Source organism: Streptomyces apricus (genome assembly GCF_008369065.1).
GTDB classification, from domain to species: Bacteria; Actinomycetota; Actinomycetes; order Streptomycetales; family Streptomycetaceae; genus Streptomyces; species Streptomyces apricus.
This window is the reverse complement of the sequence record NZ_VDFC01000029.1, coordinates 13,635-59,786: the sequence shown is the minus strand read 5'-3', so window position 1 is coordinate 59,786 and position 46,152 is coordinate 13,635. Positions and strand designations below refer to the sequence as shown.

The 46,152-nt window shown below is 72.4% G+C and carries 40 protein-coding genes; 20 read left to right on the top strand and 20 right to left on the bottom strand.

From position 1 onward, the window contains the following. Nucleotides 1-4: 4 nt before the first annotated feature. From FGF04_RS10430 to FGF04_RS10420, 3 genes are read right to left on the bottom strand one after another with little or no spacing between them, the layout of a single operon-like run. The gene (locus tag FGF04_RS10430; protein WP_149511001.1) at nucleotides 5-502 is read right to left on the bottom strand and encodes a ribose-5-phosphate isomerase; all 498 of its coding nucleotides are present in this window, start codon (nucleotides 500-502) and stop codon (nucleotides 5-7) included. An 11-nt stretch (nucleotides 503-513) separates the two neighbouring features. Then, complete coding sequence (locus tag FGF04_RS10425) at nucleotides 514-2,271, bottom strand: dihydroxyacetone kinase family protein (RefSeq protein WP_149511000.1); 1,758 nt, start codon at nucleotides 2,269-2,271, stop codon at nucleotides 514-516. Further along, nucleotides 2,268-3,635: an MFS transporter gene (locus tag FGF04_RS10420; protein ID WP_149510999.1), complete on the bottom strand. Its 1,368-nt coding sequence runs from the start codon at nucleotides 3,633-3,635 to the stop codon at nucleotides 2,268-2,270. Before FGF04_RS10420 ends, FGF04_RS10425 begins: the two co-directional genes overlap by 4 nt. Nucleotides 3,636-3,884: 249 nt before the next feature. On the opposite strand from FGF04_RS10420, the gene FGF04_RS10415 reads away from it, so the two are divergent. After that, the gene (locus FGF04_RS10415) at nucleotides 3,885-4,649 is read left to right on the top strand and encodes a FadR/GntR family transcriptional regulator (RefSeq protein WP_149510998.1); all 765 of its coding nucleotides are present in this window, start codon (nucleotides 3,885-3,887) and stop codon (nucleotides 4,647-4,649) included. Nucleotides 4,650-4,665: 16 nt separating this feature from the next. On the opposite strand, the gene FGF04_RS10410 is transcribed toward FGF04_RS10415, so the two are convergent. Both FGF04_RS10410 and FGF04_RS10405 read right to left on the bottom strand, forming a co-directional pair. Then, nucleotides 4,666-5,313 (bottom strand): response regulator, encoded by a 648-nt coding sequence (locus FGF04_RS10410; protein WP_149510997.1) that lies wholly within the window; start codon nucleotides 5,311-5,313, stop codon nucleotides 4,666-4,668. Continuing rightward, on the bottom strand, nucleotides 5,310-6,503 hold the full coding sequence (locus tag FGF04_RS10405; RefSeq protein WP_149511003.1) for a sensor histidine kinase: 1,194 nt from the start codon (nucleotides 6,501-6,503) through the stop codon (nucleotides 5,310-5,312). Before FGF04_RS10405 ends, FGF04_RS10410 begins: the two co-directional genes overlap by 4 nt. Nucleotides 6,504-6,802: 299 nt before the next feature. Between FGF04_RS10405 and FGF04_RS10400 the strand changes: the two genes are divergently transcribed. Together FGF04_RS10400 and FGF04_RS10395 are read left to right on the top strand one after the other, a co-directional pair. Continuing rightward, nucleotides 6,803-7,387, top strand: a complete 585-nt coding sequence (locus FGF04_RS10400) for a GlcG/HbpS family heme-binding protein (RefSeq protein ID WP_149510996.1) — start codon at nucleotides 6,803-6,805, stop codon at nucleotides 7,385-7,387. Between the two features lie 76 nt (nucleotides 7,388-7,463). After that, entirely contained in the window at nucleotides 7,464-7,955 is a 492-nt protein-coding gene (locus tag FGF04_RS10395) for a nucleotidyltransferase domain-containing protein (protein WP_188114030.1), read from the top strand. A 22-nt stretch (nucleotides 7,956-7,977) separates the two neighbouring features. On the opposite strand, the gene FGF04_RS10390 is transcribed toward FGF04_RS10395, so the two are convergent. The 7 genes from FGF04_RS10390 to FGF04_RS10360 form a co-directional block, all read right to left on the bottom strand. Then, complete coding sequence (locus FGF04_RS10390; RefSeq protein ID WP_149510994.1) at nucleotides 7,978-9,597, bottom strand: glycoside hydrolase family 13 protein; 1,620 nt, start codon at nucleotides 9,595-9,597, stop codon at nucleotides 7,978-7,980. A gap of 176 nt (nucleotides 9,598-9,773) precedes the next feature. After that, nucleotides 9,774-10,649 (bottom strand): carbohydrate ABC transporter permease, encoded by an 876-nt coding sequence (locus FGF04_RS10385; RefSeq protein ID WP_149510993.1) that lies wholly within the window; start codon nucleotides 10,647-10,649, stop codon nucleotides 9,774-9,776. Nucleotides 10,650-10,669: 20 nt separating this feature from the next. Beyond that, entirely contained in the window at nucleotides 10,670-11,632 is a 963-nt protein-coding gene (locus tag FGF04_RS10380; RefSeq protein ID WP_149510992.1) for a carbohydrate ABC transporter permease, read from the bottom strand. Nucleotides 11,633-11,871: 239 nt separating this feature from the next. Beyond that, the gene (locus FGF04_RS10375) at nucleotides 11,872-13,284 is read right to left on the bottom strand and encodes an ABC transporter substrate-binding protein (RefSeq protein WP_149510991.1); all 1,413 of its coding nucleotides are present in this window, start codon (nucleotides 13,282-13,284) and stop codon (nucleotides 11,872-11,874) included. 257 nt (nucleotides 13,285-13,541) lie between these two features. Next, a complete protein-coding gene (locus FGF04_RS10370) occupies nucleotides 13,542-14,555 on the bottom strand; it encodes a LacI family DNA-binding transcriptional regulator (protein WP_149510990.1) in 1,014 nt (337 codons plus the stop codon). A gap of 81 nt (nucleotides 14,556-14,636) precedes the next feature. Beyond that, nucleotides 14,637-18,920 (bottom strand): discoidin domain-containing protein, encoded by a 4,284-nt coding sequence (locus FGF04_RS10365; RefSeq protein ID WP_149510989.1) that lies wholly within the window; start codon nucleotides 18,918-18,920, stop codon nucleotides 14,637-14,639. Between the two features lie 457 nt (nucleotides 18,921-19,377). Then, nucleotides 19,378-19,695, bottom strand: coding sequence for a putative quinol monooxygenase (locus FGF04_RS10360; RefSeq protein ID WP_149510988.1), 318 nt, complete (start codon nucleotides 19,693-19,695; stop codon nucleotides 19,378-19,380). A 142-nt stretch (nucleotides 19,696-19,837) separates the two neighbouring features. Between FGF04_RS10360 and FGF04_RS10355 the strand changes: the two genes are divergently transcribed. The 4 genes from FGF04_RS10355 to FGF04_RS10340 all read left to right on the top strand — a co-directional run bounded on the left by FGF04_RS10355 (nucleotide 19,838) and on the right by FGF04_RS10340 (nucleotide 23,853). Next, nucleotides 19,838-20,740 carry an AraC family transcriptional regulator gene (locus FGF04_RS10355; protein WP_149510987.1) on the top strand — a complete coding sequence of 301 codons (903 nt, stop codon included), beginning with the start codon at nucleotides 19,838-19,840 and terminating at the stop codon, nucleotides 20,738-20,740. 101 nt (nucleotides 20,741-20,841) lie between these two features. Continuing rightward, entirely contained in the window at nucleotides 20,842-21,510 is a 669-nt protein-coding gene (locus tag FGF04_RS10350) for a DUF4232 domain-containing protein (protein WP_149510986.1), read from the top strand. Between the two features lie 211 nt (nucleotides 21,511-21,721). Further along, the gene (locus FGF04_RS10345) at nucleotides 21,722-22,405 is read left to right on the top strand and encodes a response regulator transcription factor (protein ID WP_149510985.1); all 684 of its coding nucleotides are present in this window, start codon (nucleotides 21,722-21,724) and stop codon (nucleotides 22,403-22,405) included. Next, nucleotides 22,402-23,853 carry a HAMP domain-containing sensor histidine kinase gene (locus FGF04_RS10340; protein ID WP_149510984.1) on the top strand — a complete coding sequence of 484 codons (1,452 nt, stop codon included), beginning with the start codon at nucleotides 22,402-22,404 and terminating at the stop codon, nucleotides 23,851-23,853. Before FGF04_RS10345 ends, FGF04_RS10340 begins: the two co-directional genes overlap by 4 nt. Nucleotides 23,854-23,960: 107 nt before the next feature. Here FGF04_RS10340 and FGF04_RS10335 read toward each other — a convergent pair whose 3' ends face one another. After that, entirely contained in the window at nucleotides 23,961-26,111 is a 2,151-nt protein-coding gene (locus FGF04_RS10335) for an MMPL family transporter (protein WP_149510983.1), read from the bottom strand. A gap of 409 nt (nucleotides 26,112-26,520) precedes the next feature. Here FGF04_RS10335 and FGF04_RS10325 point away from each other — a divergent pair, with 409 nt between their 5' ends. The 3 genes from FGF04_RS10325 to FGF04_RS10315 are packed head-to-tail and all read left to right on the top strand — an operon-like array spanning nucleotide 26,521 to nucleotide 28,723. Further along, nucleotides 26,521-27,585, top strand: coding sequence for an aromatic ring-hydroxylating dioxygenase subunit alpha (locus tag FGF04_RS10325; protein ID WP_149510981.1), 1,065 nt, complete (start codon nucleotides 26,521-26,523; stop codon nucleotides 27,583-27,585). Then, a complete protein-coding gene (locus tag FGF04_RS10320; protein ID WP_149510980.1) occupies nucleotides 27,582-27,770 on the top strand; it encodes a hypothetical protein in 189 nt (62 codons plus the stop codon). Before FGF04_RS10325 ends, FGF04_RS10320 begins: the two co-directional genes overlap by 4 nt. Then, a complete protein-coding gene (locus FGF04_RS10315) occupies nucleotides 27,767-28,723 on the top strand; it encodes a PDR/VanB family oxidoreductase (RefSeq protein WP_149510979.1) in 957 nt (318 codons plus the stop codon). Before FGF04_RS10320 ends, FGF04_RS10315 begins: the two co-directional genes overlap by 4 nt. Here FGF04_RS10315 and FGF04_RS10310 read toward each other — a convergent pair. Then, complete coding sequence (locus FGF04_RS10310) at nucleotides 28,674-29,492, bottom strand: IclR family transcriptional regulator domain-containing protein (RefSeq protein WP_149510978.1); 819 nt, start codon at nucleotides 29,490-29,492, stop codon at nucleotides 28,674-28,676. The genes FGF04_RS10315 and FGF04_RS10310 overlap by 50 nt on opposite strands. 194 nt (nucleotides 29,493-29,686) lie before the next feature. On the opposite strand from FGF04_RS10310, the gene FGF04_RS10305 reads away from it, so the two are divergent. Genes FGF04_RS10305 through FGF04_RS10290 form a run of 4 tightly spaced genes read left to right on the top strand, consistent with a single transcriptional unit; the run spans nucleotide 29,687 to nucleotide 33,064 of the window. Further along, nucleotides 29,687-30,667 carry an ABC transporter substrate-binding protein gene (locus FGF04_RS10305; RefSeq protein WP_149510977.1) on the top strand — a complete coding sequence of 327 codons (981 nt, stop codon included), beginning with the start codon at nucleotides 29,687-29,689 and terminating at the stop codon, nucleotides 30,665-30,667. Continuing rightward, a complete protein-coding gene (locus FGF04_RS10300) occupies nucleotides 30,664-31,437 on the top strand; it encodes an ABC transporter permease (RefSeq protein ID WP_149510976.1) in 774 nt (257 codons plus the stop codon). Before FGF04_RS10305 ends, FGF04_RS10300 begins: the two co-directional genes overlap by 4 nt. Then, on the top strand, nucleotides 31,434-32,225 hold the full coding sequence (locus FGF04_RS10295; RefSeq protein ID WP_149510975.1) for an ABC transporter permease: 792 nt from the start codon (nucleotides 31,434-31,436) through the stop codon (nucleotides 32,223-32,225). The genes FGF04_RS10300 and FGF04_RS10295 overlap by 4 nt, the downstream gene beginning before the upstream one ends. A 20-nt stretch (nucleotides 32,226-32,245) precedes the next feature. Further along, nucleotides 32,246-33,064, top strand: a complete 819-nt coding sequence (locus FGF04_RS10290) for an ABC transporter ATP-binding protein (protein ID WP_149510974.1) — start codon at nucleotides 32,246-32,248, stop codon at nucleotides 33,062-33,064. Between the two features lie 80 nt (nucleotides 33,065-33,144). Here FGF04_RS10290 and FGF04_RS10285 read toward each other — a convergent pair whose 3' ends face one another. Next, nucleotides 33,145-33,822 (bottom strand): MmyB family transcriptional regulator, encoded by a 678-nt coding sequence (locus FGF04_RS10285; protein WP_149510973.1) that lies wholly within the window; start codon nucleotides 33,820-33,822, stop codon nucleotides 33,145-33,147. Between the two features lie 276 nt (nucleotides 33,823-34,098). Between FGF04_RS10285 and FGF04_RS10280 the strand changes: the two genes are divergently transcribed. The 4 genes from FGF04_RS10280 (at nucleotide 34,099) to FGF04_RS10265 (ending at nucleotide 36,988) form a co-directional block, all read left to right on the top strand. Continuing rightward, complete coding sequence (locus FGF04_RS10280) at nucleotides 34,099-34,758, top strand: helix-turn-helix domain-containing protein (protein WP_149510972.1); 660 nt, start codon at nucleotides 34,099-34,101, stop codon at nucleotides 34,756-34,758. A gap of 32 nt (nucleotides 34,759-34,790) precedes the next feature. Beyond that, the gene (locus tag FGF04_RS10275) at nucleotides 34,791-35,321 is read left to right on the top strand and encodes a toxin-antitoxin system, toxin component (protein WP_149510971.1); all 531 of its coding nucleotides are present in this window, start codon (nucleotides 34,791-34,793) and stop codon (nucleotides 35,319-35,321) included. A 15-nt stretch (nucleotides 35,322-35,336) separates the two neighbouring features. Then, on the top strand, nucleotides 35,337-36,527 hold the full coding sequence (locus FGF04_RS10270) for an MAB_1171c family putative transporter (protein WP_149510970.1): 1,191 nt from the start codon (nucleotides 35,337-35,339) through the stop codon (nucleotides 36,525-36,527). 233 nt (nucleotides 36,528-36,760) lie between these two features. After that, on the top strand, nucleotides 36,761-36,988 hold the full coding sequence (locus FGF04_RS10265; protein WP_149510969.1) for a hypothetical protein: 228 nt from the start codon (nucleotides 36,761-36,763) through the stop codon (nucleotides 36,986-36,988). 36 nt (nucleotides 36,989-37,024) lie between these two features. Here FGF04_RS10265 and FGF04_RS10260 read toward each other — a convergent pair whose 3' ends face one another. After that, nucleotides 37,025-37,723, bottom strand: coding sequence for a 4'-phosphopantetheinyl transferase family protein (locus FGF04_RS10260; protein ID WP_149510968.1), 699 nt, complete (start codon nucleotides 37,721-37,723; stop codon nucleotides 37,025-37,027). After that, complete coding sequence (locus FGF04_RS10255; RefSeq protein ID WP_149510967.1) at nucleotides 37,671-38,576, bottom strand: metallophosphoesterase family protein; 906 nt, start codon at nucleotides 38,574-38,576, stop codon at nucleotides 37,671-37,673. Before FGF04_RS10255 ends, FGF04_RS10260 begins: the two co-directional genes overlap by 53 nt. Nucleotides 38,577-38,914: 338 nt before the next feature. Here FGF04_RS10255 and FGF04_RS10250 point away from each other — a divergent pair, with 338 nt between their 5' ends. Continuing rightward, nucleotides 38,915-39,970: an ATP-grasp domain-containing protein gene (locus tag FGF04_RS10250; protein WP_149510966.1), complete on the top strand. Its 1,056-nt coding sequence runs from the start codon at nucleotides 38,915-38,917 to the stop codon at nucleotides 39,968-39,970. Nucleotides 39,971-39,980: 10 nt separating this feature from the next. On the opposite strand, the gene FGF04_RS10245 is transcribed toward FGF04_RS10250, so the two are convergent. The 3 genes from FGF04_RS10245 to FGF04_RS10235 all read right to left on the bottom strand — a co-directional run bounded on the left by FGF04_RS10245 (nucleotide 39,981) and on the right by FGF04_RS10235 (nucleotide 45,289). Then, a complete protein-coding gene (locus FGF04_RS10245; protein WP_149510965.1) occupies nucleotides 39,981-43,085 on the bottom strand; it encodes an alpha-mannosidase in 3,105 nt (1,034 codons plus the stop codon). Between the two features lie 43 nt (nucleotides 43,086-43,128). Beyond that, nucleotides 43,129-44,466, bottom strand: coding sequence for a 6-phospho-beta-glucosidase (locus FGF04_RS10240; RefSeq protein ID WP_149510964.1), 1,338 nt, complete (start codon nucleotides 44,464-44,466; stop codon nucleotides 43,129-43,131). Between the two features lie 73 nt (nucleotides 44,467-44,539). Beyond that, nucleotides 44,540-45,289: a DeoR/GlpR family DNA-binding transcription regulator gene (locus FGF04_RS10235; RefSeq protein ID WP_149510963.1), complete on the bottom strand. Its 750-nt coding sequence runs from the start codon at nucleotides 45,287-45,289 to the stop codon at nucleotides 44,540-44,542. 148 nt (nucleotides 45,290-45,437) lie between these two features. On the opposite strand from FGF04_RS10235, the gene FGF04_RS10230 reads away from it, so the two are divergent. Next, a partial coding sequence (locus tag FGF04_RS10230; protein WP_149511002.1) for a PfkB family carbohydrate kinase occupies nucleotides 45,438-46,152 on the top strand: 715 nt, incomplete at its 3' end.

Here is a 46,152-nt window from a genome sequence, read left to right as displayed (position 1 = left end):
GGCATCAGGCGGCCGCCCCGGACCCGGCGGCGTCGGCGTCCGCTGCATCCTCGTAGTCGCACATGAGCTGGACCTTCGCCGCGGAGGCGGACGTCTCGTCGAAGCGGTAGGTGAGCCACTCGGCGGCCAGGCGGCGGGCGAGTTCGAGGCCGACGACGCGCTGGCCGAAGGTCAGGATCTGCGCGTTGTTGGACAGCACCGCGCGCTCGACGGAGAACGAGTCGTGGGCGGTGACGGCGCGGATGCCCTTGACCTTGTTGGCCGCGATGGCGACGCCCAGGCCGGTGCCGCACACCAGGAGGGCGCGGTCGGCCTCGCCGCGGGCGACCATCTCGGCGGCGGCGATGGCGACCTTGGGGTAGGCGGTGTGTCCGTCGGCGTCGACGCCGACGTCGGTGACCTCGGCGACCAGCGCACTGCCCAGCAGGTCCTGCTTGAGGGCTTCCTTGTACTGGTGGCCGGCGTCGTCGGATCCGACGACGATGCGGAGCTTGTCGGTCATGGCGGCTTTCCTCAGTGCTGGTCGGACGGCTGGTCGTGCGGGGCGGCGGACAGCGCGCCGTGCACGGCGCGGGTGATGAGGGCGAGCGAGTGGGCGCCCGCGTCGGGGGTGCCGAGGGACTTCTCGGCGTGCGGCCGGGCGCGGCCCTTGCGGGGCAGCAGCTCCGCGGTGGCGACGGCGGCCTTCTCGGCGGCGAGCGCGGCGTGCTGCCAGGCCTCGGGGAGCGGGTCGCCGGCGTCCGCGGCCCCGGCCAGGGTGTCGGCGAAGGGCACGAGGACGTCGACCATCGTCTTGTCGCCGACCTCGGCCCCGCCCAGGCGGCGTACGGCGTCGGAGGCGTCCGAGACTCCCCGGGCGACCGCCCGGGCGTCGGGGGCGTCCTGGTCGCCGAGCCGCGTACCGAGGGAGCGGAGCATGGTGCCCCACAGGGCGCCGGAGGTGCCGCCGGCCCGGTCGGCCCAGGCGTCCCCGGCGTGGACGAGGACGGTTCCGGCGCCGGCGCCCAGGTCGTGGGCGCGGACGGCGGCCCGCAGGGCGGCGGTGGAGCCGCGCTGCATGCCGATACCGTGGTCGCCGTCGCCGGCCACCGCGTCGATGCGGCCGAGTTCGGCGGCGTGCGTGTCGACGGTGTCGGCCAGGGCGTCCAGGGCCGCGAGGACCCTGGTGGCGGCGGTGCGGGAGCGCTCGGTGGCGGCCGGTATGCGGGCGTCGTCGGTGTCCTCGGTGACGGGGGCCGCCTCGGCCGCCGGAGCCTGCGCCTGCGGGGCGCCCTTGCGGTAGGCGGGGGTGTCGGCCGGTGCCCGCCACAGCTGTTCGAGGCGGTCGTCGAGCCAGGTCAGGGMGAGGGAGACGCCTGCCATGTCGAAGCTGGTGACGAGTTCGCCGACCTCCGGGTCGACGATCTCCACGCCCGCCTCGCCGAGGAGGGCCGCGACCTTGCGGTAGACGACGAAGAGTTCCTCGTACTTGACCGAGCCCAGGCCGTTGAGGATCACGGCGGCGCGCTGTCCGGCGGGCGCCCCGACGTCCTCGGGGAGCTCCGCCAGCAGTGCGGTGACCATGAGCCGGGCCGCCTCGTCGGCGGTGGGCAGGGGCTCCTCGCCGATGCCGGGCTCGCCGTGGATGCCGAGCCCGACGGCCATCCGGGCCTCGGGGACGGTGAACAGGGGGTGGTCGGCGCCGGGCAGGGTGCAGCCGGAGAAGGCGATGCCGAAGGAGCGGGTGCGGGCGTTGGCGTGCTCGGCCGTGCGCAGGACCTCCTCCAGCGGCAGGCCCTCCTCGGCCGCCGCGGCGGCGGCCTTGAAGACGGGCAGGTCGCCCGCGATGCCGCGGCGCTTGGCCGACTCCTCGGGTCCGGCGGAGGAGATGTCGTCGGTGACGGCGAAGGTACGGGCCTCGATGCCGTCGCCGGCCAGGCGTTCGGCGGCCTGCCCGAAGTGCAGGACGTCGCCCGCGTAATTGCCGTACATCAGCAGGACGCCGGCGCCGCCGTGGGCGGACCGTGCCACGGAGCGGATCTGCTGGGCGGAGGGCGAGGCGAAGACGTTGCCGACGGCGGCGCCGTGTGCGAGGCCGCGGCCGACCAGTCCGGAGAAGGCCGGGTAGTGGCCCGATCCGCCGCCGACGACGACGGCGACCTGGCCCGCGGGGGTGCCGGCGGCGCGGACGACACCGCCGGTGACGGGGCGCACCCAGCCGCGGTGGGCGGCGGCGAAGCCTTCGAGGGCCTCGTCGGCGAAGGCGGCGGGGTCGTTGAAGAGCCGGGTCATCGGAGGGCCTCCACGGGCTGGTGCGCTGCTGCGGGGGCCGGCTCCGCGGTGCCGCCCCGCCGGGAGAGCAGGATCATCAGCACGGCGGACAGGAGCATGAAGAAGCCGACCAGGTAGAGCGGGACGTAGTAGGCGCCGGTCCAGTCCTTGAGCCAGCCGGTGATGTAGCTGGAGGCGAAGCCGGCGATGTTGCCCGCGGTGTTGATGAGGGCGATGCCCGCGGCGGCCGCGGCTCCGGTCAGGAAGCGCGAGGGCACGGACCAGAAGACGGGCAGGGCCGCGAAGATGGAGCACGCGGTCACGGTGATCACGGCGACCGTGGCCGTCGGGGAGCCCATGTAGAGGGCGAGCGGGATGGAGACACCGCCGACCACGGCGGGTCCGGCCACGTGCCAGACGCGGGTGCCGTGCTTGGTGGCGTGGCGGGTCCAGAAGAAGAGGACGATCGCGGCGGGCAGGTAGGGGATCGCGGTGATCCAGGCCTTGTCCATCACGCTGAAGGTGGTGCCGTACTGCTCCTGGAAGCCGTCGATGATGGTCGGCAGGAAGAAGGCGAGGGCGTACAGGCCGTAGACGAAGCCGAAGTAGACCAGGGCGAGCACCCAGACGCGGCCGCTGCTGAAGGCCTTCTTGAGGTCGCCCTTGGCGTGCTTGGTCTCGTGTCCGGTCTTCTGCGCGTTCTCCTCGGCGAGCGCGTCGGTCAGCCAGGTGCGCTCGGCGGGCGTGAGCCACTTGGCGTCGGCGGGCCGGTCGACGAGGTAGAACCAGGCGACGACGCCCAGGACGATGGCGGGCAGCGAGACGAACAGGAACATCACGCGCCAGCCCTCGAGCCCGAACAGGCCGTGCCGGCCGATGAGCCAGCCCGCCAGCGGGGCGCCGAGGACGGTGGTCAGCGGCTGCGCCAGGTAGAAGAGCCCGAGGATCTTGGTGCGGTGCCGGGAGGGCACCCACTGGCTGAGGAAGAGGATCGCGCCCGGGAAGAAGCCGGCTTCCGCCACGCCGAGGAGGAAGCGCAGGGTGTAGAGCTGACCGGTGCTGTCCACCCAGGTGAACAGGAGCGAGACGATGCCCCAGGTCACCATGATGCGGGCCAGCCAGCGGCGGGCGCCGAACCGGTGCAGGGCCATGTTGCTGGGGACTTCCAGCACGATGTAGCCGAGGAAGAAGATCCCGGAGGCGAAGCCGAACTGGGCCGCGGTCAGGGCGAGGTCCTCACCCATGCCGTTCGGCTCGGCGAAGGAGACCGCGGTGCGGTCCAGGTAGTTCACGAAGAACATCAGGGCCACGAACGGTACGAGGCGGACTGAGACCTTCTTGATGGCAGTTCTCTCGACTGCCGCGGATGGCGCGTCGGCGACCATGGCGACTCCTCGGCTCGCCCGGACAGCTCCGTCCGGGGTGGGTCGGGCCGGACGGCTCGTCGAACCCGCGACGGCCGACCGGAACGTTTTCACGCTATGCCGACGACTCAAATTGGTCACCAATTTACCAATGTGAGGACGGTCTCATCTTCGACCCTCTCGCAACCCTTGACAAAACCGGCAGACGGACCCGCCCCGGCGCGCAAGAACCGACTGGTCAGCCTCCTGGGAGCCCCATCTGGTTGACTGGTGACCGTGACCAGTCAGTCCGGCGAACAGACGTCCGCGGCCGCCCCCGACCTCGCGCAGCTCCTGCGTCCCGTGGTGCGGGAGTCCTCCGTCAGCGAGGTCGCCAAGCGGCTCCTCGACCACCTGTCGGCGGGCGACATCAAGCCCGGCACCCGGCTGCCCGCCGAGCGCCAGCTCGCCGAGGCGCTGGGCGTGGCCCGCTCCAGTGTCCGCGGGGCCCTGTCCGCCCTCGACGTGCTCGGCATCATCGAGATCCGGCCCGGCTCGGGCTCGTACGTGCGCGAGGGGACCTCGGAGTTCCTGCCCCGGGCGATCAACTGGGGTCTGATGCTCGGGCAGCGGCGCACCCAGGACCTGGTGGAGGTGCGCACCTACCTGGAGGCGGTGTCCGCGCGCCTGGCCGCGGAGCGGGCGACGGACGAGGACCTGGAGCTCCTGGAGGAGCACCTGCGGCGGATGCGGGCGGCCGGCGGGGACGCCAAGGCGTTCATCGACGCGGACATCGGCTTCCACCTGGAGATGGCCCGCATCGCGCGCAACAGCGTGCTGAGCGACATCCTGCACAGCATCCGGGCGCTGCTGCAGGTGTGGATGGAACGGGTCAGCGACATCGAGGGGACGGTGAGCGGCACGCTGTGCGAGCACGACGCGGTGCTGCGGGCCGTCCGGGCCCGCGACCCCGAGGCGGCGGACCGGGCGATGGCCGACCACATGGTGATGGCGAGCCGCCGGCTGCGGGAGTCCGTGGACAACGAGAGCCGGTAGCCGGCCGGGGCGGCGGTCACGGCAGCAGGCGGCGTTCCTTCGCGGCGGCCACCGCTCCCGCCCGGGTGTCCACGCCGAGCTTCGCGTAGATACGGCCCAGGTGCGTCTTCACCGTCGCCTCGCTGATGAACAGCGCGCGGGCGATGTCCCGGTTGCCGAGCCCCCGGGCGAGCTGCCCGAGGATGTCCCGCTCCCGGTCGGTGAGCGCGGGCGGCGGCGTGCGCAGGTTGGCCATGACCCGGCTGGCGACCGGCGGCGACAGCGTCGTACGCCCCCGCGCCGCGGCCTGGATCGCGGCGAACAGCTCCTCCGGCCGCTCGGCCTTCAGCAGGTAGCCGGTCGCGCCCGCCTCGATCGCCCGGGTGATGTCGGCGTCGGTGTCGTACGTGGTGAGGACCAGGACGTGCGGGGCGGCCGGGGCGGCCGTCAGGCGGCGGGTGGCCTGCACGCCGTCCATGCCCTCCCCCAGCTGCAGGTCCATCAGCACCACGTCGGGCGCCAGCCGCGCGGCCAGGGCGAGCGCCTCCTCGCCCGTCCCCGCCTGGCCCACCACCTCGATGTCCGGTTCGCTGTCGAGGAGGGCGAGCAGACCGGCCCGTACGACCACGTGGTCGTCGCAGACCAGGAGGCGTACGGGGCGCCGCTCGGCGGGCAGGTCGGTCATCGCGGCGTCTCCTCGGTGTGCGGGGCGAGGGGGACGGTCGCGGTCAGGACGGCGCCCTCCCCCGGTGCGGACTCGATGCTCAGCGTGCCGCCGAGCTGGCGCACCCGGGCCCGCATCGCCCGGATGCCGTGCCCGCGCCCGCCGGACGGGCCGGCGGTGGCGACGGTCGCCGGGTCGAAGCCGTGTCCGTTGTCGGCGACGTCGAGGACCACCTGGTCGTCGAGCCGGGTGAGCGTGAGTGCGGTGGCCGTGGCCCCCGAGTGCTCCCGCACGTTGGCCAGGGCGCCCTGGGCGATGCGCAGGAGCGCGGACCGGGCCCGGTCGGGCAGCGGCGCCGTACGCCCGCCGTCGTCGACGTGGACGCGGACGGTGAGCGCCGGGCCCGACTCGCGGGCCGCGAGGGTGCGCAGCGCCGTGTCGAGACCGCCGCCCCGGGCGAGGTCGGCGGGTGCCAGGTCGTGCACGAAGCGGCGGGCCTCGGCGAGGTTGTGCCCGGTGACGGAAACGGCCGTACCGACGTGGGCGCGGGCCTTGGCCGGGTCGGTGTCCCAGGTCCGCAGCGCCGCCTGCAGCAGCATCCGCTGGCTCGACAGCCCCTGGGCGAGCGTGTCGTGGATCTCCATGGACAGCCGCTGGCGCTCGGCGAGGACTCCTTCGCGGCGTTCGGTGGCGGCCAGCTCGCGGCGGGTGCCGAGCAGGTCGTCGATGAGGGCGCGCTGGCGGTCCGCCTGTTGCCGTGTGTGCGCGAAGACCGCGGTGGCGAGGGTGGCGACGGCCGCCGGGCCGACGACGAGGTCGAGGCTGAACCGCGGTGCCAGGGCGAGTTGGGCGAGGATCACGAGAACGGTGAGGAACGCCGCGAGGGCGTACGCGGCGGCGGGCGGCAGGGTGCGCAGGGCCGTGTAGAACAGCGGCACCGCCACCCAGGCGAAGCTCGGCGCGCACACCACGAGGACCGCCCACGTGGCGACCACCGCGCCCAGCCGGACCAGCCGGTGCGCCGGGGGCCATGTGTCCCTGCCGCGCGGCGTGGGGGACGTCCCGCCGGCCGCCGGGATCGCGCCGACCGCGTAGAGGACGGCCAGGAGCACGGCCAGCGCGACCACCCAGGGTGCGCGGGGCTCGGCGGCGTGCCGCTGGACGTAGCGCGCCAGGCAGGTGGCGAGCAGGACGTAGCAGACGACGTGCATGACCAGGGCCAGCCGGCGCTCGTCCCGCGACGGGCCGTCGTCCGCGGGTGCTCCTGTGTCGTCGGACCGCACGTGCACCTCCTGAACCGGCCGGACACCTCATTCTCGCCCAGGGGCGCGGCCCGCGGATCAACCGATCGGTCGATGCCCGTGTCGGCCGTCCGGCGCGCCGGGTGCAGCCGGACCGCCGACCGTCCGGTGCCCGGCGCGGACCCACGATGGATGACAGAGCGGCGGCCCGCACGGCCGGGGCCCGCCACCACCCGCACCATCCACGCAGACCTCCAGGAGCGGCAGCCATGCAGCACGTCAAGAAGACCTCCCGTCGTACCCGCGCCGTCACCGGCGGCGCCCTGGTCGCCGCCGTCACCCTCGGGGGCGTCGGCGCCTACTCGGCGAGCGCCTCCTCCGCGGCGCCCGCCGCACGGGCGGCCGCCGAGGCCGACACCGTGGTCAGGGCCGACGCCACGGACAAGAACCTGACGCGGACCACCCACCTGACGGTCGACGCCGCCGAGCGGGCCGCGCGGGCGGCGCTCGACGCGGCGCGCGAGGACGACCAGCGCGTCTCCGTCGCCGTCGTCGACCGCAACGGCAACACCGTGGTGACCCTGCGCGGCGACGGCGCCGGCCCGCAGTCCTACGCGTCGGCCGAGAAGAAGGCGTACACGGCGGTGTCGTGGAACGCGCCGACCTCCGAGCTGGCGAAGCGCCTGGAGCAGGCCCCGAACCTCAAGGACATCCCCGGCACCCTGTTCCTCGCGGGCGGGGCCCCGGTCACCGCGAAGAACGCGCCGATCGCGGGCATCGGGGTGGCGGGCGCGCCCTCCGGCGACCTGGACGAGAAGTACGCGCGGGCCGGCGTCGCGGCGCTCGGCAGGTGAGCCGCTCGGCAGGTGAGCCGCTCGGCAGGTAACTCGCTCGCCCGCGCGGCCGCCGCGTGGTTACCGTGCTCGCGTGATGACCGCCGACGACGTGCTGTCCGTCCTCTCCGTGCTGCGTGCTGCTGACACCGACGTCTGGGTGGGCGGTGGATGGGGCGTCGACGCCTTGGTCGGGGAGCAGACTCGCCGCCACCGCGACCTGGACCTGATGCACCGCGAGGACCAGGAGCACGCGGTCGTGGCGGCCCTCGCCGAGGCCGGGTTCGCCGAGACGCTCGACTGGCGCCCCGTGCGGTTCGTGGTGACGGACGCACGCGGGCGCGAGATCGACCTGCACCCGCTGGTCCTCGCGGCGGACGGGTCGGCGGTGCAGGCCTCGCTGGACCCGGACCGCCCGTTCCGCTACCCCGCCTCCTGTTTCGTCCGCGGCACGATCCAGGGGGCGGGTGTCCCCTGTCTGTCGGCGGAGCAGCAGGTGTACTTCCACCAGGGGTACGAACCGGCCGACCGCGACCTGCACGACATGGCGCAGTTGCGGCGGGTGTTCGGGATCGCCACCCACTTCTGACCGGCGGCCGACCGGTGGGCGCTCAGCTCCGCAGCCACACCGACGTGTCGGTGGGCAGCCTGCCGTCGGCGTCCAGCGGGCCGCTGGAGAGCAGGACCTCCGTGTGGTCCGGCAGGACGGCCGGGGTGCCGGCCAGGTTCGTCACGCAGACCAGGTCCGGGGCGCGGCGGAAGGCGAGGACCCCGTCGCCGGTGGGCAGCCACTCCAGCGGGCCGTCGCCCAGCGCCGGGTCGGCGCGGCGCAGGGCCAGCGCGGTGCGGTAGAGGGTCAGCATGGAGTGCGGGTCGCCGGCCTGGCGGTCGGCGGCGTAGGCGGACCAGCCGTCCGGCTGCGGCAGCCAGGGTTCGGTGCGCGAGCCGAAACCGGCGTACGGGGCGTCGGCCGTCCAGGGCAGCGGTACGCGGCAGCCGTCGCGGCCCGGGTCGGTGCCGCCGGAGCGGAAGTGCATCGGGTCCTGGATGCGGTCGCGGGGTATCTCCGCCTCGGGCAGGCCGAGTTCCTCGCCCTGGTAGAGGTAGACGGAGCCGGGCAGGGCGAGGGTGAGCAGGGCGGCGGCGCGGGCCCGGCGGGTGCCGAGTTCCAGGTCGGTCGGGGTGCCGAAGGCCTTGGTGGCGAAGTCGAAGCCGGTGTCGTGGCGCCCGTAGCGGGTGACCGTGCGGGTGACGTCGTGGTTGCACAGCACCCAGGTGGCCGGCGCCCCGACCGGGGCGTGTTCGGCGAGGGTGTCGTCGACGGCGGCGCGCAGCCGCTCCGCGTCCCAGGGGCAGGACAGGAAGCTGAAGTTGAAGGCGGTGTGCAGTTCGTCGGGGCGCAGGTAGCGGGCGAAGCGCTCGGAGTCCGGCAGCCACACCTCGCCGACGAAGACGGCGCCGTACTCGTCGGCGATCCGCCGCCAGGAGCGGTAGATCTCGTGCAGGTCGTCCCGGTCGATGTACGGATGGGGGTCGCGGCCCTCCACGAACTCGGGCAGGTCGGGGTCCTTGGCGGGCAGCGCGGCGGAATCGATGCGCACGCCCGCCACGCCCCGCTCGAACCAGAAGCGCAGCACCTCCTCGTGCTCCTCCCGCACGGCGGGGTGGGCCCAGTTGAGGTCCGGCTGCTGCGGGGTGAACAGGTGCAGGTACCACTCGCCGTCCTCGACCCGGGTCCAGGTCTCGCCGGAGAACTGCGACGGCCAGTCGTTGGGCGGCAGTTCGCCGTGTTCGCCGCGCCCGGGGCGGAAGTGGAAGAGCTTGCGCTCGGGACTGCCGGGACCGGCGGCGAGCGCGGCGCGGAACCAGGCGTGCTGGTCGGAGACGTGGTTGGGGACGATGTCGACGATGGTGCGGATGCCGAGCCCGCGGGCCTCGGCGATCAGCCGTTCGGCCTCGGCGAGGTCGCCGAAGGCGGGGTCGATGGTGCGGTAGTCGGCGACGTCGTAGCCGCCGTCGGCGAGCGGGGACAGGTACCAGGGGGTGAACCAGATCGCGTCGACGCCCAGTTCGGCGAGGTAGGGCAATCTCGACCGTACGCCCGCGAGGTCCCCGGTGCCGTCGCCGTCGCCGTCGGCGAAGCTGCGCGGGTACACCTGGTAGATGGCGGCGCCGCGCCACCAGTCGTCGGTGTGTCCGGGGGTCGTCGTACCGGGCTCAGGGACTGCCACGTGTCGGTCCTTTCGGGGCAGGGGTGGTTCTCCGCCGCCGCCCCGGACAGCGGGGCGTCGGGAACGGGGTGGCGGCGGAGGATCGGTGGGGGCACCTGCGGGGTGTCCGCCGCGGGAGGCACCCGGATCGTGCGGGGTGCCCGGGCCGCGTGCGGTGCCGGACTGCGGGTGTGCGGTCAGCCCTTGAGGCCGCCGGCCGTCAGTCCGCTCATGATGTTGCGCTGGAAGATCAGGAACAGCAGGAGCGTGGGCAGGGAGGCGATGGTCAGCGCGGCGATCAGCACGTTCTCGGGCACGCTGGTGGCGAGCGAGTAGATGCCGACGGCGAGGGTCTGCTGCGAGGGGTCGGGCAGGACCAGCATGGGCCAGAGGAAGTCCTTCCAGACGCCGACGACGGCGAAGATGGAGACCACGCCGAGGATGGGCCGGGAGACAGGCAGCACGACGGACCACAGGACGCGCAGGGAGCCCGCGCCGTCCATCGACGCCGCGTCGAGCAGTTCCCTGGGGATCGAGTCGAAGAACCGCTTGAGCAGGAAGATGTTGAAGGCGTTGGTGACCGACGGGAGCCAGATCGCCCAGGGCGAGTTGAGCAGGTTGCGTTCGACGATCGGCACGTCCAGCGCGGTGAGGTACTGCGGTACGACGAGGACGGTCGCCGGGATCATCAGGGTGGCGAGCATCAGGCCGAGGATCGCCTTGCCGAGGACGGGCCGCAGCTTGGAGAGCGAGTAGGCGGCGGCCACGTCCAGCACCAGCTGGAAGGCGAGCGCGCCGAACGCGTAGTAGAGGGTGTTGAACAGGAGCCTGGCGAGGTCCATCACCTCCCAGGCGCGCGTGTAGTTCTCCGTGTGGACGGAGCCCGGGACCCAGGTCGGCGGGGTCTGGACGGCTTCCTGGGTGGTCTTGAGGCCGCTGGACACCATCCAGTACAGCGGGCCGAGGAAGGCCAGCGTGAACAGGACGACGACGAGCGCGAAGCACACCCAGTAGAGGAGCTTGCCGCGGGGGCGCGCCAGTTGGGCGGGTGAGATGAGCGTACGAGTGGACATGTCCTTGTCTCCCCCGGGTCCTAGTCCTGGTCGGCGCGGTTGAGCTTGGTGTAGACGGCCGAGAAGCCGGCCAGCAGGACGAGCAGGAGCAGGCCGAGCGCCGCCGCGGCCCCGTAGTTGTTGAAGTTGAAGGCGTACTGGTAGATCAGGTAGACGACGGTGGTGGTGGAGCCCTCGGGGCCCGCGCCGCCGGTGAGCAGGAACGGCTCGATGAAGACCTGCATGGTGGCGATGATCTGCATGAGGAGCATCAGCAGCAGGATGAGCCGGGTCTGCGGGACGGTGACGTGCCACACCTTGCGCAGCAGGCCCGCGCCGTCGAGTTCGGCGGCCTCGTACAGCTCGCCCGGCACGCCCTGGAGCGCGGCGAGGTAGATGAGGGTGGCGCCGCCCATGTTCATCCAGGTCGAGGCGACGACCACGGAGAGCATCGCGGTGTCCGGGTCCTGGAGCCACTGCTGGGCGGGGACGCCGAAGACGCCGAGTATCTCGTTGAACATGCCGTACCCGGGGTCGTACAGGTACTTGAAGAGCAGGACGGACGCGGTCGGCGGGAGCATCACGGGCAGGTAGACCAGGAGCCGCAGATAGCCCTGGCCGTGCCGGAACTCGTTGATGACCAGGGCGGCGACGAACGGCACGACGAAGCCGAGGAGCAGGGCCAGCACGGTGAACCACAGGGTGTTGCGCCAGGCCTGGCCGAAGGCCGGGTCGTTCCAGACGGTGACGAAGTTGTCCCAGCCCACCCAGCTGACGCGGCCGTCCTCGGTCTTCTGGAAGGCGAGCAGGAATTCCCGGACGATCGGGTACCAGGAGAAGAAGGCGAAGCACAGGACCGCGCCGATGAGGAAGCCGTGGGCGGTGAGGTTGCGGCGCAGGGCCTGGCCGAACCCGCCGCCCGGGAGGCGCGGGGCACGGTCGCGGGTCCTGCGGGGGCGGCGGTCCCTGACCGCCGGGTCCTTGGTGAGGGTGGGGGCCGACATGGTCGCTCCTTGGCGTGCGGCGGCGGCGCGCGGGCGGCCGGGCGGTGGTGGCACCGCCCGGCCGTCTTATGGTCACTGGGTGGCTAGTGCCGTGGCAGGCAACGTTTGCCCGTCAAGGAGCGGCGTCCGGTGCGTGCTCTCGGTGTGCCGGCCGGAAGCCCTCGTACTGGACGTACTTGGGATTTCGGCCGGTGCAGCGAGAGTGCGTGCCGGGCGTCGCGACGGGCGAACGTTGCCTGTCACGGCGCTAGGACCTTGTTGACCTGGGACTCGGCTGTGGAGAGGAGCTTGTCGATGTCGGCGTCCTTGTTGGTGAGGATGCCGGACATGACGTTGTCGAGGACCTTGTAGATCTCCTGGGCCTTCGGCGGCTCGGCCTTGCCGGGGACCGGGTTGTCGGTGAAGGCCTTGAAGTTCTCCACCGGCATGGTGGCGAACTCCTTGCGGGCCGCGTCGTCCTTCGTCTTGGAGCCGTTCAGCCACAGGTTGGGCTGCGGGAGCCCCACCGGCAGGCCGTCCGCCTTGGAGCGCTTCCAGTCGTAGTGGCCCTTGCCGACCGTGGTGAACTTGAAGTTCAGCCAGGCGACGGCGGCCTTGACCTTGTCGGGCGAGATGCCCTGCTTGATCATGTAGTTGTTGCCGCCGGCGAGGGTGTTCTCACCGCCCGGGATCGGCCCCATGCCGAAGTTCTCGTACTCGGCGCCGAGTTGCTGGACCATGTACGTGACGTCGTCGGGCGCGGCGAGGAACATGCCGAGCTTGTCGGTGGCGATCTGCTTCTGGAGGTCGCCCCACTTCAGCAGCTGGGTCTTGCCCATGGAGTCGTCGTCCCAGCGCATGGCGTGCAGGTTCTCGGCGACCTGCTTGCCCGTCTCGTCGTTGAAGGCGGCCTTCTTGCCGCTCGCGTCGACGACGTCGCCGCCGAGGCTGTACATCTGCGCGGTGAAGTGCCAGCCGCCGGTGTTGGCCGCGCTGTACTCGCCGAAGCCGGCGACCCCGCCCCCGAGGCCCGCGATCTTCTTGGCGGCGCTGCGCACCTCGTCCCAGGTCTTCGGCGGGGCGTCCGGGTCGAGGCCGGCCTCCTTGAAGAGCTTGCGGTTGATGAGCAGGCCCATGCGGTAGTTGCTGGTGGGCAGGCCGTAGAGCTTGCCGTCCTGCTTCAGCGAGCCGAGGACGTCGGGGTCGATGTCCTTCAGCAGCGGCACGGTCCTGTCGTTGACGTACGCGGTGATGTCCTGGGCGCCGTCGTTGTCGAGGACCTGCGGCAGGTCGGTGAAGTAGGTGTAGAACACGTCGGGCTGGGACTTCGCCTTGAGCATGGCGGTGAAGCGGGGCGGTTCCAGGCACTGTCCCGGGGTGGAGCGGCCTTCGATGCGCACGTTCGGGTACTTCTCGTTGAACTCCTTGACGTCCTCGTTCCACTGCCTGAGCTCGGCCGCCTTCGCCGCGGGGGGCATGCAGTCGATGGTGATGGACACCTTGGTCTTCGGGTCCAGCGGTGCGGCGGGGTCGGCTTTCGCGTTGCCGGAGCCGTTGTCGCCGTCGTCGCCGCTGCTGCTCGTGCCGCAGGCGGCGAGCGCCGTCAGCGTGAGCGCGGAGGCGAGGGTGACCGCGCCGGCGCGGCGGGTGCGGCGGAACCGAGCTCTGATCATGGGTGGTCCCCTTCGGGCATGAACGTGGAAGGCGCCCGCACCGCCGGTGCGATGTGGGGCGCCGCACACTCAACCACCGCGAACAGATGACCGCAATATCTCGCGCAGCTTTCGTAATTGTTTGACAGTCAGCCGCATACGAGTGATCCCGGCGGGACGCCCGTACGCAAACGACAGCGCGGTGCGGCCGGGTCCGGCCGCACCGCGCTCGGGTCGTGCGCTCCCGGGTCCGTACGCTCCCGGACCGGTCGTACGCGCTATGCGCGGGGCGCCTGCGTCGTCGAGCCGCGGACCACCAGCTCCGGCTCGAACAGGAGCTCCCCCGGCTGGACCTCGGCGCCCTGGATCTGGGCGCACAGGAGGTCCACGGCGGCCCGCCCCATGGCCTCGACGGGCTGGCGCACGGTGGTCAGCGGGGGCTCGGTGCAGTTCATGAAGGCGGAGTCGTCGTAGCCGACGACCGAGACCTGCTCGGGCACCGCCAGGCCCCGCCTGCGGGCGGCCCGGATGGCGCCGAGCGCAAGCGGGTCGCTGGCGCAGACGACGCCGGTGACACCGCGGTCCAGCAGGCGGCTGGTGGCCGCCTGGCCGCCCTCCAGGGAGAACATCGACCGCTCCACGTACGCGTCGGGCAGCGTGCCGCCGGCCGCCTCCGCCGCGGCCCGGGCGGCGGCCAGCTTGCGCCGGGAGGGGATGTGGTCGCTCGGGCCGAGGACCACGCCGATGCGCTCGTGCCCCAGCAGGGTGAGGTGGCGCCAGGCCTGCTCCACCGCGACGGCGTCGTCGCAGGAGACGCAGGGGAAGTCGAGCCCCTCGATGGGGGCGTTGATCAGCACGACCGGGATGCGCCGTTCGGCGAGCTGCCGGTAGTGGTCGTGGGGGGCGTCGGCCTGGGCGAACAGGCCGCCGCCGGCGAACACCACGCCGGAGACGTGCTGCTGGAGCAGCAGCTCGACGTAGTCCGCCTCGGAGACGCCGCCCTTGGTCTGCGTGCACAGCACGGGGGTGAGCCCCTGCTGGGCCAGCGCGCCGCCGATGACCTCGGCGAACAGCGGGAAGATGGGGTTCTGCAGCTCGGGCAGGACCAGGCCGACCAGCCGCGCGCGCTCCCCGCGCAGCTGGGTGGGACGCTCGTAGCCGAGGACGTCCAGTGCGGTGAGCACGGACTGCCGGGTGGCGTCCGAGACCCCGGGCTTGCCGTTGAGCACCCGGCTGACCGTGGCTTCGCTGACCCCAACCTTCTTGGCTACCTGAGCAAGTCGTCGCGTCATGAGCGCAAGGCTAGCGCAAGCCACGCAAACGGCTTGCGCCAACCTTGGAGCCTCCTTCCGGCCCGTCTCAGGGGTGGATTCTCAGGGATTGATGTTGATCTTGAAGGTGGAGGTGGTGTTGCGGACGTCCACGGCGTTTCCGCTGAACCTCAGCCCGTTGAAGGTCACCTCACCGACCGCCGGGCCCTGGCCCTGTTCGGGCATCTCGTTGGCCCACACCCCGAAGCCGGACTTGGCGTCGTAGGCGTCCCCGCTCTTGCGCGCACCCGTGACGGAGATGTCCGTCAGGACCGTGTCCTTGATCGGGTTGATCGGCCGGCCGCCCGCGTCGTACTGGGTCTGGAACATGATGCCGCTGTAGGTCGGGTCCACGATGTCCACGTCGTTGACGCGGATGCCCTGGAAGACCTTCGAGGCGGAGAACAGCCAGATGCCGGGGAAGGTCTGGTTGCCCCAGAAGTGGCCGCCGGAACGGACCACCGAGACGTTCTCGACGGTCGTGGGAGAGGTGCCGAACCCGTTCATCGGGTAGCCGAAGTCCAGCGAGCTGATCGTGATGCCCGAGTAGACCAGGGTGTCGGCGATGTGGATGTTGCGGAAGGTGTTGTCGTAGCCGCCGTAGACGGCGACGCCCGCGGCGCGCCAGGTGAGGATCGAGGTCAGGTTCTCGTAGAGGTTGTCCTTCATGTCGGCGCCGCCCGCGTCGATCGCGGAGAACAGCGCGAAGCTGTCGTCGCCGGAGGCCCGGGACTCGTTGTTGACCACGTGGTTGTCCGTCGAGCCGTTGGTCATGTTGATCGCGTCGGCGAAGGTGTTGCGGATGCGCGAGTCACTGATCGTCACGCGGTCGGTGTTGGCGCCCCAGTAGAGGCAGACCATGTGCTCGGTCCAGGTGTTGTCGATGACGATGTCCGACACGTTGGCGAAGTCGAACACCTTGCCCGGGCCGTCGATGCGGGAGGTGTAGTTGCCGAAGTAGGCGAAGTTGCGGAACGAGGACCCCTTGGCGGAGTTCTCGGCGCGGAACCCGACGTCGGTGTTGTCCTGGCCCGAGGGGGCGTGGAACTGCGTGTACCAGGGACCGGCGCCGACGACCTGGACGGCCTTGCCGTACACCTGGAACTTGCTCGACGTCTGGTAGTCGCCGGGCGGCAGGTAGACACCGGTGAGCTTGCCGGTGGTGTCCATGCGGACCCGGTCCAGGGCGTTCTGCACGTCCTGCTGCCCGAATCCGGCCGGCACGGCGTACGCGGCCGGGTCCGGGTTGGCGACCGGCGCGACCTTCTCCAGGCTGACGAAGTCGATCGCGTACTTCGAGGTGTTGGCCGCGTCCTTCTGCAGCCGGATCTTCGCGCCCTCCGGGACGGTCTCGCCGAGCATCAGGTGCGCCTCGTCGTAGATGTGGCGCGGTGCGCCCGCGGACGGGGAGTTGCCCGGGCCCGACTCGGCCCCGTACAGCCAGGCGTACTTCGAGGTGAGGGGCAGCGCCTTGTGGAAGGTGCCGTTCACGTAGACGTTGAGGGTGGCGTCGGTGCCGCCGCCGCCCGCGGAGTCCGGGATGGAGAAGCGGGTGACCAGGGTGTTGGTGGCCGCCTTGGTGGTGAACTCCACGTACTCGCCGGTGCTGTTCAGCGTGACCGCCTTGCGGCCGGACGCCTCGCCCGCCAGGTCGCCGACGGTCCGGTTGGGTCCGACGGTCGCCGCGCCGCCGCCGGTCGCGGCGTCCTCGGCCTCGTACAGGTCGTAGGGCATGTCGGCCCCGCGCCCGACGAACAGGGACTGGGTGGCACTGTTGTTCTCCCGCTTGACCGGCAACTCGTTGGCGTCGGCGGCGACGGTGGTGCGGACCGTGTACGAGCCGTTGGCGGCGGTCCAGGTGCCCAGCGTGACGGTCCCGCTCGTGGCCCCGGCGGCGATCGTGCCGTCGTACGAGCCGGTCAGGGTCCGTACGGTGGCGCCCTTGGAGTCGACGAGCGCAACGGTGAGGCCGTGCGCGCCGCCCGCCGAGGCGGTGGTGCCCTGGTTGCGGACGGCGGCCTTGAAGGTGACCGTGTCGCCGTCCGCCGGGCCGGACGGGGTGGTGGTCAGCACCGGCACGAGGTCGGAGCTGTTCACCGGCCGTACGACGAGCGACGTGGGGCTGGTGTAGGTGTTGTTGGTCTCGTTCTGCTCGATGACCGCACCGGCCTCGTCGGCGACGGCGCCGATCTGGTACGTCCCGGCGTCGCGCGCCCCGATGGAGGCGCTGACGGTGCGGGTCGCCCCGGCGGCGAGGGTACCGACGGCGGCGGTGGCGACCTTGCTGCCGCCCAGGCGCAGCGCGAGGGAGCTGGCGGGGGCGGCGGCCTCGCCGCTGTTGCGGACGGTGGCGGTGAGGGTGATCTCGTCGGACTCGACCGGCGAGGCCGGGGACGCGCTCAGCGCGGTGACCTCCAGGTCCGGGTTGGGCGCCGCGGTGCCGAGCACCTGGAACTCGGCGAGCTGCCCGGCCGGGGCGCCGGTGTTGGAGGTGAAGCGCAGCTGCACGTCGGCGACCCGGGCGGTGACGGGCACGGTGACGCTGTTGCCGCTCGACGGGCTGAAGGCGTAGTCCTTGGCGGCGACCAGGCTCGTGTAGCCGGAGGCGTCCTGCTCACGGCCGAGGACCTGGATGTTCTGCGTGCGGGCACCCCAGGAGCTGTCCGGGTTCAGCTTGAGGACGAGCGAGGTGACGTCGGCGTTGGCTCCGAGCTTCACGGTGAGGGTGGCGGGGTGTCCCGAGCCCTCCCAGTAGGTGGAGGTGCTGTTGTCGTTGGCGTTCTCGGCGGCGAAGGTGTGCACGGTCGAGGAGGCCGTGATCGGCTTGCCGACCGCGAGGTTGGAGCCGGGTCCCGACGTGCCGTTGCGGGTGACGGTGTTGCTGTTGCCGGAGACGTTGCCCGCCGCGTCCCTGGCCCGCACGAAGTACGAGACCGTGGCGCTCGCGGAACGGTTGTCGGTGTACGTGGTGACCGTGCCGCCGACCGTGGTGAGCAGGGTGTTGTTGGCGTACACCTCGTATCCGGTCACGCCGGTGTTGTCGCTGGAGGCGTTCCAGGCGAGGCGGATCTGTCCCGCGGCCGGTTCGGTCAGGGACAGGTTGGCGGGCGCCGTGGGTGCCTGGGTGTCGCCGCTCTCCCCGCGGCGGGTGACGGTGTTGCTGTTGCCGGAGACGTTGCCGGCCGCGTCCCTGGCCCGCACGTAGTAGGAGACCGTGGCGCTCGCGGGGCGGTTGTCGGTGTAGGTGGTGACCGTGCCCCCGACCGTGGTGAGCAGCTCGTTGTTCGCGTAGACGTCGTAGCCGGTCACGCCGGTGTCGTCGCCGGACGCCTTCCAGGTCAGCCGGATCTGGCCGGTGGCGGGCTCGGTGTAGGCCAGGTCCGCCGGGGCGCTCGGCGCCTGGGTGTCCCCGGTCGCCGGGCCGTAGACCTCCAGCTCGGACAGCTGCGCGGCGGGCTGGACGGTGTTGGCGGTGACCAGGACCCGCACGTACCGGGTGGTGGCCGCGTCGAAGGAGACCGTCACCGAGTTGCCGTCGCCCGGCGCGAAGGCGTAGGCCCTGGAGGCGGTCAGGTCGGAGAAGTCGGTGCCGTTGGCGCTGCCCTGGATCTTCAGGGTCTGGCTGCGGGCTCCCCAGCCATCCGGTAGGCGCAGCACGACCCGGTCGACGCGTACGGAGGAGCCCAGGTCCGCCTGGATCCACTGCGGCAGGTCGTTGTTGCGGCTCTCCCAGTAGCTGGCCTTGTTGCCGTCGTTGGCATTGGCCGGCACATAGGTCTCGACGTGGCCGGAGGCGGTGAGGGTGCGGCCGCGGGCCAGGTTCGCCGAGGAGTCACCGGCCCCGCGGACCTCAAGGGCGGAGAGCTGGGCGGCCTGCCAGCCGGTGTTGGCGGTGATCTCGACGCGTACGTACCGGGTCTGCGTGGCGGGGAAGGACACCGTCACGGTGTTGGAGCCGCCCGGGGCGAAGGTGTAGGAGGCGGAGGACTTCAGGGTCGTGAAGGCGGTGCCGTCCGCGCTGCCCTGCACGGACAGGGTCTGGTCGCGGCTCTCCCAGCCGGCCGGCAGTTTCAGCACCACCTCGTCCACGCGGGCGGTGGTGCCCAGGTCCGTCCGGACCCACTGGGGGAAGCTGCTCCCGGCGCTCTGCCAGTACGTCCCCTGGTCGCCGTCGGTGATGTTGCGGGCCGCGTACTCGGCGTGCGAGCTGCTGGCGGTGGCGGGCCGGCCGGCGGCGAGGTCGGGCCCGGCGGCCGCCGCGGCGGCCAGTGCGGGCAGGCCCAGCAGGAGCAGGGCGGTGGCGAGGACGGCGGCCATCGCGTGCCGTCCCCGGCGTAGCTGTCTCATGTGTCCCCGATCTCCGTCCCGGTCCGGATGTGGGCGGCGTCGGGGCGGCTGTGTGGGTGGGTATCCGTCGCTCTTGGATGTGCGTGCGTGGCACCATCTTTTGCGGCGATCGATCAGAGAGTTGCAGACAGCTGACGGTTCGTCTATGGCGTGAACACGCCTAAAGTGCGGTTCACTTGCCTTCCCTCACCAGGTGCCGGAGCGTGTCGGCCGCTTACGCACGGACTGTCACGAAAGCGCAAGTGGGGCCGCAAGCGATGCAAGCCGCTTCCACCTCAACTACCGCTGCCACCGGGACCGTTGACAAAGCGGAGACGGGCTAGAAACCTGTGGGCGTACTTTCCGCAAAGAATTGACTGAGCAGCTCAATTTTGCGCGTATGGCCGATGCGTTCCGCTCGCCCCTCTCCCCACTCCCGGTGAGGCTGGGCTGGGTGAGGCCAGGGACAGGCCCCGGATCAGAACGTGGCCTTGCCGCCGACCGGGACGTAGTCGGTGTAGACCGGCTCCCCGGCCAGCAGCCCGTCCAGTTGCGCCACCACCGCCCGGGCGGCCTCGCCGGCGAAGAGCCGGTGGTGGGCCTCCTCGCTGGTCCAGCCCTCGGTGACATGGACGACGTCGGGGTCGGACGCGGACCGCGAGACGAGGTAGACGACGCAGTGCTCGCTCGCACCGGGACTGCCCTCGTCCAGACCGGTCAGCAGCAGGTCGACCACCCGGTCGCCCAGACCGGGTCCGGCGGTCAGGGTCGCGTTGAAGCCGTAGGTCACCGTCATGGGACGCCTTCTTCCGTGGTGGAGTGGATGCGTTCCATTCAACTCGCCTGACCTGCGGGAACGTTAGAACGATCCTCTCCCGTACCTGCACGATCCTCTCGGGGCGCGGAGTACGGGAACCGGCGGGTGCTGCAATGGACGCATGCACCTCCAGGAGCTCCGCACCCTGCTGGACCGCCATGCGCGCCCCGACTGGACCACGGCCGTCGACGGCGTCCTGATCTCGAAGGTCGACCGGCCGGGCCCTCCGGCGCTCTCCATGTCCGGCACGGTGCTCGCGGTCGTCGCCCAGGGGGCCAAACGGCTCGCGCTGGGCCACCGCGTCTACGAGTACGGCGCCGGGCAGTTCCTGGTCGCGTCCGTCGACCTGCCCGTCACCGGGGAGTTCGTCCGGGCCGACCCCGAGCGGCCCGCGCTGGGGTTCGGTCTCGCGCTGGAACCGTCCGCCGTCGCCGAGGTGCTGCTGCAGGCCGGACCCGGCGATCTCCCCCGCTCCGGCGGCGCCCCGTCGGGGATCGCCGTCGGCGACGCCCCGCCCGCGCTGCTCGACGCCGTGGTCCGGCTGCTGCGGCTGCTCGACGAACCCCGCGACCGGGCCGTGCTCGCCCCGCTGGTCAAACGCGAGATCCTGTGGCGCCTGATCACCGGCGAACAGGGCGCGGCGGTGCGCCAGCTCGGCCTCGCCGACAGCGGTCTCAGCCATGTCTCGCGGGCCGTGCGCTGGATCCGCGAGCACTACGCCGAGCCGTTCCGGGTCGAGGACCTGGCCCGGCTGTCCGGCATGAGCGTGTCCGCCTTCCACCGCAACTTCCAGGCGGTGACGGCGATGAGCCCCATCCGGTTCCAGAAGCAGATCCGGCTCCAGGAGGCCCGGCTCCTGCTCGCCACCCACCCGGGCGACGTCACCGGGGTCGGCCGGCGCGTCGGCTACGACAACCCGTCGCAGTTCAGCCGCGAGTACAGCCGCCAGTTCGGCGCGCCCCCGAGCCGGGACGCGGTCCGCCTGCGGGACGCGGCGCTTGCCCCTGCGCGCGCCGTGATGTGACCTGCGCGGACCGGGATCGGCGGCGTACGAACAGCTCGGTCCGGCGCACCGAACTGCGTGGTACGTGCATGTTTCCTGGGGAGTCGGACAGACGACCTGGCATGAATGCCAACAGGACGAAACGGCCGGTGAAGTCCGTCGCGGTCTCGACCCTGGTCGTGCTGGGTGTACTCGGACTCGGTGCGTGCGGCGGGAGCGACGGAACCGAGCAGGCTTCCGCGAGCGCAAGTGCCCGGCCCTCCGCGTCCGAGTCCGCGTCCGCGCAGACCGGCGGCACCGCCGCGGCTACCACGGAGCAGGACCCGACGGACAGCCAGACGGACAAGTCGGCCGGCAGCGCGACAGGCAGCCCGGGGACCCGGAGCGACTGCACCACGGACGACCTGCGCGCCGGGCTCAAGGCCACCGGCCAGGAGATGAACAGCAAGTACTTCGACCTGACCCTCACCAACACCGCGGAGAACAGCTGCGCCCTCCACGGGTACGCGGGTCTGTCGCTGACCGACGCCGAAGGCGGACGCATCGGCCGGCCCGCGACCCGCTCGCAGGACGGGGCGGCCGAGAACGTGGTGCTGAAACCGGGGCAGGCGGCGCACGCCGTGGTGAAGACACCCGGCAAGGGAGTCACCGACGGGAAGTGCTGGCCCGAGCCGGCCCGGATCAAGGTCTTCCCGCCCGACAACACCGCGGCACTGACCGCGTCCCCGGCGGGACTGCAGGTCTGCGGCGACTCGTTCAACATCGGCCCCTTCACCGCGCACGCGCCCTGAGCGGTACGCCTCCCGCGGGGCGGAAGTCCTGCCCGGCGCACCGGTTCACCGGCGCTCAACTCCGTTACGTGGCTGACCACGTAGGACACGGTCTCAGGCATCCGTAAGCGCACGGCCCGCGGGCACCACGACGGCGACGCTCTAAGCCTGGCCTCAGGTTGATCGGCGACAATGAGCGGAAAAGGCGTCGACTGGAGGGGGGCGGGCCGGCGTGCGAATCATGATCGCGGATGACGAGGCGGCCATCCGTGATTCGCTGGAGCGGGTGCTCCAGGTCGAGGGGTACGACACGAGCACCGTCGCCAACGGTTTCGCCGTGCTCGACGAGGTCGGTGGCGACGCACCGGATCTGCTGCTCCTCGACGTGACGATGCCCCGCCTCGGCGGGTTGGAGACCTGCCGGCGGTTGCGGGCCGCGGGCCAGGATCTGCCGGTGCTCATGCTGACCGCCCGCGACCAGGTCTCCGACCGGGTCGCGGGACTGGACGCGGGCGCCGACGACTACCTGCCCAAGCCGTTCGCCACCGAGGAGCTGCTGGCCCGGGTGCGGGCCCTGCTGCGCCGGCGCATGCCGGCCGACGAGGAGTCGCAGGTCCTGTCGTTCGCCGACGTCCGGCTCGATCCCGACCGGTTCGAGGCGTGGCGGGGCGCGCGGCCGCTGCGCCTGACCCGGACCGAGTTCTCCCTCCTGCAGGTCCTCATGAGCAACGCGACCCGGGTCGTGACCCGCGACGCGCTGTTCGGGGCGATCTGGGGCTTCGGCATGAGCTCCACCGCCAACAACCTCCAGGTGTACGTGAGTTACCTGCGCCGCAAGTTGGAGGCCGAGGGCGAGCCGCGGTTGGTCTACACGCTGCGCGGCCTGGGGTACACGTTGCGGGAGACTCCTCCGTGAGCAGGCACGCCGGCCGGGAACCGCGCCGGCTGACCCGGTGGTGGCGCCGGCGGTCCCTGCGGGCCAGGATGACGGTGATCGCGGCGACGGCCATCGCGGTCAGCGTGTTCGTGGCCTTCCAGGTGGCCAGCGAGCTACTGGCCTGGGAGCTGCAGGACACCGCGGAGGATCAGCTGCGCGCCGACTCCCGCGTCCTGGCGAGGAACGCCGAGCGCGCCGGCCTGGCGCAGGTCCGGCTGTCGCCGTATCCCGGCTCAGGTCAGCTGGTGCGGGTCATCCTGCCCGACGGCTCGATCCGGACGCCGGCCGGCCAACCCGCGCTGCCCCCGGTCAGCGAGCGCGCCGGGCGCGTGGCACAGGGCGCATCGGCCGGCCTGATGGAGTCGGGCGACAGCGAGGAGGACGGCTACCTCATCTACACGCTGCGGGCGGGCGACGGCGCGGTCCAGGTGGTCCGCGTCGCCGACGACGAACCGATCAACGAGTTCGGGTTCGGCATGCTGCTGATCGGGCTGCTCTGCGTGGTCGGCGGCGCCCTCGTCGGGCTGACCGTGGCGCGCACCGGGCTGGCACCGATCGACCGGCTGACCGCCGCCGCGGTACGTGTCGCGCGCACCCGGAACCTGGACGCCGACATCCCGGACGAGGGCGGTGGGGAGATCCGGCGGCTGATCCGGTCGATCAACGACATGCTCGCCGCGCTCCGGGACTCCCGGCGGGCCCAGCGGCTGCTCGCCGAGGACGCCGCCCACGAGCTCAAGACCCCGCTCACCAGTCTGCGCCTCAACGTCGAGCTGCTGATACGGCTCGACCGGCGCGGCACCCTGGACAGCGCACTGCCGGCGGAGAGCCGGACCCGGCTGCTCAACGATCTCGGCGCCCAGGTGGACGAGTTGAGCACCCTCGTCGCCGAGCTGACCGACCTGGCGCGCGGTGACGTCAGCGACGAGAGCACCGAGCTGCTCGACCTCGCCGACGTGGTGGGGGCCGCCGCGACCCGGGCGGGTTCCCGCGCGCCCGACGTCGAGGTCGCGCTCGACGTGACCTCCGTGTGGGTGAGCGGGCGTCCCGCCGCGCTCGAACGGGCGGTGCTCAACCTCATCGACAACGCCGGCAAGTGGTCCCCCGCGGACCAGCCGGTCCAGGTCCGGCTCCGTGCCGAGGGCGCGTCGGCGGTGCTGGAGGTCGACGACGCCGGGCCGGGCATCGACGCCGCCGACGTACCGCGGGTGTTCGACCGGTTCTACCGTGCCGACAGCGCGCGGGCGTTGCCGGGATCCGGTCTGGGGCTGTCGATCGTGCAGCGGGTCGTCGACGCACACGGCGGCCGGGCCGGCGTCGCCCGTTCCGCACGCGGTGGCGCGCTGCTTCGGGTCGTCCTTCCGGCCGCGGCCCCGCCCGCCCCGGCCGCGCGGCCCACCACCGGGGAGGACACCGCGGCGCGCTGACCCGCCCGAGCACCGCAGCGCGGAACAAGACGCGGCGGCCGTCGGCCCCATGAAAAAACCCGGGACGGGCCTCAGGCCCGTCCCGGATCTCGTCCGTACCGCCGCGCTCACCGTTGCAGCGCGGGCTCCTCCTCACGGGCGGGCGACTGCTGACCGCCCGGCAGCTCCGCCGCCGGACGGGACAGCCGGCTCGGCCACCAGATCCGCCGGCCGATCAGCAGGGTGAGGGCGGGCACCAGGACCGACCGCACCAGCAGGGCGTCGAGCAGCACGCCGAAGGCGACCAGGAACCCGACCTCGACCAGCATCACCAGCGGAAGGGTGACGAGGACCGCGAACGTGGCCGCCAGGACCAGGCCCGCCGAGGTGATGACGCCACCGGTGGCGGAGAGAGCCTTGAGCATGCCCTCCCGGGTGCCGAGGCGCACGGTCTCCTCCCGGGCCCGGCTGGCCAGGAAGATGTTGTAGTCGACGCCGAGTGCCACCAGGAACAGGAAGGCCAGCAACGGCACCGAATAGTCGATGCCCTTGAACCCGAGGATCGTGTCGAAGACGAACACGCTGCCGCCGAAGGCCGCGGCGAACGAGACGATCACGGTGGTCATCAGGAGCAGCGGGGCCAGGACCGCGCGCAGCAGCAGCCCGAGGACGATCAGGACGACGGCGAGCACCAGCGGGATCACCAGCTTCTCGTCGTGCCGGGTGGTCACCTCGGTGTCGAGGTTCTCCGCACTCGGCCCGCCGACGATCGCCTCCGCCCCGCTCACCGCGTGCACGGCGGTGCGCACCCGCTTGATCGTGTCGTACTCCGCGACGGTGTCCGGCGCGTCCTTCGGGAACACGGAGATGTTGGTCCAGCCACCGCTGGTCTGCTCGGGGACGGCCAGGGCCACACCGCGGGTGTCCTCGACGACGTCGAGCACCCGCTCCTGCTGCGCCGGCCGCGTGAAGACCGTCATCGGCTGGCCGCCGAGCTCCGGGAAGTGCTGGCGCAGGACGGTGAAGCCGGTGACCGACTCCGGCGTGGACAGGAACTGGTCCTGCTCCCGCAGGGCGCCGGTGTTGCCCGCCAGCCCGAGGGCGAGTACGCCGAGGACCCCGAACGAGCCGAGCGTCGCCACCCACCGGCGGCGGTTGATGGCGGTGCCGAGCCGTCCCCACAGCCCCGGCTTCTCCTCCGCGGTCGTGCTGAACCGCGGGACGGCCGGCCAGAAGATCCGCCTGCCGAGCACCACGAGCACCGCCGGGAACAGCGTCAGCATGGCCACCAGTGCGCACAGGATGCCGGCCGCGCCGATCGGGCCCAGCCCGCTGGTGCTGTTCAGGTCCGCGACGAGCAGGCAGAGCAGGCCGGCGACCACGGTGGCCGCGGACGCGACGATGGCCGGCGCCGCGCCGCGCAGCGCGTGGACCATCGCGACCCGGACGTTCTCATGGTGGTGCAGTGCCTCCCGGTAGCGGGCGATGAGCAGCAGCGCGTAGTCCGTGCCGACGCCGAACACCAGGATCGTCAGCAGCGCCGAGTTCTGGTCGTTGATGACGATGCCGAAGCCCTTGACGAGCAGGTAGACGGTCCCCATCGAGGTCAGTGCCGCCGCGCCGACGGCCACCAGCGGGATGATCCACAGCACCGGGCTGCGGTAGGTGAGGATGAGCAGGAGCGTGACGACGACGATGGTGGTGAGGAGGACCTGCACGTCGATGCCGTCGAAGACGGCCTCCATGTCGCCGTCGATCGCACCCGGTCCGGTCACGTCGAGTTCCAGGCCGGCGGGGCGGTCCTTCGTGGCGTCGCGCAACGGGCCGACGATCTCCTCCGGTGGGCCGTAGGACGTGCTCACGTCGAGGGTGAACGTCATCGCCTCGCGGTCGGAGGAGAGGCTCGTCGGTGAGCCCTCGTCGGCCTCGTCGGCCTCCGCCTTCGTCTTCGGCGGGTACTGCTCGGCAAGGGTGTCGTAGTGGCGCTCGACCGCCGCGCGGTCGGCGGCGGTCAAGCCGTCGGCCCGGTGGTACACGAAGACGAACGTGCTGTCCTCACCGCCGGGGAGAGTGTCGTCCAGCGCCGCCACCTTGGTGGACTCGGCGCCGGCCGGCAAGGTGTCCACGGCGCTGTCGGTGGTGACCGAGCTCAGCTTTCCGCTCAGCGGCACCATGGCCGCCGCCAGCACCAGCCACAGGCCGATCACCAACCAGGGCACCCACCGGCCTGCCAACCGACCGGCCGGCGCTCCCCCGGGCGGCGCTGTGTCGACTGCCATCTCTAGCCTCCTGCATACGAGTTGCATCGCTTGTCTGGATGGCTACTTCGTACAGAGCGAACCTGAGACGACTGTTAGTACGGCTGGTACGAGACTCGGCACGGCCGGCACGACGCTCAGGCCGGTCGGCCTCCGGCACGCCCCCACTGGGCCTCGTCCCACTCCACGTACTCGATCCGGACGCCCCCCGGCAGCTGGCCGTCGGGACGAGGACGTACGTGTCCGGCGCCACCATGCCGGGCCCCTTGCCGCTGTGAGCGAGGCGCGCGGCAAGGCTCTGACCGACTCTTTCGCAGAGACGCTTCCGTCTGGCAGAAGCCGCCTTGCGTCGTCGCCGCGCCCGTCAGGACCCTGTTTCCAACCACGGCACGCGGGGCGACGGAGCCCCGCCGACAGGGACGGGAACGCCATGCCGCACACCACCGCCTTCGCCAGGAACCAGTGGTACGTCGTCGCCTACGCCCATGAAGTGGGGCGGGAGTTGCTCGGGCGGACTGTGCTCGGGGAGCCGCTCGTGCTCTACCGGACCGAGGAGGACGGGCGGGCCGTCGCCCTGCACGACCGGTGCGTGCACCGGCGCTACCCGCTGTCCGCGAGCGGGCTCGACGGTGACCGGATCGTCTGCGGGTACCACGGGTTCACGTACGACACCACGGGCACCTGCGTGTACGTACCGGGCCAGCGGCGCGTCCCCCGTACCGCCCGCGTCGCCTCCTATCCCGTGGTCGAGCAGGACGCGCTCGTCTGGGTGTGGATCGGCGACCCCGCCCTCGCCGACCCGGGAGGCATTCCGCGCGCCCCGCACCTCGACTCCCCCGGCTGGGTCACCGTCAGCGGGATGGAGCCGATCGACGCCGACTACGGCCTCCTCGTCGACAACCTCCTCGACCTGTCGCACGAGACCTACCTGCACGGCGGGTACATCGGCACGCCCGAGGTCGCCGAGACGCCCATCACCACCGAGGTGGACGAGGGCGCCGGCGTCGTGCGGGTCAGCCGGCGCATGGAAGACGCCGAGTGCCCGCCCTTCTATGCCAAGTCGACCGGTATAAAAGGGCGGATCACCCGCTGGCAGGACATCGAGTACCACGCGCCCTGTCTGTATCTGCTGCACAGCCGGATCGCGCCGGTCGGGGTCGTGCCCGAGCCGGACGGCAGCGACCCGAACGGCTTCCACACGGAGATCACGTACGCCATCACCCCGTCCGCCGACGGCCACGTGTACGACTTCTGGATGGTGTCGCGCGACTGGGCGACGGACGACGCCGAGGTGACCGAGTTCCTGCGGGCCAACAACCACACCGTCGTGATGCAGGACGTCGACGCGCTCAACCTGCTGCAGCGCACGCTCGGCACGGAGCGCACCGGGTACCAGGAGCTGAGCATCAACATCGACACCGGTGGTCTGGCCGCCCGCCGCATCCTCGCCCGGCTGGTCGAGGAGGGCGCCAAGCCGGTGGAGGGGGTCCGGTGAGCGGCCCGACGGGCGAGGTCTACCGCGTCGACTGGCTCCCCGGCACGGACGTCCTGCTCGGCACCTGCCACTGCGGGGCCGAGTACACCGCCGAGGACCCGGTCGAGATGTGGGAGTGGATGCTCGCCCACCCCGAAGGACACTCCCTGCCCGAAGGACACCCCTTCCGCATGATCGGAACGTGATCTTGTACGAAGCCCAACTGGTCGTCGCCGAAACGGAATTGGTGGCCGACGGCGTGCTCGCGCTCACCCTGCGCCATCCGCTGGGCGGCGAACTGCCCGCCTGGGAGCCCGGCGCCCACGTCGACGTGGCCCTGGCGCCCGGCCTGGAGCGGCAGTACTCCCTGTGCGGGGACCCCGGCGACCGGCACGCGTGGCGGGTCGCGGTGCTGCGCGAACCGGCCGGGCGCGGTGGGTCCGCGCATGTGCACGAGCGGCTGGCCGTCGGCGCCGGGGTCCGCGTGCGCGGCCCGCGCAACCACTTCGCCCTGCTGCCCTCGCCCCGCTACCGCTTCGTCGCCGGCGGCATCGGCATCACCCCCATCCTGCCGATGCTGGCCGCGGCCGAGGCGGCGGGTGCGGACTGGACGCTGCTGTACGGCGGGCGGACCCGGCTGTCCATGGCGTTCCGGGAGGAACTGGAACGGTACGGGGACCGGGTGCGCCTCGTCCCGCAGGACGAGTCGGGGCTGCTCGACCTCGGCCCCGTGCTGGACTCCCCCGCCCCGGACACGCTCGTCTACTGCTGCGGTCCCGCGCCGCTGCTGGACGCCGTGGAGGAGCGGTGCGCCGGGTGGCCCGCGGGCTCCCTGCACGTCGAGCGCTTCCGGCCCAAGGAGCCCGGAGAAGGCCAGGACCCTTACGCGGAGACGGAGTTCGAGGTCGTGCTGCGGCGCTCGGGGCGGACCCTCACCGTCCCCGCGGACGCGTCCGTGCTCGACACCGTGCTGGCCGCCGGTGTGGACGCCCTCTACTCGTGCACCGAGGGCACCTGCGGGACCTGTGAGACGGACGTCCTGGAGGGCGTCCCGGACCACCGGGACTCGGTGCTCACCGAGGAGGAGCGGGCAGCCGGCGACACCATGTTCATCTGTGTGTCCCGGTGCCTCGGGAAGCGCCTCGTGCTCGACCTGTGATCCGCAGGTCCGCCTCGATCCGGGCGACCGTGGCCAGCAGGTGGGGCAGCAGGTCGCGCCGTACGGACTCCACGGAGTTGCGGCTGGCGTGCACGGGGATGTTGACCGCCGCCACCACCTCGCCGTCCCGGTCGCGCACCGGGACGGCGACCGAGCGCAGCCCCTCCTCCAGCTCCTGGTCGACGATCGCGTAGCCCTGGCGGCGCACCCGGCGCAGTTCGGCGCGGAGCAGGTCGGCGGAGCCGATCGTGCGGGCCGTCAGGGGCCGCAGGTCCGCGCGGGCCAGGCGCGTGGCGATCTCCTCGTCGGCGAGCTGCGCGAGCAGCACCCGGCCGACCGAGGTCACATGGGCGGGGAAACGGGTCCCGACGGTGATCGTCGCGGTCATGATGCGGTGCGTCGGCACGCGGGCGACGTACACGACGTCGTCGCCGTCGAGGACGCACAGGGACGACGACTCCCGTATCTGCGCGACGAGTCGCTCCAGGTGCGGCTCGGCGATCTCCGGCAGGGTGACACCGGACAGGTACGAGTACCCGAGCTCCAGGACGCGCGGGGTGAGCCGGAACATCCGCCCGTCCGTCTGCACGTACCCCAGGTCGAAGAGGGTCAGCAGGAAGCGGCGGGCCGCCGCGCGGGTCAGGTCGGTGATCCGCGCCACCTCGCTGAGCGTGAGTTCCGGGTGGTCGGCGTCGAAGGCGCGGATGACCGCGAGGCCGCGCTCGAAGGAACGGACGAAATGCGGTTCGCGGGCTCCAGCAGGCACCATCGCCTCCACGGGACGCACGCACGGGACGCACGGGGGTGCGTTCTGCGCACGCTAGGAGCACGCTTCGGCAACTGTCAACGACCGTGCGCGTCAAGGGCATTGACCTGTTCCGTGCCGCCGTTCTACGTTCCCGCTGAGCATTTCTGTGCGGTCTGCGCACAGCCCGTCGAAGAACTGTCCCACTAGGGGGAGTCATGCGTCGTCTGCTCATCGGCCTGGTGACCGGCGCCACGGTGGTCGCCGCGACGGCCTGCGGTTCGTCCGGCTCCTCCGGGTCGGACGACGACAAGGGCAAGGCATCCGGGGGCGGGGGCACCACCACGGTGAAGGTGGGCGTCATCCCCATCATCGACGTCGCCCCGCTGTACCTCGGCCAGAAGAAGGGCTTCTACAGCGAGCGCGGCATCAAGCTGTCGCTGACCAGTGCGCAGGGCGGCGCGGCCATCGTGCCCGGTGTCGTCTCCGGCCAGTTCGACTTCGGCTTCAGCAACATGACGTCCCTGCTGACCGCCCAGTCGAAGAACGTGCCGGTCAAGGCGGTGGTGAACGGGGTGGCGTCCACGGGCAAGGAGGGCGCCGACTTCGCCGAGCTGGCCGTGAAGAAGGGCAGCCCCCTGAAGTCCGCCAAGGACGTGGAGGGCAAGAAGGTCGCCGCCAACACGCTCAAGAACATCTGCGACACCTCGACCAGGGAGTCGGTCCGCAAGGACGGCGGCGACCCGTCGAAGGTGGAGTTCGTGGAGATGCCCTTCGACCAGATGCCGGCCGCGCTGGAGGGCGGCCGGGTGGACGCGGCATGTGTGGTGGAGCCCGCGCTCGCCAGCATCAAGGCGGAGGGCGGCACCTCCATCGCGTCGCTCTTCTACGACGTGTCGCCCGACCTCACCGTGGCCATGTACTTCACCTCCCAGCAGTACGCGCAGAAGAGCCCGGAGACGGTGAAGAAGTTCCAGGAGGCGACCGCCGAGTCCCTGGAGTACGCCGACAGCCACCCGGAGGAGGTCCGCGAGATCATCGGCACGTACACGAAGATCCCGCAGCCCCTGGTGAAGTCGCTGGTCCTGCCCCGCTGGCCCGCCGAGCCGGACCGCCCCTCCATCGAGCGGCTGGCCGAACTGGGGCAGCAGGACGGCCTGTTCGAGAAGGCGCCGGACCTGGACAAGCTGCTGCCGTGAGGGGAGCCGACGCCCTGCTGGGCGCGGCCGGGCTCGCGGGCTTCCTCGCCCTCGGCGAGGTGGTGCCGCGGCTCGGCCTCGTCGACGAGGACTACTTCCCGCCGACCGGCCGCATCGCCGGGGCGCTCGCCGGCGAGCTGTCCGACGGCGCGTTCTGGACCGCGCTCGGGGACACCCTCACCGGCTGGGCGATCGGCCTCGCCCTCGCCGTGGGCGCGGGCATCGTCGCGGGCGTCCTGATCTCGGTCACGCCGTACCTGCGGGAGGCGACCGCGTCGACGATCGAGTTCCTGCGCCCGATCCCGTCGGTCGCGCTGATCCCGCTCGCGGTGCTGCTGTACGGCACCGAACTGCGCTCGGTGCTCCTGCTGGTCGTCTACGCGTCGTTCTGGCAGGTCCTCGTGCAGGTCCTGTACGGCGTCCGGGACGTCGACCCGGTCGCCGAGGAGACCGCCCGCTCGTACGGCCTGGGCACCTGGGCGCGCGTGCGCCACGTGCTGTGGCCCAGCGCCCTCCCGTACGTCATGACGGGGGTGCGGCTGGCCGCGGCGGTGGCGCTGATCCTCGCCGTGACCGCCGAACTCGTCATCGGCGCACCGGGATTGGGAGCGCGCATCGCCGTCGCCCAGGCCTCCCAGGCGGTGCCGGAGATGTACGCGCTGGTGGTGGTCACCGGTCTGCTCGGGCTGCTGATCAACGTGGGGGCACGGACCGTCGAGCGGCGGGCGCTGGCCTGGCACCAGTCCGTGCGCGGGGAGGTGGCGGTGTGAGGAACCGGGTACGGGACCTGGCGCTGCGGCTGCTGCTGGCCGTCGCGCTGCCCACCGTGCTCGTCGCGGTGTGGTGGTTCGCCTCGGAGGACAGCACGGACGTCTACCGGCCGCCGCTGCGCACGATCCTCGGCACGTTCCCCGACGTGTGGACCGGTGAGCGGCTGCGCGAGGACGTGCTGCCGAGCCTGGTGCGGCTGACGGCCGGGTACGCGTGCGCGGCCGTCGCGGGGGTGGCGCTCGGCACGGTCGTCGGCTCGTACCGGCGGGTGCGGGCGGTGTGCGAACCGGTCCTTGAGTTCCTGCGCGCGGTGCCGCCGCCCGTGCTCGTGCCGGTCATCATGCTCTTCGCGGGCATCGGCGACACGATGAAGGTCGCGGTGATCGCGAGCGGCTGCGTGTGGCCGGTCCTGCTCAACACCGTCGAGGGCGTGCGGGCGGTCGACCCCGTGATGTCCGAGACGGCCCGCTCCTACGGCGTTAGGGGCCCCGCCCGGCTGCGGTACCTGGTGCTGCCCGCGGCGAGCCCGCAGATCTTCGCGGGGCTGCGCCAGGCCCTGTCGATCGGCATCATCCTGATGGTCATCAGCGAGATGTTCGCGGCCAGCAACGGGCTCGGCTTCACCATCGTCCAGTTCCAGCGCGGCTTCGCCATCCCCGACATGTGGACCGGGATCCTGCTGCTCGGCCTGCTGGGGTTCCTCCTGTCGGTCGTCTTCCGGGAGGTCGAGCGGCGCGTGCTCGGCTGGTACCACGGTCTGCGCGACGCGTCCCCGCGGTCCCCGTGAACCCCGCGAAAGGGCGGTCCATGCTCGACGTACGCGGACTGAAGAAGGTCTACGAGGGTGCAGGCCGGCGGGTGGAGGCGGTGCGCGACCTGACCTTCACCGTGGACGCCGGTGAACTGGTCTGCCTGGTCGGGCCGTCGGGCTGCGGCAAGACGACCCTGCTGAAGTGCGTGGGCGGGCTGCTCACACCCACGGCGGGCGAGGTGCTGGTGGGGGGCCGCCGGGTGACCGGGCCGCCGCCGGACATGGCCGTCGTCTTCCAGGAGTACGGGCGCAGCCTGTTCCCCTGGATGCGGGTGCGCGAGAACGTCGAACTACCGCTCAAGCAGAAGAAGTTGCGTGGCCCGATGCGGCGCGGGCTGGTCGCGGACGCGCTGGAGTCCGTCGGGCTGGCCGACGCGGCGGGCGCGTACCCGTGGCAGCTGTCCGGCGGCATGCAGCAGCGGGTGGCGATCGCCCGCGCCCTGGCGTACGAGCCCGAGGTGCTGCTCATGGACGAGCCGTTCGCGGCGGTCGACGCCCAGACCCGGGCCGACCTGGAGGACCTGGTGCGGGGGCTGTGGCGGCAGCGGGGCATCACGATCCTGTTCGTGACGCACGACATCGACGAGGCCGTCTACCTGGGCGAGCGGGTGCTGGTCCTGTCCTCCTCGCCGACCGTCGTGCGGGAGCAGCTGAAGGTCGACCTGCCCGCCGAACGGGACCAGTTGCACACCCGGGTGGCACCGCGCTTCGCCGAACTGCGCACCCATGTGTACGAGCAGATCCAGGCGGCCAAACGCGGGACACCGGCCGACCGCCCGGTGGAGGACCTCAAGGACACGCCTCCCCCGAAGTGAGGACGCCCGCGGCGGGGACGCCGGTACCGGAGGTGCCCGTGGCGGGGGCACGTGTCACCGCCCGCGGCCGGTGGGGGCGGCTACGCCTCGGTCGCGGGCACCACGCTGAGGTGGCCCGCCGCGCGGCGCCCGCGGCCCGGCCGGCCCGTGCGGCGCGTCGCCGGCGCCGGGCGGCGGGCCTCGCGCAGGACCAGCGTCAGCCGGGTGTACCCCATGTCGTGCAGGGTCTTGGGGGTCTCGCCGACGATCCGGCAGGTGCTCCCCCACCGCGGGTCGGGGTGCACCAGCGGGCGCACCGCGCCGTCGTGCTCGACGGCCTCCTGGCCGACCGAGCGGATCCAGTGCGGCAGGCCGTGCCGGTAGGCGGCGTCCATGATCGGGTCCTGGGCGATGTCCCGCAGGATCGACTGGAGCCCGTGGTCGTGGCCGTGCTGCTCCACGGCGGCGGCGAAGTTCGCGAGCATCGGCAGGCACCAGCTCGACTCGTGCTCGGCGAGGACGGTGCCCGCGTCCGGGTGGAAGAGCACGAACCGCAGGAAGTTGTCGCCGGGCATGGCGGTGGGGTGCGGGCCGACCCCGCGGAAAAGTGTCTCGAACGCGCCGTTGGCGAGGACGACGTCCCAGCGGTGGTCGACGACGAGGGAAGGGAAGGGAACGGCGTCCAGAAGCGCCGCGTAGTCCTGGAGGTACGCCTGGGCCTCAAGACTCTGGGGGACCTGCCGCAGTTGCGGCCGGGGTCCTCCTGCCTGGTATGCCATCGGGAGGTCCACCCCTCTTGCCTATGCGGCCTTCACGCGGCGTCGTGATCCTGCTACCCCGGTCGGAGCGGTGTCAACTATCGTGGCATTCGGCGCCTGTTGACGGCTGAATCCCGCCACAGTTGTGGCGACACCTGGATGTGCGTTCGACCAAGGGCTACTCTCCGGTCTTCGGGCAGTTCACGCAGCGCTCCACGGATCCCCACAGGGACTTCACGTCCGAGGGATGCGGTTCCCCCACAGCGGCCGGTCGATCAAGACGTAGGAGAACTGTCGGTGACGGATGGCTTCGAGGTTCCGGACGCCGCGGCGACGGGTCTGCTGCCGGCCGTCGTGGCCCGGGTCGCCGGTCTCGCGGACCGGCTCGGCGCACCGCACAGCGAGGTGTTCGACGTCCGCAGGCTGTCCGTCGCCTCGGGCGTCCCCGAGGTCGTGGTCCGCTCCCTGCTGAACGGGCGGGCCGCGGGCGAGCCCGACCTCCAGGCCCGTTTCCTGCAGCGCCTGGACCTGTTGCGCCGTACCCGGCTGAAGCCCAACGGGCGCCGGTACACCCAGCAGGAGATCGCCGACGGCGCGGGCATGTCGCGCCAGCAGGCGGGCGCGCTCATCAACGGCGACCGGCGCCCGACGATGGAGCACTGCGACGCCATCCAGCGCTTCTTCCGGGTGCACGCCGGCTTCCTGACCGCCGAGGACCCCGAGGCGCTGGCGGGCGCCCTGCAGCGCACCGAGCAGGACCTGCTCCAGCGGCTCGCCGACCGGGAGCGCGGGGCGGACCCGGCGGCCGGGCCCGACCAGCTGGAGCGGCTGCTGCAGGACCACGGGGTGCGCGGCATCGCCTGGCGGGCCGCGCAGCTGCCCACCGACCAGCACCGGGACAAGGTCGCCGAGTGGCTGGACATGCTCCTGGAGAGCGTCAAGCGGCCAGAGTCGTGATCCGGGGGACTGCGGTGGGCATCGCACGGCGCATGCGCCGTCTGTGCGGCGAGCTGGTCGACGAACTCTCGCTGCCGGCACCGGCGGAGCCGCGGGAGCTGTACGGGGCGCTGTGCGCGGCCATGAGCAGGCGCCGCGGCCGCCCGGTCCGGTTCCGCACGGCCCCCTTCCCGCCCGGCACCGCCAGCGGGCTCTGGCTCGACATGGCGGAGCAGGACCTGGTCGTCATCGAGGAGCGCACCGCGCCCGACCACCAGCTGGTGATCCTCGGCCACGAGCTGTGGCACATGAGCGCGGGCCACCGCGGCCACCACGTGGACGGCGCGGAGGTCGCCGCCCGGCTGCTGTCGGACGGCGCCGACCTGCGGGCGGCCGTCCTGAAGGTGGCGGCGCGCACCCGGTTCGACCTGACCGACGAGAAGGAGGCCGAGAGCTTCGGCCTGCTGCTGGCGAGCCGGTGCCGGGGGTGGCTGGCCGGTCCGGCGCCGCGCGGGCCGGTGCCGGGCGAGGGGCTCGCGGGCCGGATCGAGGCGTCCCTGGGCTACCGCGGCCCGCAGGGCTGACGGCGGCGGCGCACCGTGGACGGGACCAGTTACTACCTGCCCGCCGTCGCCACGGCGGCCGTGCTGGCCGTCAAGGGCCCCTCGCTGCTGCGCTCGTGGCGCGATCCGCTGCTGCGGTCGGTGTGCTGGGTGCTGGCGCTGACGGGGCTGGTGTTCTTCTTCGCGGCGCCGCCGACCATCGCCGAGGTGAACGACGTCGTCGGCGTCGCGAACGTCTCCGCGCCGCTCGTCTACTGCCTGCTGAGCGCGTTCAGCGCGGCCTGCCTGGTGCTGATCGTCAACTGGCGCGGCGGGCCGCCGGAGCTGACCCGGCGCACGTCGTGGCGCTGGATCACCGGGTACGGCGTCGTCGTGGTGGCGCTGATCGTGCTGTTCGCGCTCGGCGACGCCCCGGTCGAGCGGCTGCGGGACTTCGACACCTACTACGCCGACGAGCCGTTCGTCCGCGAGATGATCGTGCTCTACCTCGGCGCGCTGGCCGTGGCGGGCGTCGCGATGAACGTGATGTGCGGCCGCTGGGCGCTGCAGGTCCACGGCCGGCTGCGGGCCGGGCTGCTGGTCATCGTGGCGGGCTACGTGTGCAACATCGCCTATCTGAGCGCCAAGACCACCGCGGTGGTCGCGCGCTGGAACGGCGGGAACCTCGACTACCTCAGCTCCGACGTGGCCCCGGTGCTCGCCTCGGCCGGCGCGCAGATCAGCGCGGTCGGCTTCTGCCTCCCGCTGGCCTGCCAGCGGGTCCAGGACACCTGGACGGGGTGGGCGACGTACCACCGGCTGGGCCCGCTCTGGCGCGAGCTGCGGCCGGTGCGGCCGTACGCGGGCCGCGCGGTGCGGATGTCCTGGTGGTCGCCGGCCGGGCTGCGGGTCACGCAGCGCGCGTCGGACATCCACGACGGGCTGCTGAGCCTGTCCCCCTACTTCGACGCCGCGCTGCGGGCCCGGGCCTACGAGGCGGCGCTGGCGGCGGGCTCGGACCCCGCGCAGGCCCTCGCCGAGGCCGACGCGGCGATGGTCGCGGCGGCCGTGCGGGCGCGGGCCGCCGACCCCCAGGGCCGGGTCGTCGACCGCGCGGAGCCGGCCGCGGCCGGGGGCCCGCGTGACCTGGTGCGGATGTCCCGCGCGCTGCGCCGCTCGCCCGTCGTCGCGGTCGCCCGGGGCCTGCGTACGCCCGGCCCGCGGGACTTCCCGGAGCGGGCCCGCTAGGGAGCGGGCCCGCCGGGAGCCGGCCGGGGTGTCGTTCCGGCGGGTGTTCCCCTCTTGAACAGGGGTTTCCCCGGTTCCCGCGTTCGGCCGGCCGGGTGAACGAACCTCGCGCAAGGGGCATTGTCAGTGGTGGACGGCAAGCTGGACCCAGCGCCACCGCCGTGCGGCGGCGTGGCGACCGCAGAAGAAGCGACCGAAGAGCCGTAGCCGAGCCGAACCGGGAGGGCCGTCCGATGCCGACCGCCGTACTGACCGATCACGAACGCACCGCCGTGCAGGCCTATCTGCGCCTGCTGCAGACCGTACGAGCCGCGATGGACGCGCCGGCGGGCCCGGGCCGGCCGGCCGTCGTGCCGCCCGCCGCCCTCGCGGAGGCGGAGCAGGCACTGGCCGCGGCGGGACTGGAGGGCAACGAGGAGGCGTTCTTCCGGCTGCTGCACACCTGGTGCCCGGAGGCGTGATGGGACCCCGCCACCCCCGGGCCGCGCTCGGTGCCCTCAGTGCGGCACGGCCACCGAGGTCGCCACGAGTCCCCGGGCCACCGTCCACCGCCCCTCGAAGCGGTCGATGCGACGGCCGCCCACCACCGGACCGGGCACGAGGAGTCCGGCGCGCAGGCCGCCGGACGTGGTCCGTCCGGGATCCGTGAAGACCTCGATGTCCGCCTCGGCGAAGTCGAGCCACTTCCCGGTCAGGGGGAACCACGCCTTGTAGACCGACTCCTTGGCGCTGAACAGCAGCCGGTCCCAGTGGACCCCGGGCCGCTCCCCGGCGAGGTCGCGCAGCCGCCGCGCCTCGCCGGGCAGCGCCACCGCCGGCAGTACGTCGTCGGGCAGCGGCCGGTGCGGTTCCGCGTCGATGCCGAGCGAGGCCAGGTCGGTACCGCGCGCCAGGGCGGCGGCCGCGTAGCCGTCGCAGTGCGTCATGCTGCCGATCAGTCCCTCGGGCCACTGCGGGGCTCCCCGCTCCCCGGGCAGGACGGCCTGCGGGGGCACGCCGAGCTTCTCCATGGCACGCCGCGCGCAGCCGCGCACCACGGCGAACTCCCGGCGGCGCTTCTCGACCGCGCGCGAGACCAGCGCCGCCTCCTCGGGGTACAGCTCGGGGTACGGCGTCGCGCCGTGCGCACCCCCCGGGTGGTCGTCAGCGTGTGCCTCCACGGCCACGACCGACTCCGGGAGCAGCTCCTCGATCACCGGGTCCGACCTCCATCGGCAGAATGCGGCGCAGCTCACCCGGCGGTTCCGGGCGCTTGCGCCACTCACGGGGGTAGCCCACCGACACCTCTTCGAAGCGGACGCCGTCGCGCCAGGTGGTGCGGGGAATGTGCAGGTGGCCGTAGACCATGGCGGCCACGCGGTAGGTGCGGTGCCAGTCAGCGGTGAGGGTCGTGCCGCACCACATGGCGAACTCCGGGTACCAGAGGATCTCCGTGGGGTGGCGGTGCAGCGGGTAGTGGTTGACCAGGACCGTGGGCAGCCCGTCGGGGATCGCGTCGAGCCGGCGCGCGGTCGCGGCCACCCGCGCCCGGCACCAGGCCTCCCGGCTGGGGTACGGGTCGGGGTGCAGCACGTGCTCGTCCGTGCAGACGATGCCGGTCCCGTGGGCGTACGCGAGCCCCTCCTCCTTGGTGGTGCAGCCGGCGGGCAGGTACGAGTAGTCGTAGCCGAGGAAGAGCGGGGCCACGACGGCCGGCCCGCCGGGACCCTCCCACACGGGGTACGGGTCCTCCGGGGTGAGCACGCCCAGCTCCCGGCAGACCTCGACGAGGTGCTCGTAGCGGGCGACCCCGCGCAGGGTGACGGTGTCCTTGGGGTGGGTCCACAGCTCGTGGTTGCCCGGCGCCCAGACCACCGTGCGGAAGCGGCTCGCGAGGGTCCCCAGCGCCCAGCGGATGTCCGCCACCGTCTCGGCGACGTCGCCGGCCACCAGGAGCCAGTCGTCGTCGTTCCCGGGGCGCATCTCCTCGACGAGGGCGCGGTTCTCCGCGTATCCGATGTGCAGGTCGCTGATCGCCAGCAGCCGGCCCTGACGGTCAGCCGTCGTCACGCTCGCCCCCTCGCCGGTCCGACAGGCCTCGCGGCCGCCCGAATACGACCACAAGAACACACGCGCGCTCCCCGGTACAAGGCCCACCGCCGCTGGACCGGGGACCGTGCGGGGCGGCACCGGCGCGCCCTCAGCGGACCACCGGAGCGGTCGCCGCGGGCCCGTCCGGCCGATCCGTAACACGCCCGTAGCAGCACCATCGCCCGGGAAGCCTTATGATCGGCCTTACACAACCGCCACGATCCCCGTTTTCGAACGGCGGTTTTGTGTACCCACTCACCCTCTTGGCCGGGCACGGCCTGCTTCGCCCTGCCCGTGAACCCTGAAAGGCGGCTTGCATGGTCTCTCGCGTACGCGTCTGGCTCAATCGCACGTATGCGGAGAACGTGTTCTTCATGGATCAGCTGCGGCGAAATCCGTGTGGTCGCGCGGTCGAGATCCACGCGACCCACGGTGATCCCGACTCCCCGATCCTGGCCGCGGCGGACACCGCCGCGATGGAGCCCGCGGGACTGTCCCCGGCGGCCTACGTCGAGTACGCGCTCGACCAGTGCGCCCGGCACGCGATCGACGTGTTCGTGCCCGTCCTGCACCAGACGGTCCTGGCGGAGCACCGTGAGGACTTCGCCGCGGTCGGCACCGCCCTGCTCGCGCCGCCCGCCGACGCCGTGCGCATCTTCCAGGACAAGGTCGACGCGTACGAGGCGGTCAGGGAGCTCGGCGTGCCGGTGCCCCCGTACCGGCGGGTGCGTACCGCGGACGAGCTGGTCGCGGCGGTCGACGAGCTGGAGGCCGCGGGCCACAAGGCGTGCTTCAAACCGGCCTCGGGAGCGGGCGGCGTCGGTTTCCGCATCATCACGCGCTCTCCCTTCTCGCTCATGCACCTGAGCGGTTTCCCCAGCCCGTACATGCCGCTGGACCTGGTCCTGCAGGCGCTGCGGGGGGCCGACGAGCCCGTGGACTGGCTGGTCATGCCCCTGCTGGGCGAGCCGGAGGTGTCCGTGGACTGCCTCACCGGCCCGGACGGACGGGTCCGGATGGCCGTGGGCCGCACCAAGAACGGGCGGCGGCGCGGCTTCACGCTCGACCCGCGGTGGATCGAGCCGGCGCGGGCTCTCGCGGAGGGCTTCGGGCTGCACCACCTGACGAACATCCAGTTCCGGATGCTCGGCGACGAGCCGGTCCTGATGGACGTCAACACGCGTCCGGCGGGCGGGCTGCACCAGCTCTCGCAGTGCGGGATCAACGCCCCGTGGGCCGCCGTGCGCCTCGCGCTCGGCGAGGAGCCCGGCGATCTCGTCCCGCCGTTCCTCGGCCAGGACTACGCGGTGGTCTCCGGCCCGCGCGCGGTGCGTCCACTGTCCACGCCGCTGCACACGGACCTGGACCTCTAGCGTTCATCGCCTAGCGCTCGCCCACGGCCAGCCGCAGCGTCTGGATCTCGAAGGGGCGCAGCGTGACGGGAACGCCGTCCCCGTCCGTCCCGGCCGCCGCGAGCGGTCGCTCCAGGAGGTCGGTGAGCTGCGCGCCGGCCAGCGGGAAGCCGGTGCGCAGGATGCCCTGCGCACGGCCGCCGCGCGACTCGTAGATCCGTACGACCACGTCGCCCGAGCCGTCGTCGGCGAGCTTGACCGCCTCGACGGTCACGCCCTCGCCGTCCACGGAGACGACCGGTCCGGGCGCGCCCGCCGCGTCGGCCACCCGCAGCGGCAGGTTGAGCGCGTACCCCTCGGCGACCGCGTCCTCGATGCTCGCGCCCGGCAGCAGCGCGTAGGTGAAGCGGTGCCTGCCCTGGTCGGCCCCCGGGTCGGGGATGCGCGGGGCGCGGACCAGGCTGAGCCGGACCGTGGTCGTCGTGCCGCCGTCCTCGCGGACCGTGCGGGAGACGTCGTGGCCGTACGTGGAGTCGTTGATCACCGCCACGCCGTAGCCGGGTTCGCCGAGGTGGACCCAGCGGTGGCCGGAGACCTCGAAGCGGGCCGACTCCCAGCTGGTGTTGGTGTGCGTGGGCCGCTGGATGTGGCCGAAGGCGATCTCGGCGGACGAGTGGGCCGCCCTGATGTCCACCGGGAAGCCCGCCTTGAGGAACTTCTCGGCCTCGTGCCAGTCGATGTCCGTCTCGAAGTCGATGCGGGGGCTGCCGGCGCGCAGGCTGATGGTCTGGGTGAGGTGCGAGCCGTTGCCGAAGGAGCGCTCGACGCGGATCGCGCCGAGCAGCGGGTCCTGTTCGACCACGGTCACGGAATCGGCGTCGAGCAGGTCCGTGTAGCGGTTCCTGTAGTGCTTGTCGACGTCCCAGGCGTCCCAGTAGTTCGGCAGGTCCGTGTGCAGCCGGAGCAGGTTGCCCTTCTCCGCCAGCACCTCCCGGCCGCCGGCGCGCAGGTCGCGCACCGAGGCCAGGGTGCCGTCCGCGGCGACCTCGACGCGGACCAGGCCGTTGTCGAGGACGCGGCCGGTGACCGTCACCGGGGCGGGATCCTCGTCCGTACCGGAGCCGGTGCCAGAGCCGGTGCCAGTGCCAGTGCCGGAGCCGGAGCCGCTGCCGAGGGGCGCGCTGCCGTTCGCCGGGACCACGGTGCGGGTCAGGGCGCCGTCGGCGGTGCGGACGACCTCACGGCGCTCCACGGGGCTGGTGTTGAAGACGCGGGGGCCGCCCGTGCCGAGCGCGGCGACCGCCTCGGCGGTCAGCGCCTCGACCTCCTGCGCGACGCGCGCGTACTCGGCCTCCGCCTCGCGGTGCACCCAGGCGATGGAGGAGCCCGGCAGGATGTCGTGGAACTGGTGCAGCAGGACCGTCTTCCACAGGCGGTCCAGCTTCTCCTGCGGGTAGGTGTAGCCGGGCGCGTGCAGCGCGGCCGTGGTGGCCCACAACTCGGCCTCGCGCAGGCGGTGTTCGCTGCGGCGGTTGCCCTGCTTGGTGCGGGCCTGCGAGGTGTAGGTGGCGCGGTGCAGCTCCAGGTAGAGCTCGCCGACCCAGACCGGGGCGTCGGGGTACTCCGCGCGGGCCTTGGCGAAGAAGTCGTCGGGGTGCTCGACGACGACCTTCGGCGAGCCCTCCAGGTCCGCGAGCCGGCGGGCCCGTTCCATGATCTCGCGGGTGGGGCCGCCCCCGCCGTCGCCGTGGCCGAAGGGGGCCAGCGAGCGCGTACCGACGCCCTTCTCGCGGTAGTTGCGCGAGGCGAGGGCCATCTCCTCGCCGTAGAAGCTGGCGTTGTAGGTGTCGACCGGCGGGAAGTGCGTGAAGATCCGCGTGCCGTCGATGCCCTCCCACCAGAAGGTGTGGTGCGGGAACTTGTTGGTCTGGTTCCAGGAGATCTTCTGGGTGAGGAACCACTCGTTGCCGGCCAGCTTGGCGAGCTGCGGGTAGGACGCGGTGTAGCCGAAGGAGTCCGGCAGCCACACGCCCTTGGTCTCGACGCCGAAGTGCTCCAGGAAGAACCGCTTGCCGTGGACGAACTGGCGGGCGACGGCCTCGCCGCCGGGCAGGTTGCCGTCGGCCTCCACCCACATGCCGCCGACCGGCGCCCACTGGCCCTTCTTGACCGACTCCTGGATGCGGGCCCAGACCTTCGGGTAGTTGTCGCGCACCCACTCGTACTGCTGGGCCTGCGAGCAGGCGAAGACGAACTCCTCGTACTCGTCGGCGAGCGCGGTGGCGTTGGAGAAGGTGCGGGACGTCTTGCGCTTGGTCTCGCGGATCGGCCAGAGCCAGGCGGAGTCGATGTGCGCGTGGCCGACGCCGGAGACGGTGTGGGCGCTGGCGTGGGCGGGCCTGGCCAGCGCGGGCTTCAGCACGGCCCGCACGTCCGCCGCCGAGCCGGACACGTCGTCGAGGTCGAGCAGGTCCATGGCGCGGTCCAGGGTGTGCGCGATCTCGTGCCGGCGGGGGTCGTGCTCGCCCAGCTCCACCATCAGTTCGCGCAGTACCTGGAGGTCCAGGTCGAGGTGCCAGACCTCCTCGTCGAGGATGGCCAGGTCGGCCCGGCGGAAGGTGTAGAGCGGCTTGTCGCCCGCGGTGCGCACGTCCCCCATCGGCGTGGGCCGGGAGAAGTCGTCGGCGAGGATGTCCGGGTTGGAGGCCGCCTCGACCAGGTAGTCGACCTGCTCGCCGCCGCTCGCGGGGCGGGCGATCGGCACGTACTGGTTGAGCGGGTTGACCGCCTTCAGCGGGGTGCCGTCCGCGAGGTGGACGAGGGCCTCGGCCTGGTTGCCGGGCCAGTCGCCGACGAAGCCGAGGTCGATGACGGCCTCGACGCGCCGGCCCGCCCACTCCGCGGGCACCTGCCCGCGCATCCGGAACCAGGTGGTGCCCCAGGGCGGGCCCCACGGGGTGTCCATCGCGAAGGGCTCGTACGGGGCGGCCGCGGCCTCCTCGAAGGGGACGGGCTCCCCCGGCGCCTGCCAGGCCGTCACCTCGAAGGGCACGGCGGCGGCGTAGAGGGCTGCCTTGACGCGCTGTTCGTGGAGACGCTGGACACGCTCCTCGATGCGCCGGCGTTCGTCGTGCATGGATGACTCCAGGTGGGGTGCGGGGCGGGCGGTCCGACGGGGCTTACTTGAGGTACGCCAGGCCCGGGTGGACCGCGGTGTAGCCGTCGACCAGGTTCCGGGCGACGTTCACGGAGTCGACCAGCGGGTGCAGGGCGAACGCCTTGACGGCCGTGGTGCGCGAGCCGGACTCCGCGGCGGCGAGCACCTCGCGCTCCACCGCCTTCACCGCGCACACCAGGCCGGTGGCGTGGCCGGGCAGGGGGGCGACCGCGACCGGGTGGGCGCCGTTGGCGTCGACCAGGCAGGGCACCTCGATGACGGCGTCCGCGTCGAGCGCCGAGAGGGTGCCCCGGTTGCGGACGTTGAGGATGAGCGTGGTGCGCTCGTCGCGGGCGATGGCCCGCATCAGGGCGAGCGCCACCTTCTCGTAGCCGCCGGACAGGTCGTCGGCGTCGCGCTCGCCGGCGCCGGCCGTCTCCCGGTTCTCGGACATGTACGTGGCCTCGCGCTCGGCGCGCGTGCGGTCCCAGGCGGTGAGGGCCGCGGTGCCGGGGCGGCCCGCCTCCTCGTAGAACCGCGCCTGCTGGTCGCGCAGGAAGGCGCCGCGGGTCTGCTCCGCCCGGCTGTAGGCGCGCACGGTCTCGCGGTTGAAGTAGTAGTAGTGCAGGTACTCGTTGGGGATCGCGCCGAGCGAGCGCAGCCAGTCGGTGCCGAAGAGCTTGCCCTCCTCGAAGGAGCCGAGGAGGTCGGTGTCGGCCAGCAGGCGCGGGAGTTCGTCGCGGCCGGCGACGCGCAGGCCGCGGACCCAGCCGAGGTGGTTGAGGCCGACGTAGTCGATCCAGGCCTCGCGGGGGTCCGCGCCGAGCACCCGGGCGATGCGGCGGCCGAGGCCGACCGGTGAGTCGCAGATGCCGATGACGCGGTCGCCGAGGTGGCGGGACATGGCCTCGGTGACCAGTCCGGCGGGGTTGGTGAAGTTGATGAGCCAGGCGTCGGGGGCGAGGCGGGCCACCCGTTCGGCGATGTCGACGGCGACGGGCACCGTGCGCAGGCCGTAGGCGATGCCTCCGGCGCCGACCGTCTCCTGGCCGAGGACGCCCTGGTCGAGGGCGACCCGCTCGTCGGCGGCCCGGCCTTCGAGGCCGCCGACCCGGATCGCGGAGAAGACGAAGTCGGCGCCGCGCAGCGCCTCGTCCAGGTCGGTGGTGGCGCTCACGGCGGGGGCGTCCGGGACGTCCGCCGCCTGCTCGGCGAGGACGCGGGCGACCGCGGAGAGCCGTCCCGCGTCCAGGTCGTGCAGGACGACCTCGGTGACGCGGCCCTCGCCGCGGTCGCCGAGGAGCGCCCCGTACACGAGCGGCACGCGGAATCCCCCGCCGCCCAGAATCGTCAGCTTCATGCCACTGCCCTTTCGCCGTTCCTCGGGGTCCCGGTACCGGTCCCTGCCGCCGAGTGCTCGCGCACACCGCCGGTCATGCGAGCACCACGCGCACGCCCGCCTCCTCCAGGGCGGCCCGCGTGCCGGCGTCCGCCGGTCCGTTGGTCACCACCACGTCCAGTTCCTCGGGCCCGCAGACCTTCGCCATCCCCGTCCCCGGGAACTTGGCGCGGTCGGCGAGCAGGACGACCCGGTCGGCCGCCGCGATCATGGCGCGCTTGACCGGGACCTCGATGACGGTCGTGTCCATCACCTGGCCGCCCGGCCGTACTCCACTGGTTCCCAGGAACAGCCAGTCCGCATGCAGCTGGCGCAGGTTGTCCTCGGTGAGGAAGCCGACCAGCGAGCGGTACTCGCGGCGGACCATGCCCCCGAGCAGCACGAGTTCGACGGCCTCGTCGTCCACCAGCTCCTCGTACACGACGAGGTTGCTGGTGATCACGGTGATGCGGCGGCCGTGCAGCTGCCGGGCCAGCCGGTAGGCGGTGGTGCCGATGTCGAGCAGCACGGACTGGCCGTCCTCGACCAGCGCCGCGGCCCGCTGCGCTATGGCGTCCTTCTCGGCCACGCGCACCTCGGCGACCTCGGCGAAGGGCTGGTCGCCCTCCTCGGCCACCGCCCCGCCGTGCACCCGGGTGAGCAGGCCCTCCTCCTCCAGCTTGAGCAGGTCGCGCCGGACGGTGGCGGGGCTCACGCCGAGCTGCTCCGAGAGGTCGGTCACGGCCGCGGGGCCACCGGAGCGCAGGGCCCGCAGGATGAGTTGATGTCGTCGCTCTGCCAGCACGCGCTGAACAGTACTCGTCATTCCCAATCATTTCTATGCTCCGATCTGCTCGACTCTTGCCAAATCGGCCAGATACGCGCACGATCCTGTCCACCGAAACACGATCCCGTGCACCGAAAGTGAAGAGTTTTGACGAGAGGATGCGCTCGTGGGTGACGAACGGCCCGACGCGCGGCCCGATGTGCTGCTGACCGGGCTGCTCTTCTACGACCTCGTCCTGACCGGTCTGGACAGGCCGCCGACCCCCGGCGAGGAGATCTGGACGGGCGGGATGGGCGCCGGTCCGGGCGGCATCGCGAACCTGGCGGTGGCCGCCGCCCGCTACGGCCTGAGCACCTCCCTGGCCACGGTGTTCGGCGACGACTACTACGGCGCGTACTGCCGTACGGTCCTCGCGGAGCAGGAGCACGTCGACCTCTCGCTCTCGCGCACCGCGGACGGCTGGCACACCCCGGTCACCGTCTCGATCGCGTACGGCCCGGACCGGGCCCTGGTGACCCACGGCCAGGAGCCGCCGTACTCGCAGGACGCGCTGATGGGCGACCCGCCCGCCGCGCGCACGGCCCTGGTGCACCTGGAGGCCGAGCCCCGCGCCTGGCTCGCCAAGGCGGCCGCGAACGGCACGCGGATCTACGCGGACGTCGGCTGGGACCCCAGCGAGCAGTGGTCCCCCGGCCTCCTCGACCAGCTCGCCCTGTGCCACGCCTTCCTGCCGAACGAGGCCGAGGCGATGGCGTACACCCGCACCGACAGCGCGAGCGGCGCGCTGCGCCGGCTCGCCGACCTGGTGCCGGTGGCCGTGGTGACCCGCGGCGGCGACGGCGCGATCGCCGTCGACCAGAGCACGGGCGAGTACGCGGAGG

Bases quoted from the DNA above. Each gene is read 5' to 3' on its own strand.
- FGF04_RS10430 (WP_149511001.1), bottom strand. From the start codon at position 502: ATGACCGACAAGCTCCGCATCGTCGTCGGATCCGACGACGCCGGCCAC.
- FGF04_RS10420 (WP_149510999.1), bottom strand. From the start codon at position 3,635: ATGGTCGCCGACGCGCCATCCGCGGCAGTCGAGAGAACTGCCATCAAG.
- FGF04_RS10410 (WP_149510997.1), bottom strand. From the start codon at position 5,313: ATGACCGACCTGCCCGCCGAGCGGCGCCCCGTACGCCTCCTGGTCTGC.
- FGF04_RS10405 (WP_149511003.1), bottom strand. From the start codon at position 6,503: ATGCACGTCGTCTGCTACGTCCTGCTCGCCACCTGCCTGGCGCGCTAC.
- FGF04_RS10400 (WP_149510996.1), top strand. From the start codon at position 6,803: ATGCAGCACGTCAAGAAGACCTCCCGTCGTACCCGCGCCGTCACCGGC.
- FGF04_RS10395 (WP_188114030.1), top strand. From the start codon at position 7,464: ATGACCGCCGACGACGTGCTGTCCGTCCTCTCCGTGCTGCGTGCTGCT.
- FGF04_RS10385 (WP_149510993.1), bottom strand. From the start codon at position 10,649: ATGTCCACTCGTACGCTCATCTCACCCGCCCAACTGGCGCGCCCCCGC.
- FGF04_RS10380 (WP_149510992.1), bottom strand. From the start codon at position 11,632: ATGTCGGCCCCCACCCTCACCAAGGACCCGGCGGTCAGGGACCGCCGC.
- FGF04_RS10375 (WP_149510991.1), bottom strand. From the start codon at position 13,284: ATGATCAGAGCTCGGTTCCGCCGCACCCGCCGCGCCGGCGCGGTCACC.
- FGF04_RS10370 (WP_149510990.1), bottom strand. From the start codon at position 14,555: ATGACGCGACGACTTGCTCAGGTAGCCAAGAAGGTTGGGGTCAGCGAA.
- FGF04_RS10365 (WP_149510989.1), bottom strand. From the start codon at position 18,920: ATGAGACAGCTACGCCGGGGACGGCACGCGATGGCCGCCGTCCTCGCC.
- FGF04_RS10360 (WP_149510988.1), bottom strand. From the start codon at position 19,695: ATGACGGTGACCTACGGCTTCAACGCGACCCTGACCGCCGGACCCGGT.
- FGF04_RS10355 (WP_149510987.1), top strand. From the start codon at position 19,838: ATGCACCTCCAGGAGCTCCGCACCCTGCTGGACCGCCATGCGCGCCCC.
- FGF04_RS10350 (WP_149510986.1), top strand. From the start codon at position 20,842: ATGAATGCCAACAGGACGAAACGGCCGGTGAAGTCCGTCGCGGTCTCG.
- FGF04_RS10335 (WP_149510983.1), bottom strand. From the start codon at position 26,111: ATGGCAGTCGACACAGCGCCGCCCGGGGGAGCGCCGGCCGGTCGGTTG.
- FGF04_RS10325 (WP_149510981.1), top strand. From the start codon at position 26,521: ATGCCGCACACCACCGCCTTCGCCAGGAACCAGTGGTACGTCGTCGCC.
- FGF04_RS10310 (WP_149510978.1), bottom strand. From the start codon at position 29,492: ATGGTGCCTGCTGGAGCCCGCGAACCGCATTTCGTCCGTTCCTTCGAG.
- FGF04_RS10305 (WP_149510977.1), top strand. From the start codon at position 29,687: ATGCGTCGTCTGCTCATCGGCCTGGTGACCGGCGCCACGGTGGTCGCC.
- FGF04_RS10290 (WP_149510974.1), top strand. From the start codon at position 32,246: ATGCTCGACGTACGCGGACTGAAGAAGGTCTACGAGGGTGCAGGCCGG.
- FGF04_RS10285 (WP_149510973.1), bottom strand. From the start codon at position 33,822: ATGGCATACCAGGCAGGAGGACCCCGGCCGCAACTGCGGCAGGTCCCC.
- FGF04_RS10275 (WP_149510971.1), top strand. From the start codon at position 34,791: ATGCGCCGTCTGTGCGGCGAGCTGGTCGACGAACTCTCGCTGCCGGCA.
- FGF04_RS10265 (WP_149510969.1), top strand. From the start codon at position 36,761: ATGCCGACCGCCGTACTGACCGATCACGAACGCACCGCCGTGCAGGCC.
- FGF04_RS10250 (WP_149510966.1), top strand. From the start codon at position 38,915: ATGGTCTCTCGCGTACGCGTCTGGCTCAATCGCACGTATGCGGAGAAC.
- FGF04_RS10245 (WP_149510965.1), bottom strand. From the start codon at position 43,085: ATGCACGACGAACGCCGGCGCATCGAGGAGCGTGTCCAGCGTCTCCAC.
- FGF04_RS10240 (WP_149510964.1), bottom strand. From the start codon at position 44,466: ATGAAGCTGACGATTCTGGGCGGCGGGGGATTCCGCGTGCCGCTCGTG.